Genomic DNA, 55392 nt, shown 5'->3' on the forward strand with positions numbered 1-55392 from the left:
CGGTTGTAGCTCAGTTGGTTAGAGTACCGGCCTGTCACGCCGGGGGTCGCGGGTTCGAGCCCCGTCAACCGCGCCACTTTACCCTCTATTTCGTAACGTGCAGGCGATAAGTCCCCGTTCGCGCAGGCTTATTTAGTGCGGCCCCTTGGCGCCTCGGAAGGTGGCATATGTGGCGACCGGGCAGGCCCGATCGCCAGCCTGCTCAGGTCAGCGCATCAATGATGCGCGCCCAGGAGCGGATGCCTTTGTGAAAGCTTTCCATGTCGTATTTCTCGTTCGGGGAGTGGATCTGATCGTCATCCTTGCCAAAACCGATCAGCATCGGCTCGGTCCCGAGAATCTTCTGAAAATGCCCGGCGATTGGAATCGAGCCGCCACAGCCGATATAGGCCGCAGGCACTTGCCATTCGTCGCTCAGCGCTTGGCGGGCCGGTTCGAACATCGCATGGCCAATGTCCACCCCCGAGGCTTGGCTGGCACCGTGGCCTGAGAATTCCACCGTGCAGTCTTCGGGCAGCATCTCCGCCACCATCTTGCGGAAGTTCTCACGGATGGCGAGCGGGTCTTGCGTGCCGACGAGGCGAAAGCTGATCTTGGCGTGGGCTTCGGAGGGCAGCACCGTTTTGAAGCCATCGCCGGTATAGCCGCCCCAGATGCCGTTAACCTCACAAGTCGGGCGGGACCAGATCATCTCAAGCGGGGTGCGGTCCTGCTCACCCGCCGGTTTGCTGAGGCCCACGTCGCCGAGGAAGGCGGCGTGGTCAAAGGCCAGCCCCTGCCACTGCGCTTCCAGATCCTCGGGCAGGTCGGGCACGCCGTCATAGAAGCCGGGGATGGTGATGCGGCCTTCGTCGTCATGCAACGCGGCGATCACCTTGCTCAGCGCGCGGATCGGGTTCATCGAAATACCGCCATACATGCCCGAATGCAGGTCTTTCGACGGAGCGGTGACGGTCAGCTCTTCGCCCAGAAGCCCGCGCAGCATGGTGACGATGGCGGGGGTCTTGCTCTCGAACAGCCCGGTGTCGCAGATCATCGCCACATCGGCTTTCAACTCCTCGGCGTTCTCCTCCATGAAAGGGACGAGGGAGGGGGAGCCGGATTCCTCTTCGCCTTCGAGGAAGAAGGTGATGCGGCAGGGCCAATCGCCTTTCACCTCTTTCCACGCGCGCAGGGCTTCGATGATGGTCATCAACTGGCCCTTGTCATCGGCGGCCCCGCGGCCCCGGATCACGCGGCCCTTCTCCGTCTCCTCAACCGCCGGATCGAAGGGATCGCGGTCCCAAAGGTTCAGCGGGTCGACCGGCTGCACGTCATAGTGGCCATAAAACAGCAGATGCGGCTTGCCTTCGCCGACATGACCCACGACCATCGGATGCCCCGGCGTGGTGCGTTTTTCGGCTTCCACGCCCATGGATGTGAGGTCGGCCACCAGCCAATCGGCGGCACGGTCGCAATCGGCCTTATAGGCCGGATCGGTCGAAATCGAGGGGATGCGCAGCAGGTCCAACAGACGGTCGGTGGCGGCGGCCAGATCGTCGTCGATCCGGGCGAGAACATCGTCGAGGGACATGGGTATAATTCCTTGCGCTTGTGAATTTGGCGCGAAGGTATCAGGCGGGCAGGGCGTGTCCAGTGGCCGCAAGCCGCGCGCTCAGAAGGTGAGCGAGAGGCGGCTGCCCTCGGCGGTAAGCTGGCTATCGACCTGCGCGTTCAACTGCGACGCTGCTGCCGCCATCAGGGTTTTGCCAATGCTGTCGGCCCGCGCTTTGCCTTCGTTCGCAGCCCCGATGCCATCATCCTTGCAGTCAAGCTGGAAGCGCCCGTCCCGCAGGCTGAGGTCGATGTCGATATGGCCGGGCGCGCCATCCGGGAAGGCGTGTTTGATCGAATTGGCGGCAAACTCGCTGATGATCAGCCCCAAGGACGAGGCCGCGCTGGAGCGCAGTGTGGCGGGGTCTGACCGGTAGCTGATTTTGATATGCCCCGGCGCGGTTTCCTGCAAAAGCCCCACGACCTTGTCGAGGTATTTGCCCGCATCGACCTCATCGCGCCCCTGTCCGGATTGCAGCTCACCATGTAGCGTTGCCATGGCGTTGACCCGGCGCTGGATGCCGTTCAGCACATTGACGGTGGTCGTGTCGTCCAGTTGCCGGGTGTGCAGCCGCACCATGGCCGACAGCGTCTGGAGCGAGTTCTTGACCCGGTGATCCGCCTCGCTCATCAGCACGGCTTGGCTGCGCAGGGCAAGGCGCAGGTCGAGCTGTTTCATCACCTGACGGGACAAAACGGAAACGGCTTTGCGTTGTAGCGCGGTCAGTTGGCGGGGTTTGGTATCAAGGATGCATAGGGTGCCAAGCGGCAGCCCATTGGGCGCCAGCAAGAGGGCGCCCGCGTAAAAGCGCAGCCCTTCGCCCGCGGTGCAAAGCGGGTTGTCGGCCATGCGCGGGTCTTTCAGCGTGTCGGGTATCTCGACAAAAGGGTCTTCCAGAATCGCATGAGAGCAGAGCGAGGTTTCAAGCGGCGTCTCGCGGGCATTCAGGCCTACTTCGGCCTTGAACCACTGGCGGTCCTTGTCGATCAGATTGATCACTGAAATCGGCGCACCACAGATTTCGGCCGCCAGTTCGACGATCTCGTCGAACTCCTCTTCACGCGGGGTGTCGAGGATCTCGTAATTATAGAGCGTCCGCAGGCGCTGGTCCTGCTGGGGATGGGGATTGGCGCGCACAACAAACTGCCCTTTCTGGGTTGGCCTTCTGCAAACATCAAACTGGCTGGCAATACAAGCATACATTCATACATCCAGCGCCTGCCTGCGACAGTTCGCCCCGCAGAGGGGGCGGGATAAGCGATTGAAGCCTCGGCTTTGGATCTGTAATCATTCTAAAAGCTGAATATGGAGGGGGCCCTCCTGTTCGCGCCAAAAGATGGAGACGCGCAATGGACTATAACGAGAAGCTCGACGCGGCGATTGCGCGCCTGCATGACGAAGGACGCTACCGGACCTTCATCGACATCGAGCGCCGCAATGGTCAGTTCCCCCATGCCGTCTGGACCAAGCCCGATGGGTCGCAACAGGATATCACCGTCTGGTGCGGCAATGACTACCTTGGCATGGGGCAAAACCCCGTGGTGATCGAGGCCATGGAAGAAGCGCTGCGCGCCACCGGCGCAGGCTCTGGCGGGACACGCAACATCTCGGGCACGACGGTTTACCACAAGCAGCTTGAGGCCGAACTGGCCGATCTTCACGGCAAGGAAGCGGCGCTGCTGTTCACCTCGGCCTATATCGCCAACGATGCCACGCTCTCGACCCTGCCGAAGCTCTTTCCCGGGCTGATCATCTATTCCGACGCGCTGAACCATGCCTCCATGATCGAAGGCGTGCGCCGCAATGGCGGGGCAAAGCGCATCTTCCGCCACAATGATGTCGCCCATCTGCGCGAGTTGATGGAGGCGGATGACCCTGCCGCCCCCAAGCTGATCGCCTTTGAATCGATCTATTCGATGGACGGCGATTTCGGGCCCATCGAAGAAATTTGCGATCTGGCGGATGAATTCGGCGCGCTGACCTATATCGACGAGGTCCATGCCGTGGGCATGTATGGCCCGCGCGGGGCAGGGGTGGCCGAGCGTGACCGCCTGATGCACCGCCTCGACATCATCAATGGCACGCTGGCCAAAGCCTACGGCGTGATGGGCGGCTATATCGCTGCCTCGGCCAAGATGTGCGACGCGATCCGCTCCTATGCCCCGGGGTTCATCTTTACCACTTCGCTGCCGCCTGCCGTCGCCGCGGGTGCCGCCGCTTCGGTCGCCTATCTCAAACGCGCGCCCGAGCTGCGTGAGAAACACCAGCAGCAGGCCAAGGTGTTGAAATTGCGGCTGAAGGGGCTGGGCTTGCCGATCATCGACCATGGCAGTCACATCGTGCCCGTCATGGTGGGCAACCCGGTGCACACCAAGCTTTTGTCGGACATGCTGCTCGAAGATCACGGCATCTATGTCCAACCCATCAACTTCCCCACCGTGCCGCGCGGCACGGAGCGGCTGCGCTTCACACCTTCGCCGGTGCATGGCCCCAAAGAGATGGATGCGCTTGTCCGGGGGATGGACATGCTCTGGTCGCATTGTGCGCTGAATCGTGCCGAAGCTGCGGGCTAACGCAGCGCTATTCGTGTTTTGCGTTGTCTTGTGGTAGCCTTTTGTCAAGAAAAGGCTACATCCGAATCGTTGGGGCGTGTTTGGATCAAAGCTACAGGCTAATAGGGACAGGGCATATTGATGATCGGGCGATGGGCCTCCAGAACCGCTGAGGACGAAACAGTCGAACCCAAAGGGTTCGATGCATTCGAATTGCGGTTGGGGGATGTCATGCGTGGCGAACGGGCCACGCTTGGTAAATCCCTGCTCGATGTGCAGCGCGAATTGCGCATCAAAGCCTCTTATATCGCCGCTATCGAAAACTGTGATCCCGGCGCATTCGACACGCCCGGTTTCATCGCAGGCTATGTGCGCTCCTACGCGCGCTACCTCAATATGGACCCCGATCAGGCTTTCACCGCCTTCTGCAAGGAATCCGGTTTCGCCGTGGCCCATGGCATGTCCGCCGAAGCCTCCGTCGTGAAAAAGCCGAGCTTCGAGGAACGCCGCAAGACCCCGAAAGAAGACGATCTTTTCGCCCGGCCCAACACGCCCTTCGTGCCCACGGGCGACGGGTTGCTCAGCCGGATTGAGCCGGGGGCGGTTGGATCATCGCTGGTGCTGATCGCGCTGATCTCGGCCATTGGTTTTGGCGGCTGGACCGTGCTGAAAGAGGTGCAGCGCGTGCAGGTGGCCCCGGTGGATCAAACCCCGATCGTGCTTTCCGACCTCGACCCGCTGGATGGCGCACTGGCCAGCGCGCCTGATGCGGAAGACGATTCCGCCGCGCCGAAAAGCGTGGAAAGCCCCCGGGCCGAGGCGCTGGACCGGCTTTATCGCCCACAAGCGCTGGACGTGCCGGTGCTGGTGGCGCGTGACGCGCCGATCGCTTCGATCGATCCGCGTTCTGTCAGCAACTTTCCAACGCCGGACCGCCCCGACACCGCCGCGCAGGGCACCGTGGTGGCCGGCAGCGGTGATGGCTCTTCGGATAGCATTACCAGCGCGATCGACGAGGCGCTGGTGCTCGCCAATGCCGATACCGATCTGCCCAAACCTCAGGTTGTCGAGCCTTTGGGCGAGAAAGTGCGCATGGTCGCGGCTTACCCCTCATGGGTGCGGGTGCGCGCGGCTGACGGTACAGTGATTTTCGAAGGCGTGATGAACAAGGGTGACACATGGGATGTTCCCGTCACGGAAGAACCGCCTTCCCTGCGGACGGGCGAATCCGGTGCGCTTTATTTCGCAATGGCGGACGGCTGTTTTGGCCCCGTCGGGCCGCGCGGGGCGGTGACTTCCAACGTGCCGCTCCACGCGCAAGCGCTGGCTGAGCTCTATGAGCCGGTCGATCCGACGGCAGAGCAATCCCTCAGCCGGATGTTCGCCGATCTCGAAGGCTCGCTCGACCCTTCCGCGCTGGCGGCGATGCCCTGTCAGGGCAGCTAAACGCGCGGGCCGCCGCTTCCCATTGCACATGAGGGCTTGGCTGAATAGGTAGGGGGCCATAGCCCCTGATCCTGCGAAAGGTGTCTTCATGTCGCTTCATTCCATTCGCCCTTGGCGCGATATTCCGCGTCGCAAGTCCCGGCAGATCATGGTGGGCAATGTGCCGGTGGGCGGTGACGCGCCGATCACCGTGCAGACCATGACGAACACGCTGACAACCGATGTCGCCGCCACCATCGCGCAGGTCCAAGCCGCCGCCGAGGCAGGCGCCGATATCGTGCGGGTCTCGGTCCCGGATGAGGATTCGTCCAAAGCCCTGCGTGAGATCGTGCCCGAAGTGTCGGTGCCCATCGTTGCGGACATCCACTTTCACTACAAGCGTGGGATCGAAGCCGCCGAGGCCGGTGCCGCCTGCCTGCGCATCAACCCGGGCAACATCGGCGATGAAAAGCGGGTGCGTGAGGTTATCAAAGCCGCGCGGGACCACAATTGCTCGATCCGCATTGGCGTGAACGCAGGCTCGCTGGAGCGGCATCTGCTGGAGAAATACGGCGAACCTTGTCCCGATGCGATGGTCGAAAGCGGGCTGGATCACATCAAGATCCTGCAAGACAACGATTTCCACGAGTTCAAGATTTCCTGCAAAGCCTCGGACGTCTTCATGGCCGCGGCGGCCTATCAACAGCTTGCCGATGCCACCGACGCGCCCATCCACCTTGGCATCACCGAGGCGGGCGGGCTGATGTCGGGCACGATCAAATCGGCCATCGGTCTGGGCAATCTGCTATGGAGTGGCATCGGCGATACCATCCGTGTCTCCCTTTCCGCCGATCCGGTGGAAGAGGTGAAGGTCGGCTATGAGATTCTCAAATCCCTCGGGCTGCGGCACCGGGGCGTGAACATCATCTCTTGCCCCTCCTGCGCGCGGCAGGGGTTCGACGTGATCAAAACCGTCGAGACCTTGGAGAAACGGCTGGAGCATATCAAGACGCCGATGAGCCTGTCGATCATCGGCTGCGTGGTGAACGGCCCCGGCGAGGCGCTCATGACGGACGTGGGCTTTACCGGCGGCGGGGCCGGGTCTGGCATGGTCTATCTGGCGGGCAAGCAGAGCCATAAGCTCGGCAACGAGGGTATGATTGACCATATTGTCGAGCAGGTCGAGGAACGTGCGGCGCAGATTGAGGCTGAGGCGGTGAAGGCGGCTGAGTAGGTTGGAGGCTGAGCCGCTGACGCTGTGTTGGGTGAGAGGCTGCGCAGAGGTATTTTTAAAAGGATGAAGATGTAGGGGGAGCGCGTGAGCCGGGAGGTTTGCGCGCTTTGTCTTATGTGGGAATGTCTATTTATGAGTGGGTTGCGGGTTTGTCTTCATGTTGTTTGGGCTGAGGTGTTTTTCTAGGACCACGGGGGGCATGTGGCCATTGAGGATCATTTCAGGCAGCACATAGAAGGGGGCGTTGGTGAGCCCTAGGGCGGCGGCCCAACGGGCGGGTTGGGGGTGGCTAAGATCGTGCTGGATGAAGGTGATGCCATAACGCTCTGTGATTGCGGTCAATTCCTTGACGGCGGTGGCGCAGCTCTCGCAGGTCTCTGTGGTGAAAACTGCGATGGGGTGGCCTGCCAAAAGGTCGGGGGCCAAGCGGTCGAGCAGGGAGAGGTCGTTTTGGATATGCCGTTGCATTTGCGACGGACCGGCCAGCGCTTTGGCGATAACATCGCCATTGGCGAGGATCGCGGCGCGGAGTTCGGTTTCAAACGCATCACGCGCAGCCGGTTCATCGGCCCCGGCGGGCAAGGCCAGCGCGAGCGCGGCCACGACTGCCGGGGCGCGCATCTTTAGCCGCGCTTTTCTTCTACCAGCGCCATCATTTGATCATAGGGCAGGTAGCCGCGCAGCATTTCGTCTTGCATGACGAAGGTGGGGGTGCCGGTGATTTGCAGCTTTTCGGCCAGCGCGCGGGTCTGGGCGATCTCTTGTGTGACCGCGTCGCTGTCCATCTCGGCCTCGATCGCGGCGACGTCCAGATCGAAGCTTTCGCCCAAGCGGCGCAGGGCGGGGAGGGTGACCTCTCCGTTGAAGGCCATAAGCGCATCGTTCAGTTGCTTGTAAGCGTCATCGCCCGCGACCTGTTTGGTTGCCACGGCAAAGCGCGAGGCCAGCAGCGATTGCTCACCAAGGATCGGGAATTCTTTGACGATCAGTTTGATGTTGCCGTCCGTTTCCAGCAGTTTGGCCACTTCGCCATGGGCGCGTTTGCAGTAGCCGCAGCGGTAGTCGAGGAATTCGACCAGTGTGATATCCCCCTCCGGATTACCACCGACCCAAGAGTAGCCATCGTTGAAAATTTCATCGGCATTGGCGGTAACCAGATCGAAATCCGCCTGCATCTGCGCTTGGGCCTGACGGTTTTGCATCTGCTCTACCGCTTGCAGGATCACTTCGGGGTTTTCCATCAGATAGGCGCGGACCTCGGCCCGGAACTGCGCGCGTTCGGCATCCGTAAGCTCGGTCAGGTCCATCGCCCCGGCGGGGGCGGCAAGGGCGACAGCACCGGCGAGGGCGGGGGCGAGGAGGCGGGCGAACATGGGCGGTCCTTTCGGTAAAGCTGCGAAATAGGGGCCAAGGGTTGACGCCCGGCATCAGGCGCGGTGAAAGCACATGCCGACAGTAGGAGCAAGCCCATGCGCAATTCAACCAGGTCCGCCGTTGATCCCTTTATCGTGATGGACGTGATGCAGGCCGCCAGCGCCGCCGAGGAGGCGGGCCGTCACATCATTCATATGGAAGTTGGCCAGCCCGGCACAGGCGCGCCGAAAGGGGCGGCTCAGGCGCTGACCAAGGCGATGGGTGAGGGGGCTTTGGGCTATACCGTGGCACTTGGGCTGCCTGCTTTGCGCGCGCGGATCGCGCAGATGTATGGCGAGTGGTATGACGTCGATCTCGATCCGGCGCGGGTGGTGATCACCCCCGGATCCTCGGGCGGGTTTTTGCTGGCGTTTACCGCGCTTTTCGATTCCGGTGACCGGGTGGGCATCGGCGCGCCGGGCTATCCCAGCTACCGCCAGATCCTGCGCGCCTTGGGGATGCAGCCCGTCGATCTGCCCGCCGCGCCCGAGAACAGATATCAGCCGGTCGCGGCGGATTTCGCTGGGGCGGACCTGCGCGGCTTGCTCGTGGCCTCCCCGGCCAATCCGTCGGGCACGATGCTCGACCGACCCGCTTTGACGGCGCTGACGGATGCCTGCGCGGCCAATGACATGTCCTTCATCTCGGACGAGATTTACCATGGCATCGAATATGACAAAAAGGCCGTGACCGCGCTGGAGGTCACCGATGACTGCTATGTAATCAACTCCTTCTCGAAGTATTTTTCGATGACCGGCTGGCGCGTGGGCTGGATGGTGGTGCCCGAGGATCAGGTGCGCGTGGTCGAGCGGATCGCGCAGAACATGTTCATCTGCGCGCCCCATGCCAGCCAGATCGCGGCGCTGGCGGCGATGGACTGTGACGACGAATTGCAGGCCAATCTGGCGGTCTACCGCCGCAATCGCGACCTGATGATCACGGGGTTGCAAGAGGCGGGGTTCACGGACATCGCGCCGCCCGATGGGGCGTTCTACGTCTATGCCGATATCTCGCGCTTTACCGATGACAGCCGCGCCTTTGCGGCGGAAATTCTCGAGAAGGCGGGCGTAGCCGTGACCCCCGGGCTCGATTTCGACCCGGCGCGGGGGCATAAGACGCTGCGTTTTTCCTATGCGCGCAGCACAGCGGATATGGAGGAGGGGATCGCCCGGCTCAAAGCCTTCATGGCGGCGCGCTGAGCGCTGGTTTGGCCGCGCGGCAGGTGGTAGAAGGGCGAAAACGGGCAGGGTGGTCGACGATGCGGGCAATCTTTAGGGGACTGGCAGTGTTGCTGGCCTGTGCGGGGCCAATCACCGGCGCGGCACAGGAGTTGACGGCGCTGGCGCGGGTCGATCCGGTTGAGAGCGCGGTGAGTGATCGCTGGTTCGGCAAGACCGACCTGACCGTGGCGCTAAGCCAGGGCGTGCCTTTCCGTGTCTTCCTGTTGGACGATCCCGCCCGCCTGATCGTCGATTTCCGCGAGGCGGATTGGTCGAATGTCGCCCGGGGGGATCTGCTGGAAAAGCCGGGCCGTATCTCGGCCCTGCGGTTTGGCGCGTTTCAGCCCGGTTGGTCGCGTCTGGTGGCGGATCTGGCCGAGCCGATGGTCCCTGCCGAGATTGGCATGCCAGTGGACGCAAGCAGCGGCAAGGCGCGGCTTGAGATCACCTTGGAGACGGTCGAGCCTGCGATCTTTGCCGAGGCTGCGGGCGCGCCGGTGGACCCGGATTGGACCACCGCGCTGACCGCGCCGCCCAAACCTCAGGTGGGGGGCAAGGACAGTTTCACCGTCGTTCTGGACCCAGGCCACGGCGGCATCGACCCCGGGGCGCAGCGCGAAGGGTTGGACGAGAAAGACCTGATGCTCAACTTCGCCCGCGATCTGCGCGATGCGTTGCGCCGCAAGGGCGTGGATGTGCTGCTCACCCGGGACGAGGATATCTTTGTCGCCTTGGAACACCGGGTGGCCATCGCCCATCAGGCCGAGGCGGACCTGTTCATCTCGCTCCATGCCGACAGCCTGTCGCAGGGCGGGGCGAGCGGGGCGACGGTCTATACCCTTTCCGACGATGCCAGCGATGTGGCGACCGAACATCTGGCCGCGCGGCATGACCGGTCGGATATCATCGCGGGGGCGGACCTGACCGGCTCGGACGATCAGGTGGCGGGCATCCTGCTCGATCTTGCCCGGCAAGAGACCGAGCCGCGCTCGGATGCGCTGGCCGGGATTTTGGTCGAGGGGATGCGCGCGGCAGGCGGGCCGATGAACGGTCGACCGCTGCGGCGGGCGGGCTTCTCGGTTTTGAAATCCGCCGATATTCCTTCGGTTCTGGTCGAAGTGGGGTTCCTGAGTTCCAAGCGGGATCTGAGCAATCTGCGCGATCCGGTGTGGCGCGCGTCGATGGTGAGCGCGATGGCGGATGCGATCGTGTCATGGCGTGATCAGGATGCCGCGCTCAAGCCTTTGATCAGAAAGTAAAATGAAAAGATTTGGCTGCTGTGGCGATGGGCGAAGATTCGCCCCCGCTGGCGGCCATGTGTTTTGACCCGCGCCAGTGCATCCTGTATAGGCTCGGAACTGTCCCTAGCCAATGGTGGTCCGCGCGCGTGTTTCGATTTATTCTGTCCTTTTTCGGGGGGATTTTCACCACCCTGACCCTGAGCGTCGGCATGGTGGCTTTGACCATCGGGGCGGTGTTCTGGATGTATGGCCGGGATTTGCCCAGCCATGAGTCGCTGGCGCAATATACGCCGCCAACGATCAGCCGGATTTACTCGGGCCAAGGCCGTTTGATCGACGAATTCGCCAAGGAACGCCGTCTTTTCGCCCCGGCCAATACCATCCCGGATCTGGTGAAACAGGCGTTTATCTCGGCTGAGGACAAGAACTTCTACCTCCACGAAGGCTATGACCTGCGCGGCATCGGTGCGGCGGCGGTGGATGCGGTCAAATCGCGCGGGCGCGATGTGCGCGGGGCTTCGACGATCACCCAGCAGGTGATGAAGAACTTTCTGTTGTCAGGGGACCGCCGGGCCGAGCGCAAGATCAAGGAGATCATCCTTGCCTCGCGTTTGGAAGAGACCTTGAGCAAAGAGAAAATTCTCGAACTCTATCTGAACGAGATTTTCCTCGGCCAGAACTCTTATGGCGTGGCGGCGGCGAGCCAGACGTATTTCAATAAGACATTGAGTGAGTTGGCCCCGCATGAGGCGGCCTTCCTCGCCTCGCTGCCCAAGGCACCGTCGGATTACCACCCGGTGCGCCGCAAGGACCGGCTGCTGGCGCGACGCAACTTCGTGCTGCGCGAGATGAAAGAGAACGGCTATATCTCGGAAGCGGTCTATGAAACCGAGGTGGCGCAGCCGCTGCGCTCGGTCCAGAACGGCGATTTCGAGAGCTTCAAGGCCGAATTGCCGCCGCGGGACTACTTCACCGATGAAATTCGCCGTCAGTTGAGCGAGGATTTCGGCGAGGGGGAGTTCTTTACCGGCGGTCTGACCGTGCGCGCGACCATCGACAACGAGATGCAGCCCATCGCCGCCAACGCCCTGCGCCGAGAGCTGGAACAATATGACCGCGGGCAGGGCGTCTGGCGCGGGACACGGTTCGAGATCCCCGCCGAACAACTGGGCAGCGAAGAGAAATGGCGTGCAGCGCTCGCCGACTTGCGGGTGCCGCGTGACATCGACCTGGAAAACCAATGGTATCCGGCGGTGGTGCTTGAGGTCGGCAGCAGTGACGCCCGCATCGGCATCGAAGGGGTCGAGGAAGTCGAAGGCGGCCATTGGATTCCGGCCAAGGACGTGCAATGGGCGCGCAAACGGCTGGAGGACGGCTCTCTCGGGCGCAAGGCGCAGGTGGCGGGCGACCTGCTTGAGGTGGGTGAGGTCGTCTTGGTCCGCCGCATGACCTCGGACAGCGACGGCTCTTTCATCCGCTGGACCCTGCGGCAGGTGCCGGAGGTGCAGGGCGGTTTCGTCGCGATGGACGTGCACACGGGCCGCGTGATCGCGATGCAGGGTGGTTTTTCCTATCAGGCGAGCGTGTTCAACCGTGCCACACAGGCCAAGCGTCAGCCGGGGTCGAGCTTCAAGCCCTTTGTCTATGCCTCCGCGCTCGACAGTGGCTATAGCCCCGCGACCATCGTGGTTGACGCTCCGATCGAGATCAACACGCCGCAGGGCGTTTGGCGGCCACAGAACGCCTCTCATAAGTTTTACGGGCCGACGCCTTTGCGCACCGGGATCGAACAGTCGCGCAACCTGATGACCATCCGTCTGGCGCAGGAAGTCGGGATGGATGTGGTTGGCAGCTACGCGGAGCGTTTCGGCGTTTACGATGATCTCGCGCCCTTGCTGTCGAACGCGCTCGGCAGTCAGGAAACCACGCTGTACCAAATGGTTTCGGCCTATGCGATGTTCGCCAATGGCGGCGAGCGGGTGCAGCCCACTTTGGTCGACCGGGTGCAAGACCGCTATGGTCGCACGGTCTACAAACATGATGAGCGCAAATGCTACGATTGTGAGCAGATCGACCTCGCCCCCGGCGAGGCGCCGCGGATCATTTCCAACCGCGAGCGGGTGATGGACCCGGTGACCGCCTATCAGTTGACCTCCATGATGCGGGGCGTGGTCGAGCGTGGCACGGCGCGCAATGCGGTGAACCTGCCGGTGCCGATCGCGGGCAAGACAGGCACCACCAACGAGGAGAAAGACGCGTGGTTCGTGGGCTTTTCCTCCAACGTCGTGGCGGGCTGCTACATCGGTTTCGACACTCCGCGCCCGATGGGCCGGGGCGCGGGCGGCGGGCGGCTCTGCGCGCCTGTCTTCCAGCGCTTCATGTCCGAGGCGATCAAGAAATATGGCGGCGGTGACTTCGCGGTCCCCGACCAGTGCCGCTTTATCAAGATCGACCGTTTCACCGGCGCGCGGCTGAGCGACAGTGCCACCGGTGGCAATGTCGTGTCGGAATGTTTCCGCGATGGCGAAGAGCCGCTTTTTGGCATCTCTTTCGACGGCGGTTTTGCCATGGGGGCGGACCTGCCACTGGTCGAAGAACTGGGTGGCTCCTCGTCGCGTCAGGTCACCACGTCGACCGGCAAGAAGGCCACCGTCGGCCCCAAGGCAAGCTTTGGCACGCTGAGCTCCGGCGGGCTTTACTAATCCAGGCCGAAGGGGGCGGGGCAAAGCCCGGCTTTGCCGCCCCCACTTGCCGCCGCTGGCGGGCTGGTCTATCTCTCGTGCGGCTCCGGTTTTCGGGGCCGCATTACTTATCAAAGGCAGGCACACATGCGCGCAGAGGCACAGAATACCGCGGACCAGATCAGCAAATCGCTGGAATTGCTGGCCCAGCGACTGGATGTGGAGACCGCGCCCTACCGGCTGGAAGAATTCAACGCCCGCGTCGAAGACCCGAACCTTTGGGACAACCCCGATGCGGCGCAAAAGCTGATGCGCGAGCGTCAGTCGTTGGTCGATGCCATCGACACCTATGAGGGCATCAAACAGGAGTTGGCCGACAATCTCGAACTGATCGAATTGGGCGAGATGGAAGAGGACGAAGAGGTCATCTCGGATGCCGAGGCGGCGCTGAAGGCGCTGGCCGAAAAGGCCGCGCAGAAGGAACTCGAAGCGCTGCTGAACGGTGAGGCCGACAGCAACGACACCTTCCTTGAGATCAACGCAGGCGCGGGCGGCACGGAAAGCTGCGACTGGGCCAGCATGTTGGCGCGGATGTATGTCCGCTGGGCCGAGAAAAAGGGCTATAAGGTCGATCTTCAGGCCGAAAGCGCGGGCGATGAGGCGGGCATCAAATCCGCGACCTATAAGATCGAAGGCCATAACGCCTATGGCTGGCTCAAATCCGAAAGCGGCGTGCATCGTCTGGTACGCATCTCGCCCTTCGACTCGGCAGCCAAACGGCACACTTCGTTCACTTCCGTGAAGGTTTACCCGGTGGTCGACGACAATATCGAGATCGAGGTTAACCCGTCCGATATTCGCATTGATACCTACCGGTCCTCCGGCGCGGGCGGTCAGCACGTCAACACCACCGACTCCGCGGTGCGGATCACCCACCACCCCACGGGCATCGTGGTGACCTCTTCGGAGAAGTCGCAGCACCAGAACCGTGACATCGCCATGAAAGCGCTGAAATCGCGGCTCTATCAGATGGAGTTGGACAAGCGCTCGGCACTGGTGAACGAGGCGCATGAGAATGCAGGCGACGCGGGCTGGGGCAACCAGATCCGCTCCTACGTTCTCCAGCCCTACCAGATGGTCAAAGACCTGCGCACCAATTACGAGACTTCGGACACCAAAGGCGTGCTTGACGGTGATCTCGACGGGTTGATGGGGGCGACGCTGGCGCTGGCGGTCTCGGGCAAAAGCCGGGCCGAAGCGCAGGGCGACTGAGCCCATGCTGTCCCCTTCATGGAATGACAATCACCAATAGGGGGACATGATGGAATTGCTGAATTGGGACGCCACGGAGTTGGCCGAGGCGCTGGCCGCGCGAAAGATATCCGCGGTAGAGTTGATGCAGGCCACCTTGGCCCGGATCGAGGCGGTGAACGGCAAGGTGAACGCCGTCGTCTCCCTCCGCGACCGCGATGCCTTGCTGGCCGAGGCTCAGGCCGCCGATGCGGGCCCACGCAAGGGCTGGCTGCACGGCATTCCCATGGCGATCAAGGATTTGGCGGATGCGAAAGGGCTGCCCACCTCGCAGGGCTCGCCGCTGTTCGGCGCGGCACCGGCCACGCAGGATCACCCGGCGGTGGCCCGGCTTCGTGCCGCGGGCGCCATCGTGATCGGCAAGACCAACACCCCGGAATTTGGCCTTGGCAGCCATACGTTCAACCCGGTGCATGGCGCGACCTGCAACCCCTATGACCTTGGCCGCTCGGCGGGCGGCTCCTCTGGCGGGGCGGCGGCGGCGTTGGCGGCGCGGATGGTGGCCGTGGCCGATGGCTCCGACATGATGGGCTCCCTGCGCAATCCGGCGGGGTGGAACAATGTCTACGGCATGCGGCCCAGCTGGGGCACGGTGCCTTCGGGCAATGACGGCGATCTGTTTCTGCACCAGCTTTCAACCTTGGGGCCGATGGCGCGCAGCCCGCGCGACCTTGCCGCCCTGTTGGACGTGATGACAGGCCACGACCCGCGCGAACCGCTGACCCGCGCCACCCCAGATGCAACACCGCTGATCGACGCGGCACTGGCCCCCCAGCGGATCGGCTGGCTGGGCGACTGGGGCGGTGCCTTCCCCTGTGCGCCGGGGATCATCGACCATAGCGAATCGGCGCTGAAGCGCTTGGCCGGCCTCGGCCATAGGGTCACGCCTTTGGCGGCCCCCTTCGAGGCGGAGGCGATGTGGGAAAGCTGGATCACCCTGCGGTCCTTTGCCGTGGCTGCGTCTCTCGGGGCGATCTATGACGACCCTGCCCGGCGCGAGGGGCTGAAACCTGCCGCGCAGTGGGAGGTCGCGCGGGGGCAGGGGTTCTCGGCCACCGATATCCAGCGCGCCAGTAGCATCCGCTCCGATTGGTTCCGCGCGGCGGAGGCTCTGTTCGAGGAGGTCGATGTGTTGGTGCTGCCTTCGGCGCAGGTCTGGCCCTTTGCGGTTGAACAGGTGCACCCGACTGAGATCGACGGCCAGCCGATGGACACCTATCACCGTTGGATGCAGGTGGTGGTCCCGGCCAGCCTGATCGGCCTGCCGGTGGTCAATATCCCCGCAGGTTTCGACGCGCGCGGCCTGCCCTTGGGGCTGCAACTGATCGGCAAGCGCGGCAGTGATGCGCGTCTGTTGCAATTGGCCCAAGGTTGGCATGAGGCGACGGGCTATCCGCAGGCGCAGCCGCCCCGGCTTTAGCGGGGCTCAGTTAAAGGGCGCGTCGGGCTGAAGCAGGCGGCGGTGGTAGGGCATCAGCGCGTCGATGTCGATAAACCCCGCCTGCCGCGCCGCGGGCAGCACCGTTTTCGGATCGCGACCCATATATTCATAGGTCAGCCGCGTCACCCGCGCGTTCGCCGCGCTTTCCGGCGCGGTGCGGGTGACATAGCCGACCCAAAAGTTGTTCTCGAACGAGGCGACGCGGTTAAGGTAGTTGAACGATCCTGTCAGCGTCCGGCGCCGAGACACGACGATGGAAACGCCATTCTCTTGCTGCGTGACAAGACCCCGATATTCCCGCGCGCCGGGGCTGGTGGGCAACCCCTGTTCGCGCAGCGATCGCGCGCTTTCATATCCGCGCAGGAAGGTGCTGCTGCTGTGGCGGCTGACGTGGACGAGCCCGGTTACGAACCTGTCCTGATCCAGAAACGACCGGCGCGCAAAACGGTAAAAGCCGCTCGGGAAATCCGCCTCGGGCACGTTCTGAACCCCGGTGCCCAGAAAGTCGCGCAAGAAGCTGTTGTTGATCGGATCTTGGTTCAGGGAAATCTCGGACACAGGCTCCAGCAGCACCCGCGCGTCGATCTCGAAAAAGCGGCAGATCCGGGCCAGCACGTCTGGCCGGGGGAAGCTTTCGCCCGAAAGGTAGCGGTTGAATTGCGTGCGATTGATGCCAAGCTGCCGGGCAAGGTCCGAAACCGAGGGGTAATCCGCTGCCAACTGGCGCAGATTGGCGCCGAACATGCTACGAAGTTCAGAGGGAGAGCGGTTGGGAGCGGACATGCAGCCTCGTTCTGAATGGGTCGCGACCTTGGAATAAAAGCCGCTGTGGCCAGATGGTTAACAGACTGACGCGAAGGCGCGTCAAAGCTGACGCCGAATTGTAGCTGACCCTACTGGAACCGACACAAAATGCAAGCGGACGTTGCATTTTAACCTATGTTTCACCTCTTTCGATTGTCGCAGAATGGAGAACAAACATCGAAAGCGGGGTGTACTATGATTGGTGTAGTTCTGTGGAGCGATAATAGCGCCGGAAAAGCGGTTTTCTGGTGCGAAGATCAAGGCGATCTTGCCTATTACGAAGAGCCCGCGATCCGTGTCGGGCAGGGGGCGGGGTTTGATACGGGCGATTTGGTGCAGTTCGACGTCTCAGTGCATCGCAAGCTGCGTATCGCGGACAACCCCCGTCTGGTGCAAGAGAAGGCGGCCTCGTATTTGCCTGACGCGCTGCGTCAGGATAACCCCGTGGCGGCAGAGCCGCAGCCAGAGGGAAAGCGGCAGCAAGGCGCTCAGATCATCCCCTTTTCCGCCAAGCCCGGACCGCGCCCATTCCGCGCGGCCCAGCTGAAAGCCTAAACGCCCCGCGTGTCAGACACCACGGGCGAGGGCGGCCACGCCCGTGCGGGCGACATCGGCCAAGCCCAGCGGGCGCATCAACTCGGCGAAAGCGTCGATCTTGTCGGGCGCGCCGGTGATCTCGAAAACAAAGCTTTCGAGCGTGCTGTCGACCACATTGGCGCGGAAGATATCCGCCAGCCGCAGCGCTTCGACCCGATGCTCGCCCTTGCCGACGACTTTGAAAATCGCCAGTTCCCGCTCCACGCTTGGCCCTTCGACGGTGAGGTCATGCACCTCATGCACCGGCACGATGCGACCGACCTGCGCCTTGATCTGCTCGATCACCTGCGGGGTGCCGCTGGTGACAATGGTGATACGCGACAGATGCCCGGTATGGTCCACCTCGGCCACGGTCAGACTGTCGATGTTATAGCCCCGGCCCGAGAACAGGCCGATCACCCGCGCCAGCGCGCCGGGCTCGTTCTCGACCAGCACGGCCAGCGTGTGTTTTTCAACCACATCCGAGAAGTTGGGCCGTAGGTTATAGGCGGAATGCGAGGTCGCACCTTTTTTGATTTTTAGGGCAGCCATGTCTTCGTCCTTCTTCATCTTCGCCGGAAATTCCACAAATTTCCGGGACGTTTTCTTTTAAAGAAAACGGGTTACACCAACACCGAGCCTTTTGCGTCGATCACACCTTGGGTCTCATGATCACCCGGCAACAGCATTTCGTTATGCGCCTTGCCGCTTGGGATCATCGGGAAGCAGTTCTCATGCTTCTCGACCAGACAATCAAAGATCACAGGCCCGTCGTGGTTGATCATCTCCATGATCGCATCATCAAGGTCATCGGGGTCCGAGCAGATGATCCCCTTGGCGCCAAAGGCTTCGGCCAGTTTGACGAAATCGGGCAGGGCTTCGGACCAGCTTTGCGAATAGCGCTCGCCATGCAGCAGTTCCTGCCACTGGCGCACCATGCCGAGGCGTTCGTTGTTGAGGATGAACTGCTTCACCGGCAGGCCGAATTGCATCGCCGTGCCCATTTCTTGCATGTTCATCAGCCACGAGGCTTCTCCCGCCACGTTGATCACCAGTGCCTCGGGGTGGGCCATCTGCACGCCGATGGAGGCGGGGAAACCATAACCCATGGTGCCGAGGCCGCCCGAGGTCATCCAGCGGTTCGGTTCCTCAAAGCCGAGGTATTGCGCAGCCCACATCTGGTGTTGGCCCACTTCGGTGGTGATATAGCGGTCGTGATCCTTGGTCAGCGCTTCGAGACGCGACAGCGCGTGCTGCGGTTTGATCACCTTGCCGGATTGGTTGAACTTGAGGCAGTCGATGCTGCGCCATTCTTCTATCCGCTGCCACCATTTCGCCACCGCCTCGTTATTGGTTTTGCGGCCACGCGATTTCCAGACCTTCAGCAGGTCTTCGAGCACATGGGCCACGTCGCCGACGATGGGGATGTCGATGCGGATCACCTTGTTGATCGACGAGGGGTCGATGTCGATATGCGCCTTGGTGGATTTCGGGCTGAAACTATCTATCACGCCGGTGATCCGGTCATCGAACCGCGCGCCGATGTTGATCATCAGATCACAGTCATGCATTGCCATATTGGCCTCGTAAAGCCCGTGCATCCCGAGCATCCCAAGCCATTTGTCACCCGACGCCGGGTAGGCGCCGAGGCCCATCAGCGTGGAGGTGATGGGAAAGCCGGTGGCATCGACCAATTCGCGCAGCAACTGGCTCGCCGCCGGGCCGGAGTTGATGACCCCGCCGCCGGTGTAGAAGATCGGCCGCTTCGCCGTCTCCATGGCCGCCACCAGTTCGGTGATCTCGGCCATGTCGCCCTTGACCTGCGGCTGATAGCGCGAGGTGGAGGGTTTGGGGGACTCGTAATGCCCGGTGGCGAATTGCACGTCCTTCGGGATGTCGATCAGCACCGGGCCGGGGCGGCCATGGGTGGCGACGTGGAAGGCCTCATGCAGGGTGGCGCCAAGGGTGTCGGTCTCTTTCACCAGCCAATTGTGCTTGGTGCAGGGGCGGGTGATGCCCACGGTGTCGGCCTCTTGAAAGGCGTCGGAGCCGATCATGAAGGTCGGCACCTGACCGGTCAGAACCACAAGCGGAATGGAATCGAGCAGCGCATCCGTAAGGCCCGTGACCGCATTCGTGGCACCGGGGCCGGAGGTGACCAGCACAACGCCCGGTTTCCCGGTGGAGCGCGCATAGCCTTCGGCGGCGTGCACCGCCCCTTGCTCATGGCGCACCAGAACATGTTTGATCGCATTCTGCTGAAAGACCTCGTCGTAAATCGGTAGCACCGCGCCACCGGGATATCCAAAGACGGTGTCCACACCCTGGTCAATCAGGGCTTGGACGATCATTTTCGCTCCGGTCATCTGGCGTTTCATCTTGGGTGCTCCGTAAGGCAGGTTATTGCGATTGGCATAAAAAAACCCCCGGTCTGACGGGGGCGCATGGGAAGGATTATGGTCTACCGTTACCGGCCCATGCGCGTGTGTCTTACAATAATGACTAGGTTGGTCATCTTCAGGGTCCTTTAAGCGTGGCGTGAGATTATGAGCGGGAAAGAGGGGCGTCAACAGCGAAAAGGCGAAAAACTTGTGCATCGGTCGGGATTGATTTCAGGTTTATTTCGCCGTGATCCTGTTTTGCGTTATTTTTGGAAAGATTTGCCTCTCTCGGCGTATTTTCCTGCATCTCAAACGCGGCATCGCGCAAAATAAAGCGGGCGGCCCAAGGGGCCGCCCGTTGATCGTGGTAAAATCAATAGATCTGCTCAGCGCGGGCTGACATCCGGCAGGGTGATATTGGCGACCTGTTCGGCAATAGGATCGTTGCTGAGCGGATGCTGGTCGGGCACGAAACCTTCAGGATCGCGCAACGTTTGCCACTGGCCGCCCATATAGACCTCAAGGCCTGAGAATTTGGCCTTATAGCCCATCTTTTGGCTGCCCGGCACCCAGTAGCCGAGATAGACGTAAGGCAGCCCCGCCGCGCGGGCGATTTCGATATGGTCGAGGATGATGTAATTGCCCAGCCCGTTGCGGGGCCGGTCGGGGGTGTAGAAGGAATAGACCATGCTCACCCCGTCGCCCAGCACATCGGTCAGGCAGACACCGATAAGCGCATTGTCGGCCTCGGGGTCGGTATACTCGATCACCCGGCTGCGGATCGGCGTTTCCTCGATCATGGCAGCGAATTCGAACACATCCATATCCGCCATGCCCCCATCCGCGTGGCGGCTGTCGAGGTAGCTTCGGAAGAGATCATATTGCTCTTCCGTGGCCCAAGGCGATGTCGCGCGGCGCTCAAGCTCCGCGTTGCGCTTCAGGATGCGGCGCTGGCTTTTGCTGGGGCGAAAGGCCGCCACGTCGATCCGTGCCGAAAGGCAAGCGGCGCAATCGGCGCAAGACGGGCGGTAGAGAACATTTTGCGAGCGGCGGAAGCCTTGGCTCGACAGGCTGTCATTCAGGCGCGCGGCATTATCGCCCTGAAGGGCGGTGAACAGCTTGCGCTCCATCCGGCCCTCCAGATAGGGGCAGGGTTGCGGCGCTGTGACATAGAATTGCGGTGTCAAAGGCAGTGTATGTCGCATGGGCTTCCAACATTTATCGAGGGATGCTATCAACCACCCCCCGCTCCGCCAAGGGCAAATTTGCCTGCGTCCCTAGCGGCTGAGGCGCCGGTTCACCGGCACGGTGCCAAGCGCCATGTCCGTGAGGCTTTGACGGCGGGCTGTGGTGCAGATGAGAACGGCCGAGACGACCTGAATGACGGTGACCGTCATCGACAGCGAATAGCCAGTGGTATGCAAAAGCGCGGTCATGAAATCGAAGGGCCGGTCGCGGTGGTCGCGCAGCTCCATCGCCATCAGGCGCATCCCCCATGTGGCCGAGCCGCTGGTCAGCGTGGCCACCCGGTAGGCAAAGCCCACCACCAGCGTGAGGAAGGGGAAAAAGAACAGCCCCGTAAAGGCCGTGAATGGCAGGATCAGCACGCAAAAGAGCAGAACAAGGGTCACATCGATGACCCAAGCCAGCAGCCGTTTGCCAGCGATGCCGTCATAGAATTGCGGGTGTAGATCGGGGTCGGGGGTCTGGTTCATATCTTGTCCTGCGAAAGGCCCCCCGGGCGCGATGCCCGGGGGGCGGGGGTCAGGGTCTGATCAGGCGTTCGTGGCCGTCTCGTCCCGCTTGGCGCGTTCGTCCATGAACTGGTCGAACTCGGCCTTGTCCTTGGCCTCGCGCAGACGCTCAAGGAAGGCTTCGAAATTGTGCTGCTCTTCCTCCAAACGGCGCAGCGTGTCGGCCTTATAGGCGTCAAAGGCACGGTTGCCGGTGCTGCGCGACATCATCGCGCGGCTGGATTTGCGGCTGCAGGATTTCGAAGAGAACATGCGTTTGCTCCAAGTCATATAGGCAAGAAGGGCGAGGCCGAGGGGCCAGAAAAAGATGAAGCCGAGCACCATGGCGGCGATCCATGCGCCTTTGCCGCGTGCGTCCATCCAAGCTTCCGTCCGGGCCAGCCAACTGGGCCGGGGGGAATAGGTCGGGTCGGTGGTCACTGTCGTCATTGTTGAGCCTTTCGGTCGTGACGGGCCTGTCGCCGGCCCGGGCGTTTCGGATAATGTGAATGTCTTTCACATTGAATAGATCGGAACGCCGATGCGTTTTCGCAAGGGGCTATGTGAATGTTTTTTACATTATTTAGGAAGCGACAGTGAAATCAGCGACTTGCGCACCCGAAAGCTGCGCCATTCTCTGCGGTTCGAGGCAGAAAACGTGATGCGGCGTGCCCGCGGCGGCCCAGACCAGCGGGAACCGCAGGAGGTTTCGGTCAAACCATGCGCGCGGCGGCGTGATATGCCCTAAAGGCGCGACACCGCCGATGGCAAAGCCCGTTTGCGCCCGGATCAGCGCGGCATCGGCCTTGCCCAAAGGCTCCCCCGCCAGCGCCGCGGCCCGTTCGAGATCGACCTGCTGTGCGCCTGCGGTAATGAAAAGCAGCGCCGCCCCGCTGTCTTCGCCGCGCAGAACGATGGATTTCGCGATTTGGTCGACCGCGCAATCAAGCGCCGTGGCCGCATCCACCGCCGTCCGCGCCAAAGCCGTCTCGCGGATTTCCGGTGTCACCCCTGCGGCCTCCAGCGTGGCGCGCACGCGTTTCAAACTTTTGCTCATCTTCTTTCCTTTGCTAGACGGCAAAGTCGTAGCAAGCCCGCACCCTGCCGCAACCCCCATTGACGCCGCTTGGATCAGCCCGCAAAGCTGGCCTCATGACAGACCCATCTTTCGCTGCCCGGATCACCCGCTCCCCCCGTGTCTATCACCGCGAACGCGCGCAGGATGCGGCGGCGCTGCTGCCCGATCTCGCGCCGGAGTTGCGCGAAATGATCTCGGCTGCGGCCTCGACCGCGCCCTATCTGATGGCACTTTTGGAGAAAGAGGCGGGCTGGCTGAGCGCGGCGGTGGCCAATCCCGAAACCGCTCTGGCCGATAATTGCGCGGCAGCGGCGGAACTGGCCCCCGACCGGCTTGCCGATGGGCTGCGGCAGGGCAAGCGGCGCATGGCGCTGCTGACCGCGCTGGCCGATCTGGGTGGGGCATGGTCGCTGGAAGAGGTGACCGGGGCGCTGACCGAATACGCCGATGCCGCCTGCGGCGCGGCCCTGCGCGCGGGGCTCGCGGCACAGATCAAACGCGGCAAGCTGCCGGGCATGACGATGGACGATCTTTCCGATTGCGCCGGCATGGTCGTCTTTGCCATGGGCAAGATGGGCGCGGGGGAGCTGAACTATTCCTCCGACATCGACCTCATCTGCCTTTTCGACGAAAGCCGTTTCGCGCCCGATGATTTCCACGCCGCCCGCAGCGCCTTCGTCAAAGCCACGCGCGCCATGTCTGCCACGCTGAGCGAGAACACCGCCCAAGGCTATGTCTTCCGCACGGACCTGCGTCTGCGCCCCGACCCGGCGGTCACACCCGTCTGCATCGCGATGGAGGCAGCAGAGCGCTACTACGAAAGCCTTGGCCGTACGTGGGAGCGCGCGGCCTATATCAAGGCCCGTCCGGCAGTGGGTGACATCACGGCAGGCGAGGCGTTTTTGCAAGCGCTGCGCCCTTTCGTCTGGCGCCGCCATCTGGATTTCGCCGCGATCCAAGACGCCCATGACATGCGGCTGGCGATCCGTGAGCACAAGGGCTTGGGCGGCCCGATCACCCTGCCGGGCCATGACATGAAACTGGGCCGGGGCGGCATCCGCGAGATCGAGTTTTTCACCCAGACCCGGCAACTCATCGCCGGGGGCCGGGATGCGGACCTGCGGCCCCGCGGGACGCTGGCAGGTTTGCAGGTGCTGGCCGACAAAGGTTGGGTGCCCGCGGAGGTGGCCGAGACGCTCGGCAACCACTACCGCGCGCATCGCACGGTCGAGCACCGGTTGCAGATGGTGCAAGACGCCCAGACCCACACGCTGCCCCGAAACAACGCCGATTTCGACCGGCTGGCGGCCATGATGGATATGGATGTCAAAGACTTACGCGCCGATCTTCATGAACGCCTGCAGGCCGTGCACGACCTAATCGAAAGCTTTTTCGCCGCCACGAGGGAAGAGCCCGAAGCCGCCCGCCCGGCGCATCAATTCGACACCTCGGTGCTGGACCGTTGGCCCAGCTATCCCGCGCTGCGCTCGGAACGGGGGGCGGATATTTTCGGGCGGCTGAAGCCGCTGCTGCTCGACCGTCTGGCGCAATCGGCGAAACCGGATGAGGGGCTTTTGGCCTTTGACGGATTTCTCGCCGGGTTGCCCGCCGGGGTGCAGCTCTTCTCGCTTTTGCGGGCCAATCCGCAACTGGGCGATCTTTTGGTGGATATCGTCGCCACATCGCCCGCGCTTGCCACGCATCTGTCGCGCAACTCCGGCGTCTTCGACGCGGTGATCGGTGGGGATTTCTTCTCGGACTGGCCGGGGCAGGCCAAGCTGACCGAGATGCTAAAGCAGCATCTGGCGAGGGAGGCGGACTATGAATTGCGCCTTGACGGCACCCGCCGTTGGGCGCGCGAATGGCATTTTCGGATCGGCGTGCATCTGCTGCGCGGGCTGATCGACGCGGCCACCGCCGGGCGCCAATATGCCGAGCTTGCCCAAGCCGTCTTGCAGGCGCTCTGGCCCGTGGTCGTTGATCAATTCGCCACCCGCCATGGCCCGCCACCGGGGCGCGGGGCGGTGATCCTTGGCATGGGCTCGCTCGGGGCCGGGCGGCTGACGCCGACCTCGGACCTCGACATGCTGGTGATCTATGACGCCGACGGGGTGGAGAGTTCCGACGGTCCCAAACCCCTCGCCACGCGCAGTTATTACGCGCGGCTGACCCAAGCGATGATCACCGCGATGACCGCGCCGATGGCCCAAGGCAAGCTCTACGATATCGACATGCGCCTGCGGCCTTCGGGCAATCAGGGGCCGGTGGCAACCAGCCTTGCCAGTTTCGAGAGCTATCAGAAAGAACAGGCATGGGTGTGGGAGCATCTGGCCCTCACCCGCGCCCGGGTGATCGCGGGGGCAGAGGATCTGGGCCGCGATGTTGACGCGCTGTGCAAAGACATCCTCAGCCGTGCCGCCCCGCGTGACAAGGTGCTGGGAGAGGTGGCCGATATGCGCCGCCGCATTGCCGCCGCCCGCAGCCCCGCAGGCGCGCTCGACGCCAAGACCGGCGGGGGCCGTTTGCAGGATATCGAACTCTTCGCGCAGGCGGGGGCGCTCATCGGCGGCACCGGCGCGCGTGAGATCGACGCGGGCCTTGCCGCCGCCCGCGACGAAGGCGTGATCGACACCGAAGGAGAGGCAACCCTCTCCGCCGCCTATACCGACGCTTGGACCCTGAACTGCGCCGCGCGGCTGCTCTCGGCCAATCCGATCGAGGCGGGGGCGATGGGGCAGGCCGGGGCGAGTTTCCTCTGCCGGGTGCTGGAGTGTGATGACCTCACGACCTTGGAGAGCAAGATGCAGACCAACTACGACCGCGCCGCGCAGATCATCGACGCCGCGCTGCCAGTGCCGAAGCGGGAGGGGGCATGAGCGATCCCGATGACCCCAAGGGGCTGATCCGCGAATCCTACCGCATGGAGGGGATCGGCCCCGCCGAGTGCCGCAGCATTTTCCTGGATTGGGCCCTGAGCTTGCCCGAGGGGCAGGACAGCGCCGCCGCCATCACCCGGCTGCTGGAACGGCACCGCGCCGCCGCTGATCACCCGATGACCCAAGTGCTGCGCGACGGGCAGACGACGCTGACCACCCCGCGCCGTCGGGGCGGTTGGCGGGGCAGAGCGCGCAACTGACCGCCGATCGCGGCCTGCGAAACCTCTTTCCCCAGCCGCGCGAACGCAGTACGAGGGGCGCTATGACAACGCCCCAAACCCCCTCCGCCCCGCAGCCTGCCACACATCCCGTGGTGCGCCTATTGCCCAAGGCCAACGCCCGCGCCATCCGCCACGGCTTTCCTTGGGTCTATGCCAATGAACTGGTCACCGACCGCCGCACACGCGGGCTTGCCCCCGGCACGCTGGCGCTGTTGGAGGATGCCGAGCGTAAGCCCATGGGGCTGGTCGCGGTCAATCCGAATTCCAAGATCATTGCCCGGATGATCGACCAAGACCCTGAGGCGCAGGTCGATCAAGCATGGTTTGAAGCCCACCTCAATCGTGCCCTTCAACTGCGCAGCCAGCTTTACGATCAACCCTATTACCGCCTGATCCATGCCGAGGCCGACGGGCTGCCCGGGGTCATCATCGACCGTTTCGGGGATACCTGCGTGATCCAACCCAATGCCGCCTGGGCCGACGCGCTGATCGAACCGCTCGTGGCCGCGCTGCAATCGGTGACGGGTGTGCACAACGTGCTGAAAAACGCCTCTGGCCGGACCCGCAAGCTCGAAGGGCTCGACGATGCCTCGGCCACGCTGGCGGGCGAGACGCCCGAGGGGCCGTTGCCGGTGCCGATGAATGGCGCGACCTATATGGCTGATCTCACGGGCGGGCAGAAAACCGGCCTGTTCTATGACCAACGCCCGAACCACGCCTTTGCCGCCAATCTCGCGCGGAATGGTGCGCGGGTGCTTGATGTCTTCTCTCATGTCGGCGGCTTCTCCCTCGCAGCACTTGCGGGCGGCGCGTCCTCGGCGCTGGCGGTGGACGGCTCCGCCCCCGCGCTGGACCTAGCCAAGGCCGGGGCCAACGCGATGGGCATGCAAGACCGGTTTGCCACCCGCCAAGGCGATGCCTTCGACGTGCTCACCGCCCTGCGGGACGAGGGCGAGACTTTCGACGTGGTGATCTGCGACCCGCCCGCCTTTGCCCCCTCGCGCCAAGCGGTCGACGCCGGGCTGCGTGCCTATGAACGTGTCGCGCGGCTCTCGGCGCAACTGGTGGCGGAGAATGGCATTCTGGGGCTCTGCTCCTGCTCCCATGCCGCTGATCTGAACCAATTCCGCACCGCCTCTGTGCGCGGCATCGGTCGGGCCGGACGCCGCGCCATGCTTCTGCACACCGGATTTGCCGGGGCGGACCACCCGCAATTGCCGCAGCTTGCGGAAAGCGGCTACCTCAAATCGCTGTTCTTCCGCCTGTGATGGAAACGCGCCCCCGCGTGCTGATCGACGCTTGCGTGCTTTACCCCACGGTGATGCGCGAAATGGTGCTCGGCGTGGCCGCAGGGGGCGCGTTCGAGCCGATTTGGTCGCCGCGTATCTTGGAGGAATGGGCCCGCGCGGCGGTCAAGCTTGGGCCCACGGGAGAAGTGCAGGCACGGGCCGAGATTGCGCTGTTGCGCGGCAAATGGCCGGGGGCCGAGCGTGAGGCTTCCCCCGGTCTGCAAGCGCGGCTCTGGCTGCCGGATGAGAATGACATCCATGTGCTGGCCGTTGCCGTGGCCAGCAACGCCGATATGATCCTGACGCTGAACGCCAAGGACTTCCCGCGCCAAATCCTCGCCGAAGAGGGGCTGAGCCGCGCCGATCCCGATAGCTACCTACATGGCATTTGGCAGGCGACGCCAGAGAGGGTCGCCCCCGTGGCCGAAGCCGTTCTGCAAGAGGCGCGGCGGCTTTCAGGGGAGCCGTGGGAGATGCGCGCGCTGCTGAAAAAGGCGCGGCTGCCCCGATTGGCAAAAGCGCTCGGCTAGGTCAGCCGTCCCACCGCAACTGCACCTGCCGCAGCTTGTCGATCCGCTCTTCCGTCTTCGGATGGCTCAGCAGCCAGGCGGGCGGACGGTTGCCACCGGATTGGCTCAGCGCGTCGAGCTTTTCAAATAGAGAGATTTGCGGGCCAATGCCGATCCCGGCCTTGGTGAGCAGGGCGGCGGCATAGGCGTCGGCCTCATATTCATCGTTCCGCGACAGCCGCGCGGCGAGCAGGCTGGTCAGCCCGCTGGCGATCCAGACGCCGATGCCGGGGATGAGCCGCCCCAGCACCATCGCGAGGGCAGTGCGCAGGGCGTTCTGGCCCGAGAAATCAATCATCCGGCGGCGAGAATGGCCAAGGGCGACATGGCCCAGCTCATGGGCGATAACGCTTGCCAATTCCTCGGCCGTTACAGCACCTTGGCGGAACTTGTTATAAAAGCCGCGGGTGATGAAAATCCGCCCATCGGGGGCTGCCAGACCGTTGACGGGTTCGATCTCATAAAGATGCACTTTGATGCGCGGCAGGTCCAGTGCGCGGGCCATGCGGCTGCTGACCTCGTTCAATTTCGGATCGACCAGCGGCGTCGATTTGGCATCCAACTCCCGCGCCGTGCGCCAAGCCGAGAAACGGTACATCGCCAGCGCATAGAGGATGGCGAGAAGGATGGGGATAACGCGGATCATGCGCCCAATATGGGGAGCAGGGGGACCGGGGGCAAGCGGCCATGGCCTGCGCCCCGGTAGTATGTTTGGCGATCAGACGAGTTTCGCGTCCATCGTGATCTCAGCCGTCAGCAGCTTGGAAATCGGGCAGTTCTCCTTGGCGGTTTTCGCCGCCTTGTCAAAGTCCTCTTGGCTCGCGCCGGGGATGCTGGCCTCAACCGTCAGATGCACTTTGGGCACATGAAAGCCGCCGTCTTTCTGCTCAAGATGGACCTCTGCCTTGGTCTCGATACTGTCGGGCGTCAGGTCGCTTTGGCCAAGGATCATCGACAGGGCCATCGAAAAGCAGGAGGCATGGGCCGCGCCGATCAGCTCTTCGGGGTTGGTGCCTGCCTTGCCTTCGAAACGGGTGTTGAAGCCATAGGGCTGGTTAGAGAGCACGCCGCTTTCAGTCGAGACATGGCCGTTGCCCTCTTTGAGCGAGCCTTCCCATTTCGCGCTGCCGGATTTGATGATTGGGGACATTCTATTTCCTTCCACATTGCTTGCCTTCGTCCCCTGAAGTGGCGCGGCGCAGCAGGCTGTCAAGGAACGGGTCAGCGCGTCATGGTCTTGATGCCCCGGCTCAACCCTTCGAGGGTCATGGGCACCATGGCCTCGGGGCCGAAAATCTCTTGGATCATCGCGATGGATTGGGTGTAGCCCCATTGCCGTTCGGGAACGGGGTTGATCCACAGGTGGTTTGGCCATTGGTCGCGGGCGCGTGCCAGCCATGTGGCCCCGGCCTCGGCGTTCCAATGTTCATTCGCGCCGCCCGGATAGGCGATCTCATAGGGTGACATGCTGGCGTCGCCCACGAAAATGCATTTGTAGTCAGACCCATAGCTGCGCAGCACCTCATGGGTGGGGATCTGCGCATCCCAACGCCGGCGGTTGTCGCGCCACACGCCTTCGTAGAGGCAGTTGTGGAAGTAGAAATGTTCGAGATGTTTGAACTCGCCCTTCGCGGCGCTGAACAGTTCCTCGACCACCTTTACGTGCGGGTCCATCGAACCGCCGATGTCGAGAAACAGCAGCACTTTCACCGCATTGCGCCGCTCGGGGCGGGTCTTGACGTCGAGATAGCCATGTTCCGCCGTGGCGCGGATTGTACCGTTGAGGTCAAACTCCTCTGCCGCGCCATCGCGCGCCCAACGGCGCAGGCGTTTCAGCGCCAGTTTGATGTTGCGGGTGCCGATCTCGACATTGTCGTCGAGGTTGCGGAACTCGCGTTTGTCCCAGACCTTGACCGCGCGTTGGTGGCGGCTTTCCTTCTGGGCGATCCGCACGCCCTCGGGATTGTAGCCATAGGCGCCGAAGGGCGAGGTGCCCGCCGTGCCGACCCATTTAGAGCCGCCCTGATGCCGGCCCTTTTGCTCCTCCAGCCGCTTTTTCAACGTCTCCATCAACTTGTCGAAACCGCCCATGGCTTCGATCTCGGCCTTTTCCTCGGGCGAGAGATGCTTTTCGGCCATCTTGCGCAGCCAGTCTTCGGGCAGGTCCACGGCATCGAGCACGTCGTCGAGGCTGATCTTTTCCAACCCTTTGAAGGTGGCGGCGAAAGCGCGGTCGAACTTGTCGATGTTGCGCTCGTCTTTGACCATCGACACGCGGGCGAGGTAGTAGAACGCCTCCACGTCATAGGTCGCAAGCCCCGCTTTCATGCCTTCGAGAAAGGCCAGAAACTCTCGCAGGGACACGGGAACATTGTGGCGGCGCAGCTGGTCGAAGAAGGGCAGAAACATCAGACGCTCAATGCGCGGTCCAGCAGAACCGTGGCGATCATGCCGACGATGAGAAAGGCCATGCCATAGCCTGCGGCATATTGCGCGATGTCCTTGCGGTTGCCGCCGCGTTTGCGCGCGGTCAGCCCGCCGATAATCGCGCCGATCAATGCCAATCCGAGTGCTATCATAACCTATTGCCCGTTTGTTTTGCGGGCCTATCCATTGCGCGGGTTCAGGCTTGCGATCTCGCGCAGCTTGGCCCGCACGGCCCAGTCAGGGCCAAAGCCGTATCGCGCCCAGCCGATGCTGTCCAGCCTGACGCGGCGCGCCTCAATGACGCGGCCTTCGATCTCCAGCGCTTCGGCTTTGAGCAGCATGAGCGTGGCCAGAAGGGCGGCGTTTTCGCTGGCTTTGGCCACGGGCAGATGCGGCTCGATCAGGGCCAGCGCGCCTGCGCCATCGCCGATGGTCACCGCATAGCCCGCTCGCTGGGTGGCGACATAGGCGCGGTGCAGCGTGGTGCCGGGGCTGCGGGCATAGAGCGCGTCCGCATTAAGATAATGGGCCTGCGCGGCGGCCGGGTCGGTCATCTGGGTAACGCGGCCCATGGCGTAATGTGAAAAGGCGTGGCGATTGTCCTGCCAGCCTTGGGTCTGTGCGATGCGCAGCGCGTCGCGGGCGGCGTTCAGGCGGGCATTGCGGCTCACGTCGCGGCCAAGGGCGGTTTGGATCGCGCGGCTCCAGACCTGCGGCGTGGCGCGGGCGGGGCGGGGGGCGACGGTGCCGCCTGTGGGGTTCACCCGGGCCAGAATGCCCGGCAGACGGGCGGCCACCTCCTCGCGGTTCATGCCCGAGCGCAGCGCGGGGTCATAATAGATGCGCAGCACCAGCATGTCGAAACCGGTCAGCACCGTATGCACATTGTCGTCGTTAAACACCGAATCCGGCAGGCGGTAGAGATCGTTCAGCGGCCCAAGCGCTTGGGCCAGTTCCTCATGCAGGCAGTCGCGGCTTTCCTGCGGGCTAACGTCATTGGGCAGGAAGATCGCCAGCTTGCGCCGTTCGGTCAGGCGGGTCCAATCGGTGGCGGGCGAGCGCCGCGTGCGGCGATATTCTTCAAGCGTGCTGACGTTTGGCACCACGAAACAGGCTGCCTGCGGCAGCAGACGCCGGATCTGGCTGCGGTTCACCGCTTGAATGGTGATGCTGGCCTCTCCGCCCGTGACCTCACGCAGTTCGATCCCGGCCTCGCGGCGCAGACGGGCCAGCAGACGCGCAAGGTCCGGCCCCAGCGTGGCGGGTGGCTGGCCCAGAACGCGCAGGGAGATCGGCCCCTCGAAACGGGTCAGCACGGGCAGGGCGCGGCCACTTTCCATCCGGAAGGACAGGTCGAGGAAATCCTCCGCCAGCGCGGCATTCGACACATGCGGCTGAGCGGGGCGGGCTTGGGTGAACTGTTTCATCGGGGGCAGGGTGCTGTCGGCAATGACCGCGCGGGTCGCCACCTCGGAGTGCGAGGCGGGCACGCAGGCGTTCAGCAGCAGCATCAGCGGCAGGATCAGCCGCGCCTTCCCGCTGCGCCTCATGCGCCGGGGCTTCATGCGCCCGAGCCTTTCTGCTTCCCCGCCTGGGCGGGTCTATCCCAATATGCGCGTGGCGCGGTTGCTGACTGTCCTTGCATCTGCCTGCCCCATCGGTCGTTTGAATCCGGGTCTTTGCGCCCGTGATTGACCTCAGCCTAGGCAGGCAAAAAATCAAAAGCGAGGGAAATACCCGCTTTTGACGTAAAGTCGCAGTTGTGTTGCAGCCCTACCGCTGGCGCCGCGCCATGAAGGCCAGCCGCTCAAACAGATGCACGTCCTGTTCGTTCTTCAGCAGCGCGCCGTGCAGCTTCGGCAGGGCGTTGGGGCCATCCTTGGCCAAATCCTCGGCGTCCATATCCTCGGCCAGCAGCAGTTTCAGCCAATCCAGCACCTCGGAGGTCGAGGGTTTCTTCTTCAGCCCCTGCTGCTCGCGGATCTCGTAGAATTGCGTCAGCGCGGTGGTCAGCAGCTGTTGCTTGATGCCCGGATGGTGCACTTCGACGATCTGTTTCAGCGTCTCCATGTCGGGGAATTGGATGTAATGAAAGAAGCAGCGGCGCAGGAAGGCGTCGGGCAGTTCCTTTTCATTGTTCGAGGTGATGATGACGATGGGGCGCTGACGCGCGCGGATCGTCTCACCCGTCTCATAGACGAAGAATTCCATCTTATCGAGTTCCTGTAACAGGTCGTTGGGAAACTCGATATCGGCCTTGTCGATCTCGTCGATCAGCAGAACGACCTTCTCATCCGCCTCGAAAGCCTGCCAAAGCTTGCCCTTGCGGATGTAGTTCTTCACGTCATGCACCCGCTCGTCGCCCAACTGGCTGTCGCGCAGGCGGTTCACGGCGTCATATTCGTAAAGCCCTTGTTGCGCGCGGGTGGTCGATTTGATGTTCCATTCGATCATGCGCAGGCCCAAAGCGTCGCTCACCTGCCGCGCAAGCTCGGTCTTGCCGGTGCCCGGCTCGCCCTTCACCAGCAAAGGTCGCTCCAACGTCACCGCCGCATTGACGGCAATTTTCAAGTCCTCGGTGGCGACGTAGTCTTTGGTGCCTTGGAATTTCATCTTGTTTTCAACCTCGTGTGACGGGCGCTTGATCCACGGCCTTTAACCAAAAATCAAAGGGATTGTGTAGTGACAATTGTTACCCGCTCAGATAGACGCTGCGGCAGGGGACGATGTCGGGAGACAGGCCTTTTTAATGTCTGAGTTGAAAAACGCCGGGGAAAAACAAATGAAGCAGGAAATCTTCCTGCCGGACGACTATCGTCCGGCCGAGGACGAGCCATTCATGAATGACCGTCAGCTTGAGTACTTTCGGCGCAAGCTGATCAACTGGAAAGCGGAACTGTTGGCAGGCAGCCGCGACACCATCGAAACACTGCAAGACGGCACCCGGAACATCCCGGACGTGACCGACCGCGCCTCGGAAGAGACCGACCGCGCGTTGGAACTGCGCACCCGGGACCGGGCGCGTAAATTGGTCGGCAAGATCGACGCGGCGCTGCGGCGGATCGACGAGGGAGAGTTTGGTTACTGCATGGTCTCCGGCGATCCGATCTCGCTCAAGCGGCTGGACGCGCGGCCCATCGCCACCATGACGCTGGAGGCGCAGGAGCGTCACGAGCGCCGCGAGAAAGTCCACCGCGACGACTGACATCACCTGAAACACCACACGCCGAAGCAAATGCTTCGGCGTTTGTGGTTGGGGCGCGAATGAAACCTTCCAATGCGATTGTCGTGGGCGGCGGGATCGGCGGGCTGGCGCTGGCCACGGCCTTGGCGCGGCGTGGCGTGGCCGTGACCCTGCTGGAACAGGCCGCCCGCTTTTCCGAAATCGGTGCCGGGTTGCAGATCAGCCCCAATGGCCTCGCCGTCCTGCGCGGGCTGGGGCTTGAGCGTGGGCTGGCGGCGCGCGGTGCCGTGCGTGGGCAGGCGGTCCGGCTTTGCGACCATGCCAAGGGCGGCCAAGTGGCGCGGCTGGATCTGACCCGTCTGTCGGAGGACCAGCGTTATTACTTCCTCCACCGTGCCGATCTGATCGACCTTCTGCGCGAGGCGGCGCAGCGCGCCAATGTCAGTTTCGAGACCGACGCGCAGGTCGCCTCCATCCACCCCGGCGCTCTGCCGCAGGTGCAGATGGCGCGCGGCGGGCGGCGACGGGCGGAACTGGTGGTGGCCGCCGATGGCATCCACTCGGTCGGGCGGGTGCAGTTGAACGGGGCGGATCAGGCCCGTTTCTCGGGGCAGGTCGCGTGGCGGGCGCTGATCCCCAATGTGGTCGATCATCCCCCCGAGGCACGGGTCACCATGGGGCCGGGGAAACATCTGGTCAGCTATCCGCTGCGCGCGGGGCGTATGGTTAACCTCGTGGCCGTGGAAGAGCGTGACGATTGGGCCGCCGAAGGCTGGCACCATCGCGACGATCCCGTCAATCTGCGCCGCGCCTTTGCCGGTTTCGGGGGCGAGGCCGCGCAGATGCTCGAGGCGGTGCAGGAGGTGTCCCTTTGGGGGCTGCACCACCACCCCGTCGCCGCCAATTGGCAGGCCGATGGCGTGGCGCTTTTGGGCGACGCGGCCCATCCGACGCTGCCCTTTTTGGCGCAGGGCGCGAATATGGCGCTGGAGGACGCATGGGTTTTGGCTGACTGCCTGACCCGGCTGCCGCGCGATGCGGCCCTCCCGGCCTATCAGGCCGCGCGTATCGACCGCGCGCGGCGCATTGTGAAAACCTCCGAAGGCAATGCCACCCGGTATCACCTGCGTTCCGGCCCGATCCGCCTTGCGGCCCATACCGGGCTGCGCATCGCCTCGACGCTGGCCCCCGGGGCGATGCTGCGGGCCTTCGATTGGCTCTACGCCCATGATGTGACGGAAGGGTAGAGGCCGCCGGGGAAGAACGGCGGCCCCAAACGCTCAGCCCGCGCGTTGCAGCATCCCGAAAAGGTCGCGCGGATCATCCGGGTCGGCGAGAAGGTCGAGCGGCTGGAACAGCCCGGTCTCGGCGATCTGGTCGCGCACATAGCGCAGGGCCGAGAAATCCTCGATCGCGAAGCCCACGGAGTCGAACAGCGTGATCTGCTGCTGGTCGCGGCGCCCCTCGGCCTGACCGGTCAGCACCTGCCAGATCTCGGTCACCGGGTGGTCGGGCTCGAGCTGCTGGATCTCGCCCTCGATGCGGGTCTGTTCGGGGTATTCCACGAAGATGCCCGAGCGGTGCAGGATCGCGGGCGCCAGTTCGGTCTTGCCCGGGCAGTCGCCGCCGATCGCGTTGATATGCACGCCCGCGCCGACCATGTTGTCGGTCAGGATCGTGGCATATTGCTTGTCCGCCGTGCAGGTCGTGATGATTTGCGCGCCCATGATCGCCTCCTCGGCACTGTCGCACTCAACCACCTTGAGGCCCGAACCCGCCAGATTGCGCGCGCATTTCGCGGTCGCCGCGCGGTCGATGTCGTAGAGGCGCACCTCGTCCACGCCGCAGATCGCCTTCATGGCGAGGCTCTGAAACTCGGACTGCGCGCCGTTGCCGATCATCGCCATCACATGCGCCCCCTTGGGCGCCAGCAGGCGCGCCACCACCGCCGAGGTCGCCGCCGTGCGCAGCGCCGTGAGGATCGTCATCTCGGTCAGCAGCACCGGGTAGCCGTTGGCCACATTCGCCAAAAGGCCAAAGGCGGTGACAGTCTGAAAGCCGGTCTTGGTGTTGTCGGGATGGCCGTTGACGTATTTGAAACCGTAGACGTCACCGTCGGAGGTCGGCATCAGCTCGATCACGCCTTTCTCGGAGTGGCTCGCCACGCGCGGGGTCTTGTCGAAAAGCTCCCAGCGTCTGAAATCGGCTTCGATATACTCGGCCAGCCCGCGCAGCATCTCTTCGACGCCGACATGATGGATCAGCTTCATCATCTGGTCGACGGAAACGAAAGGCACCAGCGCCTTGTCGGAGGGTTTGAGGTTGGTCATGTCAGGTCTCTTTCATTGCGGCGGGCGAGGTGCAGACCGGCGATCATGCACCGGACGGACCCGCCTGCGGTCTCGATGGTGGGGATGGACAGGGGCAGGATGCGGACCTGCGCCTCGATCCGTTTGATCTGCTCAGGCGTCAGCGCGGCCATGGCGCGGGCAGAGATCGCCAGCACCGGGCCTTGCCTGCCCGAAAGCTCGATGGCGTTGCCCGCGAACTCGTTGATCTGATGTGCGCTCAGCACGATCACGTCGCGGCCGGTCTCTTCCAGACGCTCCTGCACCATGGCGCGGCGTGCGGGGTCGGAAATCATCTCAAGCCCCACCAGCGCAATGCCCGTGCCCACGGCCATCAGCACATTGGTGTGATAGACCGGGCGGCCCTCGGCATCTGCGGCGTCAAAGACGATCGGCTCGAAGTTGAAATGCGTGCAGAAACGCTCCAGCAAGACCGGATCGGCCCGGTGTGAGCGGGCCACGTAGGCCACCCGCCCGATATGGTCGAGCACCATGGCCCCGGTGCCTTCAAGCGCCAGCCCGTCCTGCTCCAGCCCGGAATAGTCGATCACGTCCTGCACCCGGTAGCGGGTCTTGAGCAGGTCGATCACGTCCCACCGCCGTTCGCGGCGGCGGTTGGCGGCATACATCGGATAGACCGCGACATGGCCGCCCGCATGGGTCGAGAACCAGTTGTTGGGAAAGACGCTGTCGGGCGTCTCGGCGCCGGTGTCGTCGAAGTCATGCACGGTCACGCCATGGTCGCGCAGGGCGGCCACGACGCCGTCAAACTCCGCCCGCGCGGCCCCGGCCACATCCCCGATGCTGGCGCGCTGGAACGCGTTGTCGGCCTGGGTTTCGGGGTTCGAGCGGAAGTGATGTGGCCGGATCATCACCACCGACTGGGGGGCTTGCAGTTGCATGATCAATAGGCCCGCGTCGGACGGTCGAAGACACGGCGACCGAAGGCCGAAGCGGTGAGATCGACCATCAGTTGCGCGGTGCGCCCGCGTTCGTCGAGGAAGGGGTTCAGCTCGACAAGGTCGAGCGAGGTCATCAGCCCGCTGTCCGAGAGCATCTCCATCACCAGATGGCCCTCGCGCACGGTGGCGCCGCCCGGCACGGTGGTGCCCACGGCGGGTGCGACGGAAGGATCGAGGAAATCAACGTCGAGCGAGACATGCAGCATGCCGCCCGCGGACTCGACCTTGTCGAGGAAACGCTGCAGCGGCTTGGCGATGCCGCTCTCGTCGATCTCGCGCATGTCGACATAGGTGACGGTGGTCTCCTGCAGCGCCGCGCGTTCGGCGGCATCGACAGAGCGCAGCCCGATCATGGCGATATTGTCATGGGGCAGGGGCGTATCGATCTTCGGGAACCCGTCGAAGCCCTCGCGCCCGGTGACATAGCCTAGGGGCGTGCCGTGCAGGTTGCCGCTGTCGCTGGTCTGGGGCGTGTGGAAATCCGTATGCGCGTCGAGCCAGAGCACGAAGAGCGGACGGCCTGCCTTTTCAGCGTGGCGCATCGCGCCCAGCACGGTGCCGAGCGCCAGCGCGTGGTCGCCGCCCATGAAGATCGGCAGGCCTTCGTCCATCGCCGCATCTGCGGCGGCGGCGAGGCTCTCGGTCCAGGCGATGGTCTCTTCCAGCGCGTGCAGCTTTTCATGCTCTTTGGCGTGAAAGGGGGCAGGGGCCACGTTGCCGCGGTCGGTCACGCTATGGCCAAGGTCACGCAGCGCGCGCTCCAGCCCCGCGGTGCGGTAGGCGTCTGGCCCCATCAGGCAGCCGCGACGGCGCTTGCCGCTGTCCAGCGGAACGCCCAGCAAAATACAGTTCTGTTGGTTCGACATGGGGGACTCCTGAGATATTTGATCTCAGATAATCCGCGCATCTGTCGAACGACAAGCCGTCAAACTGTCCGTTTCGGGGGTGTTTTTGACAAACTGTAAGGCCTACTGTCCAGTTTGTCAGATTCTCGTCTCTCAGGTCGCTTTTCGCGCGGCGGCGACCCAAAGGCCGACCAAGATGAAAGAGAAAATCGCGTTCCACCCGGCCATCGACAGGCCCAGAAACTGCCAGACGATTTCATCGCACATGACCAAGCCGCTCGGGCCTTCGGTTGATAAGAGCGACCCGCCATCGAGGCTGCCCAAATCCATGCCGCCGCCGGTGCAGGAGCTTGGCCCCGGCCACCAGCCCCATTCCACACCGGCATGAAAGACGCCGATCAGCGCGGTCACCGCCGCCGCCAAGGCGCCGAGCCAGGCCAGCACGCGCGGCCCGCCAAACAGCACGATTGCCCCGATCAGCACGGCCGCCGCATGGGGCCAACGCTGCCACAGGCACATCTGGCAGGGCGCGTAGCCGCCCAGATGCTGAAACCCGAAAGCCCCCAGCAACAGCGCGGCCGAACCGAGTGTTGCCAGCAATGTCAATGTCTTACCCGTCATAGAACCTTCACCACCATGAAGCCGCCGATCAACAGGGCGACGGCCAATGTGAACATCAATCCCAAGCGCCTTTCAATGAAGTCTCGGATCGGTGCGCCAAAGCGCCACAGCAGCCCCGCCACGACAAAGAACCGCAGCCCACGGGCAAGGATCGAGGTCGTGATGAAGGTGCCAAGTGGCATCCCGGTCCAGCCCGACATGATCGTGATAACCTTGTAAGGGAAGGGGGTGACCCCGGCGACCAGCACCGCCCAAAAGCCCATGTCGTTGAACCGGGTCGAGAATTCCGCCATCGCATCGGTCTTGCCCAGACTTGCAAGGATCGGCTGGCCGAGGCTCTCAAAGGCCAACGCGCCGATGGCATAGCCCAAAAGCCCGCCCAAGACCGAGGCCACCAGCGCCACCCCGGCGATCAGCCAAGCGCGATTTGGCCGCGCGATGATCATCGGGATCATCAGGATGTCAGGGGGGATCGGAAAGAAGGAGCTTTCGACAAAAGCGACGACGGCAAGCGCCCAGAGGGCATGGCGATGTTGGGCCAGGCCCAGGGTCCAGTCATAAAGGCGGCGGATCATTCTCGGGGGCTCCGGCTGTTTTGAATGCCTCACCATGTCGCGCGGCCAAGGTCAAGCAACTGGGCGCGCAGCGGGGGTGAAAATCCACTTGCTCCTGCCGCTTTTGCAGGCTACATCGCCCTACGTGCCCAAGTGGCGGAATGGTAGACGCAGGGGATTCAAAATCCCCCGCCGCGAGGCGTGCCGGTTCGAGTCCGGCCTTGGGTACCACCTTCTTAGTAAGGTTTTCCGCATATTTACATGAATGACACCGGTGCTCTGCGCCTTTCGAGCCTGTTCATTCCTCGCGCCAAAATCCTGCAATCACCTCCTGCGCCGCCTTGTTCTGCACCGTAAAATCGGTGTCTCCCGCGCCGCCGCCTTCGGGGTCGGTGAACCAGCGCCAGATCCAGACATCTTGAATCCCGCGAGCCTCAAGGGCGCGGAGCCAGCGTTCCAGCACCGCGGCCTGAAGCGCCATATCGGCGGGGGCGGCGCGTTCCTCGGCGCTTTCCCATGGCCGGGCGGTCGCGCCTTTGGCGGAGCGGAGACCGATTTCAGCGATCCAGATGGGTTTTGCGTGTTTTTGCGCCACGGCAGCGACCCGGTCCAATTCCGCGGCGATGGCGCGGTCCCAATCGGCAGGCGCATCGTCGGCCCCCAGAACCGGGTAGAGCGAGACCGCCACGGCATCCAGTTCGGGCCAAAAGGCGATCTTCTCGGCCTCGTCGGCACCATGGGCGACATAGGTGAGCTTTCCGCTGAAAAGCGCGCGTATCTCGGCGATGGTCTCTCCCCACTGCGCCGCCCCCGAGACGCCGCGCAATTCGGTGCCAAGGACAAGCGCTTCGGCGCCGTTGCGCTCGGCCGTGACCGCGATGGCGCGCAGAACCTTGGCGTAGGCGGCGTGCCATGCCGCGGCGCTGTCCGGCTCGGGCGCAATCGCGCCGGCCCAGCTTTCGGGCACCCAGACATGCGGTTTGACGATGGCCGCGAGCCCCGCGGCGTGCAGCTGCGCGATCCCGGCGGCGATCCTGTCATGGGGCAGCGCATCCCCCATGACGATGGCGCCGGAACTGGGCGAGCGCTGCCATAGGAAGGGGATCACCGTCGCCGCCGTCGCGCCCGTGTCACGCAGCCGCGCGATGCTTTGGGCGGCGGCGGGGCTGCCGAAGGGGGCGTTTGGCGTCTCGATCAGGTTGAACCCGCGTAGGACGCCACCCGCCTGCCGCGAAAACGCCGCCGTCGCGGTCAAAGCGGTAGAGCCGAGGGCCCAGAGAAGCGTGCGACGGTCGATCATGGGGCTAGGGTAGGATGACTTCCCCTGCCGCACAACGGCACGCTGGCGAAAGATGCGCGGTCTTTTGGGCGCAGCCGCGGGCCAAATAGCGCCAATTTCGCGTACAATTGGCAGGCTTTCATCTGCCGGCCCCGCGCAGCACCCAATGACAATTCCCTTTCCCCGGTCCGACCAAACGCGTAGGCAGCGCCTACCTTGGAAAACGAGACATATCATGGCGCGGAATGCCACCATCTACAAAGTCGAGCTTTCGGTCTCGGACATGGATCGTCACTATTACGAGACCCATAAGCTGACCATCGCCAAACACCCATCGGAAACCGATGAGCGCCTGATGGTGCGTCTGGTGGCCTTTGCCCTCAACGCCCATGAGCATCTGGAGATGACCAAGGGCCTCTCGACGGACGATGAGCCGGACATCTGGCAAAAAAGCCTGAGCGGCGAGTTGGACGTTTGGATCACGCTTGGCTTGCCGAGTGAGAAGGTGCTGCGCCAGTCCTGCAACAAGGCCGCCAAGGTCGTGGTCTACCCCTATGGCGGCAAAACGGCAGAGGTCTGGTGGGATAAGGTCAAGAACGGCACCACCCGTTTTGACAATCTGGAGGTGGTGAACTTGGCCGAGGGTAACACCAAGGCGCTGGCGGAACTGGCCAGCCGGGCGATGAAGCTTCAGGTGATGGTTCAGGACGGCGAGGTGACGGTGAACTTTGATGAGGCGATGGTGACGCTCCCCCTCGACCGTTGGAAGACCTCCCGGTAGGCGGCGCGGTAAAACACTGTCGGAAAAAGGCGCGCCACTCTGGGCGCGCCTTTTAGTTTAAACGTCGAGCTTCTTGTCGCCGCGCTTCCATGTCAGCGGCTGGAAAACCTCGTCCACCGGGGTTTCGGCGACGTGGTTGACGTAGTTGGAAATGGTCTTCTGTGCCATGCCAAGGATCACGTCCAGCACTGCGCGGTGGCCATAGCCTGCGTCGAAAAACGCCTGCATCTGCGCCTCGGAAACAAAGCCGCGGTTGCGCACCATCTGCACGGTGAAAGTGCGTAGCGCTTCGAGTTTGGGCGTCGGCAGGGGCGTTTCATTGCGCAGCGCGTCGCTGATCTCATCCGAGACCTTCATCATCTTGGCGATGCCGGTGTGGGCGGGCACGCAGTAATGGCATTCGTTCTCGACGTTGATTGACTGCCAAACCACGGTCAGCTCTTCGGCGTCGAACGCGGTCTCGGTGAAGAGCTTGTGCAGCACCTGATAGCCTTCAAAGGCCTGCGGACTTTCGGCCAGCACCCTGTGCAGCCCCGGCAGACGGCCAAAGGCCTTTTGCGATTCTTCCAGCAGCGGCTTGGAGGCTTCGGGCGCGCTGTCTTGGTCGTGGGACGGGAAAGTCATGATTTCTACCTTTGTAAATCGTCGATGTCCGTCATTTAGGCTTTCTTGAGCGATCACTCAAGTATATATTTGAGTGATCGTTCAAGATATGGTGATCTCATGCCCCGCAAACCGAACCACGACCGTGCCGAGTTGATCGACCGCGCCCGCGATCTGTTCTGGCGTCAGGGCTGGGCGGGCACCTCGCTGAAAGACCTCGAAGCGGTGCTTAAGATGAAGCCCGGCAGTTTCTACGCGGCCTTCGGGTCCAAAGAGGCGCTGTTTGAAATTGCTCTGGACAAATATGCCGAGGATGGGGCCGGGCGTCTGGCTGAATTGGTCGCTTCGCATGGCCCGATGGCGGCGCTGAAACGCTATCCCGAACTGGCGATCTGCCGCGAAGCGGCCCCGGCCAAAGCCTGCATGTTGTCCAAAACCTTGTTGGAGCTACAGGCCCATGGCCACCCGCTGGCCAAACGGGCCAGCGCGCATCTGATGGGGATGGAAGAGCAATTTGCAGCGCTTTTTGCGCAGATGCAGCGGGAAGGAGAGATTGCGGCGGAACATGATCCGAAATCGCTGGCTCGACGCTATCAGAGCGATCTTTTGGGCCTGCGCGTCTCGGCTGAGCGGGAGGGGGTCGACGCCCATGCCATCGCCCGTGAGATTGCGGAGGGGCTGGACCGGTTGTAGCCCCAAAGCGCGCTATTCGATCTGCTCTTCCAACATCGTGGTAATCTTACGCCGTTGAAAGATATTGCGGATCTGATGCGCCATGATCCGTTCCGGCACGAAATAGGGTTTGCCGTCTTTCCATTCCGCCCGGAACTCATGCCGGGCGGCAATCAGCCTTGTGGTATGCCCATCCGCGGCAGCGACCGTCAGGTCCATCTGCCGGACCTTTTCAAAGAGCCCTTCGGTCCCGATCCGCGCCTCGGCCCGGCGCAACAGGTCGAGGAAACTGCCGATGTCGATAAAATCGCCGCTCTTGATCGGTCCTTGATTGGTGCGGGTCAGGGGGTTCTCTACATCGTTCAACGCCACCTCTTCGCGTTGGGTGACCTTGACGTGGTAGTTTTTGTCATCCGTCACCACACGCGCCATGACTTCGAGCAGGTAAATCGGCTCGGCCCCCATATTGGTCACGAAACAATGGGCATTCTCATCCCGCGCGATCGAGCGGTTGATCAGGATCACCGGCTGGCGTTGGCGCCGGAAGTTGAGCCATAGGATATGCAGATAGGCCAGCCAAACCACCGCCGTAAGAAGGCTCACCGCCACTTGCAACGTGCCGGAATTCTCTGCGATCCAATCGAACATCCTATCTCATCCTTACCAAGCCTGCGGGGGCGCGAGATCAACGCGCGGGGCGGCGCTTCGTTGCACAGAGATTGGCAGGCGGGGTTGACCGCGCGATAATATATCAATAATTCGCGATATATGGATAATGAAAACGCCCTCCAAGCCTTCGCCGCCTTGGGCCAGCCGACCCGGCTGGATGCCTTTCGCCTGCTGATCAAAGCGGGCGGTAAAGGCATGTCGGCGGGCGAGATCGGCACCGCGCTTGATGTGCGGCAGAATACGATGTCGGCCAACCTCTCGGTGTTGGCCCGCGCGGGGCTGATCCGCAGCAAGCGCGAAGGGCGCAGCATCCGCTATTTCGCCGATATGAACGGGCTGCGCGCGCTGCTGGGCTTTCTTTTGGAAGATTGCTGCGGTGGCCAGCCGGAACGGTGCCAACCGCTGCTGGATGAGCTGACCTGCTGCTAACCCCCGAACACCAAACGCGAAAGACCATCATGACCGATACCGCCGATCCCGCAACCGCTGGCCTTGGGGCCTTTGAGCGCTGGCTCTCGCTCTGGGTGGCGCTGGCCATCGGGGCGGGGCTTTTGCTGGGCAATCTCTTTCCCGGCCTCTTCGGCGCGCTGGCGGCGCTTGAAGTTGCCTCGGTCAACCTGCCGGTGGCGGTGCTGATCTGGGCCATGGTCTTTCCGATGATGGTCGGCGTCGATTTCGGCGCGCTGCGGCAGGTGGGGGACAAGCCCAAAGGGCTGGTGGTGACGCTGGTGGTCAATTGGCTGATCAAACCCTTCACCATGGCCGCCCTTGGGATGCTATTCTTTAACCATGTCTTTGCCGGGCTGATCCCACCCGATGACGCGCAGGCCTATTTGGCGGGGGTGATCCTCTTGGGGGCCGCGCCCTGTACCGCCATGGTCTTTGTCTGGTCCAACCTCACCCGGGGCGATGCGACCTATACGCTGGTGCAGGTCAGCGTGAACGATGTGATCATGGTCTTTGCCTTCGCCCCAATCGTGGCTTTCCTCTTGGGCGTGACCGAGATCACCGTGCCTTGGGACACGCTGCTGATCTCGGTCGGCCTTTACGTCATGCTGCCGCTGCTGGCGGGCTACCTCACCCGCGGGCGGCTGGTCGCCAAGGGTGGCGCGGCGGCGGTCGACGCTTTCAAGGCCCGGGTGCAGCCCTTTGCCATCATGGGGCTTTTGCTAACGGTCGTGCTGCTCTTTGGTTTTCAGGGGGAGGTGATCCTCGACCGTCCGCTCGTCATTGCGCTGATTGCCGTGCCGCTGTTGCTGCAATCCTACGGCATCTTCTTCATCGCCTATGGCGCCGCGCGGGCTTGGGGCATTCCCTTCAACGTGGCCGCCCCCTGCGCCCTGATCGGCACGTCGAACTTCTTTGAACTGGCGGTCGCCGTGGCGATCAGCCTCTTCGGGCTGGGGTCGGGCGCGGCCTTGGCCACCGTCGTGGGCGTCTTGGTCGAAGTGCCGGTCATGCTCTCCCTCGTGGGCTTTGCCAACCGCACGCAGCATTGGTTCCGCGCCGACAAATGAACCTCGCGCCATACCCCCCTTCCGCCTAAGGAAATCCCCGTGACCGACACGCCAAACATCGAAGAAGAGCACTTCACCCCCATCGACGCGCGCCGCCTTCTGTCGCCCGAACGCGCCGCCCACAGCCCGCGCATTCTGCTGCTCTACGGCTCGCTTCGCCCGCGGTCTTTCAGCCGCTTGATGACCGAAGAGGCCGCCCGCATCCTCGCCCGGCTCGGGGCCGAGACGCGGACCTTCAACCCCACGGGGCTGCCGCTGCCCGACGATGCGGCCCCCGAGCACCCCAAGGTGCAGGAACTGCGCGATCTGGTGTCATGGTCCGAAGGCATGGTCTGGTGCTCGCCCGAACGCCACGGGGCGATGACGGGGATCATGAAAACCCAAGTCGACTGGATCCCCCTATCGCTCGGTGGGGTGCGCCCGACTCAAGGCAAGACCTTGGCGGTGATGCAGGTCAGCGGCGGCTCGCAAAGTTTCAATGCGGTGAACCAGTTGCGAATCTTGGGCCGCTGGATGCGGCTGCTGACCATCCCCAATCAATCCTCGACCCCCAAGGCTTTCTTGGAGTTTGACGAGGAGGACCGGATGAAACCCTCGCCCTTCTATGACCGCGTGGTCGATGTGATGGAGGAGTTGGTGAAGTTCACCCTGCTGACCCGCGACAACAAGGACTATCTGCTCGACCGTTATAGCGAGCGGAAGGAAAGCGCCGAGGAACTGTCGAAACGGGTCAATCAAAAGGCGATCTGACCGCCAAAATGCAAACGGCAGGGCCAATCTTGGCCCTGCCGCATTGCGAGACTGAAGAGCGATCAGTCGTTGGACCAGCCGGACACCGCTTTGACTTCGCAGAAGTCCTCGATCCCCCAGACGCCACCTTCGCGCCCGTTGCCGGAGCGCTTCATGCCGCCGAAGGGCGCGCCTGCGCCACGGCTTTCGCCGTTCATCTCAACCATGCCCGAACGCAGCTTGGCCGCCAGACGGTTGCGCCGCGCGCCATCGCTGGACTGGACATAGTTGGTCAGGCCATAGACCGTGTCATTGGCCATCTCGACGGCTTGATCTTCGCTCTCGAACTTCATGATCGACAGGACGGGGCCAAAGATCTCTTCGCGGGCAATGGTCATATCGGGCGTCACATCGGCGAAAACGGTGGGTTTGACATAGAAACCCCGGTTCAGATGCTCGGGCCGACCGGTGCCACCGGCCACCAGCCGCGCGCCTTCGTCGATGCCTTTCTGGATCAGGTCTTGGATCTTGCCCCATTGCGCTTCGTTCACGACCGGGCCGATGTGGCGGCCCTCTTCGCTGGCGGGGCCGACTTCGACCTTATTGGCCACTTCGGCTGCCGTTTCGACCGCTTGGTCATAGACGCTGGCCTCGACCATCATCCGGCTGGGGGCGTTGCAGCTTTGGCCGGTGTTGTTCATCATATGCAGCACGCCGCGTTTGACGGCCTTGTCGTCGGCATCGGCGAAGACAAGGTTCGCGCCCTTGCCGCCAAGCTCCAGATGGACCTTCTTCAGCGTATCCGCCGCGTTCTTGGAAATCGCGATCCCGGCGCGGGTGGAGCCGGTGAAGCTCACCATATCCACATCCTCATGGCCGGTCAGGGCGGTGCCCACGGTCGCGCCGTCACCGTTCACAAGGTTGAAGACACCGGCGGGAAATCCTGCCTCATCCATCATCTCGGCAAAGATCACCGCACTCAGCGGGCTTTCCTCAGACGGTTTGAGCACCATGGTGCAACCCGCGGCGACAGCAGCGCCGACTTTCAGCATCACCTGGTTCATCGGCCAGTTCCACGGCGTGATCATCGCCACGACGCCAACCGCCTCGTGAATGATCCGGTCGTTCGGCGCGTGATCCCCCAAGGGCTTTACGAATTTGAAATCTTTCGCCGCCTTGATAAAGTTCTTCAGGTGGCTGTAACCCGCCCCCCATTGGGAGCTGCGCGCCATCTCGATGGGTGCGCCCATCTCGGTGCTGATCGCTTGGGCCATATCCTCGGTCCGGGCTTTATAGACCTCGGCCAGTTTTTCCATCAGGGCGATGCGCTCTTCGGGGGCGGTGGCCATCCACGCGGGCAGGGCGGCCTTGGCCGCGGCCACGGCGGCGTCCACGTCCTTTGGCCCGCCGAGCGAGATCACGGTGCAGGGTTCTTGGGTCGAGGGATCGATGACCTTATGTTCACGGCCCTCAAGCGGGGCGACCCATTTGCCGTCGATATAGAAATCACGTTTTTCGATCATGCTCTGTCTCCGTTATTGGCCAGGCGGGCGATGTTCTTGCCGCCTGGAAGTGTCCGGGAATCGCCGGCTCCCGATATGCCTAGGACAATTTTACGGGGCGGAAAAGTTCAGAGGTGATTTTTGATCAAAAAGTCCGGCGCGGCGGCCCGAAAGCGGCGGGCAGGGGCCGAAGGCACTTAGTCCTGTGCCGGGAAGCTGATCTCGACGCACAGCCCGCTATGGCCTTCGACCTTCAGCGTCGCCTCATGCTGGAAGGTCAGCGTGCGGATCATCCGCCATCCCAGCGAATCCGACCGCTCAGGCCGTTTTGCGTTCTCGGGCAGGCCGACGCCATCGTCATAGACCTTGAGCGTCAGGCCATCGTCGTCCTCTTGGGTGACGTCGATGGTGATCACCCCTTTGTCGCGCCCCTTGAAGGCGTGTTTATAGGCATTGGTGATCAACTCGCCCACGATCAGCCCAATGTCGACGGCCAATTTGTTATCCATTTTGAGGCTGGGGCAAATCAGTTTGATGCCGATGTTCTGGCGATCTCCGGTAAAGGCGCGTTCGGCGTTCTTGGTGACCTCCTCCAGCATATCCGAGAGGTCAAGATCGGTGCTGCTGGTCGAGCGCTGCATCAGCTCATGCGCCTTGGAGAGCGAGCCTACGCGGGTCTCCAACTCCCCCAGAACCTGGCGGGTCTCATCGGCCTTGGCTTGGGTTTTGCTCATCCGGATCAGCGCCACGATGAGGGCAAGGTTGTTGCCCGTGCGGTGGTGAAGCTCTTGCATCAAAAGATCGCGGTCGGCGATGCCTTCGCTAAGTTCGCGGTTCTGTTCGGTCAATGCCGCGGTCGGGTCTTTGGCGTTATAGGCCTCCAAAGCCGCCATGGCATCGGCCTTGATTTGTTCGACGGCGGATTGCGGTTCGGGCAGAAGGAATTCCGCGTGAATTCGCGTGCCTTCTTGTCCGGTATCCACATCGAAACGCGCCGCGATGCGTTGCACGCCGCGCAGGCCCAGCCCCATGCCTGTCTCTGACACGATGTCGCGGCTGGGGTCGAGCTTGGCCTCTTCGATCCCGCGGCCCTGATCAATCACCGTCAGCCCAAGGGCGGGCTTGCCGTTGACATCCGTAAGCGAAAAGCGCGCGCGGCCTTTCTGCCCATGCTCGATCGCGTTGCGCCCCAGTTCCACAGCGGCGGTGACGGTGCGCGTCCGCTCGAATGAGGTAAAGCGCATGGCCTCGGTCAGGGTCAGGGCGATCTGACGCAGGGCCGCGATATCGCCGCCTTTCTCAAGGTTCACCGATGTGAGGTTGGTTGCTTTCATCAGTCCGCGTCCCGTGCAATGCGTATGACCACGATGGAGGCGTCGTCACGCCCGCGAAATGCCCGGTCGAGCAAGTAGCCGGCGATCAAAAGCGGAGATTTCCACAATAGACCCTGTGGAAGATAGCTGTCGCGCAGGGTTTTCAACCCGTCGCTGTGCAGGATCATCAGATCTCCCGGTTGAAGGTCAAAACTCTCTTCATAGCCGCGGGTGGCACGGGCGCCGATCCGCCCGTCGCGCACCGGCAGGCGTTTGACCTCGCCGTCGCGGACTCGCAGGGTGGCGATATTGCCCAAAGCGGCATAGCGCAGGACCATCTGCGGCTGTGCGATATGCACAAGGGCCGCCACCGCGCCGCGCTTGCCGGTCAATTGGTCGGTCACCTCATGCATCACCGCGCCCGGCTCGCTGTTGAAACTGCTCGTGGCTTGGACGGCGTCGGTGACCTCCAGCGACGCGGCTGCGGCCTCGGGGCCGTGGCCCAGACCATCGCAGAGCAGGATATCGGTGGCAGTGGGCGTTTTGCGCAGCAGGTAATCGTCGCCACATTCGGTTTCGTTCGGGTGGCAGACCCGCAGGCCCACGGCCTCAACCCCATGGGTCGGGCAGGGGGTGCTGTCTTTGACAAAGCCGCAAACGATGGTGGTGCCCACCTCCGACCCGCTGAAAATGTCGAAGTCATTCGACAGGCGCCGGATCGCGCCAAGCCCCAGCCCGGCCGAGCCGCCGCTGCTCATGCCGTCTTGGAACATACGGTCCATATCGCCGATGCCCGGGCCGCGGTCGGTAAAGACCATTACGATCCGGTCGCCCTTGCCCTCCGGTGAGGCGGTGATCAGGGCGCGGCCTTTATCGGCATAACGCAGGATGTTGGTCGTGGCCTCGGTGGCGACAATGGCCAACTCATCAGTCCGGTGTTTGGGCCAACCGTGATCCGCCGCGAGACGGCGCGCCGCGCGGCGCACCACGGCGATGGCGCTTTGGTCCTGAACTTCGACCCATTGTATCATAGGTTTACACTCATCAACACGCTGGTGCCCCCGCCAACGGCGGTGCGGATTTCAAACTTCTGGGCCAGCCGCTGCGCGCCGCCCAAGCCCCGGCCAAGCCCGCCGCCCGAGGTATAGCCGTCTGTGAGGGCCAGTGCCACGTCCTCGATCCCCGGTCCCTTGTCCCAACAGACCACGCTCAGCCGCTTGGCCTTTGGGTCGACATAGATGGAAAATTCGCCGCCGCCAGCGTGAACGATCGCATTGCGGGCGATCTCGCTGACGGCGGTGGCAAATCGGGTGACCATCAGCGCCGAAGCGCCGTTTTCCTTCATGTAGCGCGCTACGGCTTGGCGGACCGTTACCGCGTCACCGCTGGTCTTCAACTTGAACTGAGAGAGAAGAACCTGCGCTCCTAGGTCCTTTTCGTCAAAAGCGACGTAGCTGGGTGAGGGCATGTGTCAGGCTCAGGGCGGTGCGAATTTCGGGCAGATACATGCCAAGCTCGACCAGCGTGACGGCGACCGTGGGGCGCATGCCTACGACATAGGTATCCGCCGCAAGCAGCCGCGAAATCCCCGCAAGCTGCGCGATCACACGGCCCACGAAAGTGTCCACGATCTCAAGAGCCGAGATATCGAGGATCACCCCGTCGACGCGATTGTCGGATATCTTGTTCGACAGGCGATCCTGAAGCTCCAAAATCTCCGTGTCCGTGATGTCATCCTGTATCGAAACGAGGAGCGCATGTTCGACCAGATTAATCGACGTGACACCGGCCACCTTATTGGCCCTCGGTCTTCTTGATCACATAGCCGACGGTCATCAGCGCATCCGACAGGGCGGTGCGGATGCTGGACCGGGTGGAAACGGTGCCCACGTCGATGCCAAGCTGCACCATGGTCTGGGCAATCATCGGGCTGATGCCGCTGATGATGCATTCCGCCCCCATCAGGCGCACGGCGGCGGCCGCGCGCAGCAGGTGTTGCGCCACCTGCGTGTCGACGGTGCCGACGCCGGTGATGTCCATGATGACCACTTCGGCCTGACGCTCCAGAATGGTTTGCAGCAGGTTCTCCATCACCTCTTGGGCGCGGGCGGAATCCAGCGTGCCGATCAGCGGGAGGGTCAAAACGCGGTCCCAAAGCTCGACCACGGGGGTCGAAAGCTCCAACATCTCTTGGCGTTGACGGTCGATGATCTGCTCACGCTCAAGGATGAAAATCTCGTTGGTGTAGATGGCAAAGGCATCGACCAGACGGGTCACCAGCATCACGTCGCGGATCAGCATCCCGTGATCGCTGTCTTGCATCGCTTCGAGCCGTTTGAACAGCGGCGCCTTCAGCGCCAGCACGAAGGTTGCCATCTCGGTCGGGGTCACGCCGCGGTTGACCCGCTCGCGGCTGACATCGGTCAGCACAGCGCGCAGATCGTCCCACTGCGTGTCGTCAAAGTCGAAATCCTCGCCGCTGACGCCATTGCGCACACCTTTGGAGAAGGCTTTGAGCAATTCGCGGTTCTGGGTCCGGCTTTCCGCATCGGAGAACAGGTCAGAACGTTTCACGCCCTCTTTGACCTGCGTTCCCAGCCACTCCTCGATGATGCCTTTGAAGTCGGTGTCGAGAACAGTGAGAATATTGGCCGTAGCAGATTGCGGCATCTTGAACCCCAGTTTTAAATTTCATCCCCCATAGGCCAATCGTGGGGGTGAGTGTCAATAGGACGCAAGGATTTTGATCGGCGGCAAAGCGCCGTTTTACATAATGAAACGGCGTTTAAGTTTTTGTTTTATGAGGGGTTTTGGGGCGTAAATGCGGGGGCGTCCTGCAAAAAGGGCAGCAGTGGCTCTGTGACCGGATGCTGCCCTTCTTGTTTCCCGCCGCGGGGCTGCCGCGACGTTATTCGGCCGCTTCGCCGGGGTGGCGTGGCACCAATGCGCGCACCAGATCGCGCATATGCAGCACGCCGACTTGTTTACCCGCGCGCATCACGCGGTAGTTGTTGGTGGTATCCCCGCCAGAGACCGCGATGATGCTTTCCAGCGTGTCGTCGAAATCGACCTCACCGGCCACATCCGTTGGCGGCACATCGGTCTTTTCCATGACCGAGCGGACGCGCAGCACGCGGGCGCGGTTGATGTCGCTGACGAAGGCTTCGATATAGGGATCGTTGGGGTTCAGCAGGATGTGCTGCGGCTCGCCCTGTTGGACGATGAACCCGTCTTTGAGGATCACCAGATGGTCCGCCAGTTTCAGCGCCTCGTCCAGATCGTGGGTGATGAAGATCACCGTCTTATGCAGTTCTTCCTGCAATTCGATCAGCAGATCCTGCATGTCGGTGCGGATCAGCGGGTCAAGCGCGGAAAACGCCTCGTCCATCAGCATCACGTCGGAGTTCGAGGTCAGGGCGCGGGCGATGCCCACACGTTGCTGCATCCCGCCGGAAAGCTGCGCGGGATACTGCTCTCCCTGACCCTCCAGCCCGACGCGGTTGAGCCATTTGGTGGCCTCACCCGCGTATTTGCTGCGGCTCTTGCCTTCGATCTCCCAACTCAGTCCGGTGTTTTCCAGCACCGTGCGGTGGGGCAGAAGGGCGAACTTTTGGAACACCATCGACATGTCATGCTTGCGCAGCTGGCGCAGGCGACGCTCGTTATAGTCGAGGATGTTCTCGCCGTTCACGATGACCTCGCCCGCCGTGGGGTCAATCAGCCGGTTGAGGTGGCGGATCAGCGTCGATTTGCCCGAGCCCGAGAGCCCCATGATCACCGTGGTCTTGCCCGCGGGCATGTCCACGTTGATGTCATTGAGGCCCAGCACATGGCCGGTCTCGGCCTGAAGTTCGGCCTTGGACATGCCGCCGCGGACCTTCTCCAGCGCCATTTTGGGGTCGTCGCCGAATATCTTATAGAGGTTGCGGACGGAAATCTTGATGTTGTCTGTCATGTCTGGCCTCACTTCTGCGCCGCGTTGATCCGCGCAAGCGCGGCTTTGGTGACCCGGTCGAGGATGATCGCAAGCAGCACGATCCCCAGACCCGACAGGAGGCCCACGCCCAATTCAAGGCTGCGAATGCCGCGCAGCACCAGCACGCCGAGGCCGGGGGCGGAGACCAGCGAAGCGATCACGACCATGGCAAGGCTCATCATGATGGTCTGGTTCACACCGGCCATGATATTGGGCAGCGCCAGCGGGATCTGCACCTTGAAGAGCTTTTGGCGGTTGGTCATGCCAAAGGCATCGGCGGCTTCGATCACGTCCTTATCGACCAGCCGGATGCCGAGGTCTGTCAGGCGCACCACCGGCACGATGGCATAGAGGATGATCGCGATGCCGTAGAGCTTGGGCTCGGTCACCGAGAACAGGAAGATCAGCGGAATGAGGTAGACGAAGGGCGGCAGGGTTTGCAGCATGTCCAGCACCGGGATCATCGTGCGCTGTACGCGGTCGCTGCGTGACATGGCGATGCCGATGGGCACGCCGAAGAGCACGCAGATGAAGGCGCAGACAAAGATGATCGCCAGGGTCTGCATCGTGTGTTCGTAAAAGTCGATGAAGGCGAGGAAACCAAACACCAGCGCCACCAGCCCCACCAGTTTAAGCGAACGGCCCACCGCATAGGTGATCGCCATCAAAAGCGGGATCATCACGAACCACGGCACCGATTGCATCAGCCAAAGCGCGTTTTCCAGCGCCCAGCTCAGCGGTTGGGTGAGGGGGTCGACAACAACTTTGAGACTGTCCTTAATGGCAAGGAAGCCTTGCTCCAGCCCTTGGGTCAGGTCGCGCGATTGCGGGATCGCTTCGCAACTGTCGTGCAGCGCATCCAGAGAGGGGAAGGGCATGTCCCAAAGCGTGGTGTCGGTGTCACCGCCCGCTTGGCCCATGAGATCGGCCATGGAGCTTAGCCCGCCGCCTTGATCATCGCCGCACCAGTCCCGCAGACCGAGCGTGTCAAAGAGATTGTCGTAGGTTGCCATCTGTCGCTTTCCCGGTCTGCATCAGACCGTTTGCTTTTGGGGAGGGGGCCGGTGCGCCGCGCAGACCGCGCGGCGTCGGCTGCCCCATGCAGTGGCGGCAATCCAAACCTATGTCCTTACAAAGGAACTGCGCTTCGGGCCAAAGGGGCCAAGGCGCAGTCGGTATGAAAAGACGTAAGTCTTGCCGCCGGTCATCGAAACGAACGGGCGGGAAACCCGGTTGAGTTCCCCGCCCGCCGTTTTGGTCAGTCTGTCTTACTGCTCAAGCAGCTTGGACAGGTTGCCGCGGGCGTCATCGCTCAGCCATTCGGCCCAGACGTCCTTGTTGTTTTGCAGGAAATACACCGCCGCCTCTTCGTTAGAGGCGTTGTTCTCACCCTGCCATGCCAGCAGCTTGCTCATCTCTTCGGTCTTGAAGGTCACATTGCCGATGAACTCCGCGATCTCGGGGTTCTCGTCGTGGAAATCCTTGGTCATGACGGTCAGCACCGGCGCGGTCGGGAAGGCCGAGGGCTTGGGGTCGGGGGTGTCGGCGTTCTGGTTGGCGTTATGCGCGGCTTCGTCATATTCGCCCAGATCGACGCTGGTCATGTCGTATTTGCCAAGCGGCGTCGTCGGCGCCCAGTAGTAGCCGAACCACGGCTCCTGGCTCTCATAGGCCGAGGCCATCGAGGTCACCATCGTCTCGCCCGAGCCGTGGTTGAAGACTTCGATGCCGTTGCCTTCGAGGTCATAGGCCCGCGCAAGGTTGTCGCTCACCACGCGGCAGCCCCAGCCATCGGGGCAGTTGTTGAACATGCCGCCGACCAGTTCGGGGTTTTCCAAGATGCCTTCGATGGTCTTCAACTCGGGGTGCTCTTCGGCCAGATAGGTGGGGATCCACCAACCTTCGACGCCACCGGGATCAAGCACGGAGGTCAGCTCAACGATCTTGCCATCCGCTTTCAGCTTTTTATACGCGTCACCGGCGGAGTTCGGCCACAGTTCGGGCACGATGTCCGGCTCGTTGTTCTCCGACAAGGAGGTCACGGCGGGGGTGGTGTCCGAAGGCACCACGGTGACGTCGCAGGAATATCCCTGTGTCAGCAGGAATTCGGTGACGGCGGTGACGATCTGCGCCGAGGCCCAGTTCATCTCGGCGATCGAGACTTCGCCACAGTCCTGTGCAGCGGCGGCCATCGGGGTTGCGACGGCAAAAGCCGTGCCAAGCAAATAGCGTTTCATAGTGATATCTCCTCTATTGTATCCGCAGTGTCGCGCAGCCGCGCACCGCTGATCTTTGCCCCTTTCCATCAAGAAGGAGCCGGTCGCGCGATAGGCGCGGCAGCTTTCGATGGGCGGGTTTGCTGGAGATATGAAAACAAATCATGCGCCCCTGTGCAACACGATTGCCGGGCGCAAGACGCAAGAACGGGCACCGCGCCGGGCCTGACGCGATGCCGCTATATGCGGCGTTCCCATGCAGAACGCCATATTTTTAAGGTGTGCCGTGGCCCAGCAAGCGGGGCGCGGCCAGGGCCGGTTAGCGGCGGGAAAAACTTTCCATATCGCGGATGTATTGGGGGATGTCTTTGCGGTTCAGGCCGATATCCTGCAGCAGGCGGTCGTCCATCGCGTTCAGCGTCGACAGCGTGCGGTTACGGTCCCAACGGCGCGCGGTGTCGCGCAGCACGCGGCGCAGCATGGCGACAAGGGCGAGCCCCTCGGCATTGGCGACTTGACCGAGGGTGCCATTAAAGGCGGTTCCGGGCATCCCGGCGATCTGGTTGGTGTTTTTCAGCAGGCGGAAGTGCATGGCATGCTCCATATCAAAAAGGTCGAAATGGGAAGGATCCGCAAAAGACGACGGTCGGGCCAGAAGGCCGGGCCGGGCCGGTTGTGTGGGTCTCATCCCGAGTGTGATCCGGAAAGTCAGTTGGAACCCCAATGGTCTAGACAGGCGGATCGGCCTGTCCGACCGGGGTTACCGGCGGTTCAGCAGCGTGCCCGGCTTGCGCGGGCGCCTCTTATGAACAGCATACATCAACATGCCGCGCATTTGGTCCACCCGGGCGGGCTTTGCAATAGGGTGAAATAGGGGTGCGACACAATGCCGCATCTGCGGGGCGCAGAACCCACTATGGCTGAGGTTTGCGCCCCCTCGGCGCGGTGTCGCTTGCGGTGTCTGAAGTGTCGTTTTGAGCGTCGAATTTGGCGCATTTTCGCGGGGCGCTTTGGGCGTCACTCGGCGGGTATTCGAAGCCGTTCAAGGGGCGCAGGACGCAGTCCCTCATGACGTCGGAGTCTGCGCTGTTTCCTGCGCCGTGGGGCATCACTGCTGCGATGTATTGATTCGGCGGGAATAAGGCGGGCCGCCCGTGGTTTCGTCACCAGTTTCGCATGTTTATGGGCAATTGGTTCCAGCGGGTGAACAAGCAATCGAAAAGAATGACGAAAACAAGGCGGCGCAGATGCGGCTGTTTTGCGGCGGCATTGTCCCATAATGCGAAACAGTATTACTAGCCGTGGGAATGGTGGTGCGGCCGAGGGGCGTTAATTCACCTTAATCTTATGGCGTTTTGCAAATCCGCAATTGAGCGGCCCGGAAACAATCGCGTCGGAATCACGTGCTAAACCACCTGAATTGCGGCAAAACTTCATTTGGTTCCGGCAATTTTCAAACATTTTTTGCTTTGTCCATTCGTATAGGAGGGCTATT

55 protein-coding genes and 1 tRNA gene are annotated in these 55392 nt (G+C 62.7%); 21 read left to right on the plus strand and 35 right to left on the minus strand.

Annotated features, from left to right (window positions below; all coding sequences use genetic code 11):
* Positions 1–202 precede the first annotated feature (202 nt).
* The gene (locus tag ACGYLC_RS08585; RefSeq protein WP_394422586.1) at positions 203–1573 is read right to left on the minus strand and encodes a M20/M25/M40 family metallo-hydrolase; all 1371 of its coding nucleotides are present in this window, start codon (positions 1571–1573) and stop codon (positions 203–205) included.
* A gap of 81 nt (positions 1574–1654) precedes the next feature.
* On the minus strand, positions 1655–2731 hold the full coding sequence (locus ACGYLC_RS08590; protein WP_394422587.1) for a sensor histidine kinase: 1077 nt from the start codon (positions 2729–2731) through the stop codon (positions 1655–1657).
* Positions 2732–2943: 212 nt separating this feature from the next.
* Between ACGYLC_RS08590 and hemA the strand changes: the two genes are divergently transcribed.
* The 3 genes from hemA to ispG all read left to right on the plus strand — a co-directional run bounded on the left by hemA (position 2944) and on the right by ispG (position 6805).
* Positions 2944–4167 carry a 5-aminolevulinate synthase gene (gene hemA / locus ACGYLC_RS08595; RefSeq protein WP_394422588.1) on the plus strand — a complete coding sequence of 408 codons (1224 nt, stop codon included), beginning with the start codon at positions 2944–2946 and terminating at the stop codon, positions 4165–4167.
* A 120-nt stretch (positions 4168–4287) separates the two neighbouring features.
* Positions 4288–5592, plus strand: coding sequence for a helix-turn-helix domain-containing protein (locus ACGYLC_RS08600; protein ID WP_394402799.1), 1305 nt, complete (start codon positions 4288–4290; stop codon positions 5590–5592).
* Between the two features lie 88 nt (positions 5593–5680).
* Positions 5681–6805, plus strand: a complete 1125-nt coding sequence (gene ispG / locus ACGYLC_RS08605; protein ID WP_394402801.1) for a flavodoxin-dependent (E)-4-hydroxy-3-methylbut-2-enyl-diphosphate synthase — start codon at positions 5681–5683, stop codon at positions 6803–6805.
* A 126-nt stretch (positions 6806–6931) separates the two neighbouring features.
* Here the strand turns inward: ispG and ACGYLC_RS08610 are convergent, their stop codons facing one another.
* Together ACGYLC_RS08610 and ACGYLC_RS08615 are read right to left on the minus strand one after the other, a co-directional pair.
* Positions 6932–7426 carry a disulfide bond formation protein DsbA gene (locus tag ACGYLC_RS08610; RefSeq protein WP_394422590.1) on the minus strand — a complete coding sequence of 165 codons (495 nt, stop codon included), beginning with the start codon at positions 7424–7426 and terminating at the stop codon, positions 6932–6934.
* A gap of 2 nt (positions 7427–7428) precedes the next feature.
* Positions 7429–8178 carry a DsbA family protein gene (locus ACGYLC_RS08615; protein WP_394422592.1) on the minus strand — a complete coding sequence of 250 codons (750 nt, stop codon included), beginning with the start codon at positions 8176–8178 and terminating at the stop codon, positions 7429–7431.
* Between the two features lie 96 nt (positions 8179–8274).
* On the opposite strand from ACGYLC_RS08615, the gene ACGYLC_RS08620 reads away from it, so the two are divergent.
* The 5 genes from ACGYLC_RS08620 (at position 8275) to ACGYLC_RS08640 (ending at position 16091) form a co-directional block, all read left to right on the plus strand.
* Positions 8275–9417, plus strand: coding sequence for a pyridoxal phosphate-dependent aminotransferase (locus ACGYLC_RS08620; RefSeq protein ID WP_394422593.1), 1143 nt, complete (start codon positions 8275–8277; stop codon positions 9415–9417).
* Positions 9418–9476: 59 nt separating this feature from the next.
* A complete protein-coding gene (locus tag ACGYLC_RS08625; protein WP_394422594.1) occupies positions 9477–10697 on the plus strand; it encodes an N-acetylmuramoyl-L-alanine amidase in 1221 nt (406 codons plus the stop codon).
* A gap of 128 nt (positions 10698–10825) precedes the next feature.
* Positions 10826–13381 carry a penicillin-binding protein 1A gene (locus ACGYLC_RS08630; protein WP_394422596.1) on the plus strand — a complete coding sequence of 852 codons (2556 nt, stop codon included), beginning with the start codon at positions 10826–10828 and terminating at the stop codon, positions 13379–13381.
* 126 nt (positions 13382–13507) lie between these two features.
* Positions 13508–14632, plus strand: a complete 1125-nt coding sequence (prfB, locus tag ACGYLC_RS08635; RefSeq protein WP_394402811.1) for a peptide chain release factor 2 — start codon at positions 13508–13510, stop codon at positions 14630–14632.
* 49 nt (positions 14633–14681) lie between these two features.
* Positions 14682–16091, plus strand: a complete 1410-nt coding sequence (locus ACGYLC_RS08640) for an amidase (protein WP_394422597.1) — start codon at positions 14682–14684, stop codon at positions 16089–16091.
* Between the two features lie 6 nt (positions 16092–16097).
* On the opposite strand, the gene ACGYLC_RS08645 is transcribed toward ACGYLC_RS08640, so the two are convergent.
* Complete coding sequence (locus ACGYLC_RS08645) at positions 16098–16895, minus strand: helix-turn-helix domain-containing protein (protein WP_394422598.1); 798 nt, start codon at positions 16893–16895, stop codon at positions 16098–16100.
* A gap of 216 nt (positions 16896–17111) precedes the next feature.
* Here ACGYLC_RS08645 and ACGYLC_RS08650 point away from each other — a divergent pair, with 216 nt between their 5' ends.
* Positions 17112–17471: a hypothetical protein gene (locus ACGYLC_RS08650; RefSeq protein ID WP_394422599.1), complete on the plus strand. Its 360-nt coding sequence runs from the start codon at positions 17112–17114 to the stop codon at positions 17469–17471.
* A gap of 12 nt (positions 17472–17483) precedes the next feature.
* Here ACGYLC_RS08650 and ilvN read toward each other — a convergent pair whose 3' ends face one another.
* From ilvN to ACGYLC_RS08680, 6 genes are all read right to left on the minus strand, one after another.
* A complete protein-coding gene (gene ilvN / locus ACGYLC_RS08655) occupies positions 17484–18044 on the minus strand; it encodes an acetolactate synthase small subunit (RefSeq protein WP_067268661.1) in 561 nt (186 codons plus the stop codon).
* Between the two features lie 71 nt (positions 18045–18115).
* Entirely contained in the window at positions 18116–19870 is a 1755-nt protein-coding gene (locus tag ACGYLC_RS08660) for an acetolactate synthase 3 large subunit (protein ID WP_394422600.1), read from the minus strand.
* 389 nt (positions 19871–20259) lie between these two features.
* Positions 20260–21078: an arginyltransferase gene (locus ACGYLC_RS08665; protein ID WP_394422601.1), complete on the minus strand. Its 819-nt coding sequence runs from the start codon at positions 21076–21078 to the stop codon at positions 20260–20262.
* A gap of 72 nt (positions 21079–21150) precedes the next feature.
* Complete coding sequence (locus ACGYLC_RS08670) at positions 21151–21588, minus strand: RDD family protein (protein WP_394422602.1); 438 nt, start codon at positions 21586–21588, stop codon at positions 21151–21153.
* Between the two features lie 60 nt (positions 21589–21648).
* On the minus strand, positions 21649–22056 hold the full coding sequence (locus ACGYLC_RS08675; RefSeq protein ID WP_209218085.1) for a DUF2852 domain-containing protein: 408 nt from the start codon (positions 22054–22056) through the stop codon (positions 21649–21651).
* A gap of 133 nt (positions 22057–22189) precedes the next feature.
* Complete coding sequence (locus ACGYLC_RS08680) at positions 22190–22663, minus strand: YbaK/EbsC family protein (protein ID WP_394422603.1); 474 nt, start codon at positions 22661–22663, stop codon at positions 22190–22192.
* Between the two features lie 95 nt (positions 22664–22758).
* Here ACGYLC_RS08680 and ACGYLC_RS08685 point away from each other — a divergent pair, with 95 nt between their 5' ends.
* The 4 genes from ACGYLC_RS08685 (at position 22759) to ACGYLC_RS08700 (ending at position 27660) form a co-directional block, all read left to right on the plus strand.
* Positions 22759–25560 (plus strand): glutamine-synthetase adenylyltransferase, encoded by a 2802-nt coding sequence (locus ACGYLC_RS08685; RefSeq protein WP_394422605.1) that lies wholly within the window; start codon positions 22759–22761, stop codon positions 25558–25560.
* Complete coding sequence (locus ACGYLC_RS08690) at positions 25557–25820, plus strand: hypothetical protein (RefSeq protein WP_394422606.1); 264 nt, start codon at positions 25557–25559, stop codon at positions 25818–25820. Before ACGYLC_RS08685 ends, ACGYLC_RS08690 begins: the two co-directional genes overlap by 4 nt.
* Before the next feature lie 62 nt (positions 25821–25882).
* Entirely contained in the window at positions 25883–27109 is a 1227-nt protein-coding gene (locus ACGYLC_RS08695) for an RSP_2647 family RNA methyltransferase (protein ID WP_394422608.1), read from the plus strand.
* Positions 27109–27660, plus strand: coding sequence for an RSP_2648 family PIN domain-containing protein (locus tag ACGYLC_RS08700; protein ID WP_394422609.1), 552 nt, complete (start codon positions 27109–27111; stop codon positions 27658–27660). The genes ACGYLC_RS08695 and ACGYLC_RS08700 overlap by 1 nt, the downstream gene beginning before the upstream one ends.
* A gap of 1 nt (position 27661) precedes the next feature.
* Here the strand turns inward: ACGYLC_RS08700 and ACGYLC_RS08705 are convergent, their stop codons facing one another.
* The 6 genes from ACGYLC_RS08705 to ACGYLC_RS08730 form a co-directional block, all read right to left on the minus strand.
* Positions 27662–28345: a M48 family metalloprotease gene (locus tag ACGYLC_RS08705; protein WP_394422610.1), complete on the minus strand. Its 684-nt coding sequence runs from the start codon at positions 28343–28345 to the stop codon at positions 27662–27664.
* Positions 28346–28417: 72 nt separating this feature from the next.
* A complete protein-coding gene (locus ACGYLC_RS08710) occupies positions 28418–28849 on the minus strand; it encodes an OsmC family protein (protein ID WP_394422611.1) in 432 nt (143 codons plus the stop codon).
* 71 nt (positions 28850–28920) lie between these two features.
* Positions 28921–30108, minus strand: a complete 1188-nt coding sequence (locus ACGYLC_RS08715) for a VWA domain-containing protein (protein ID WP_394422613.1) — start codon at positions 30106–30108, stop codon at positions 28921–28923.
* Positions 30108–30278, minus strand: a complete 171-nt coding sequence (locus ACGYLC_RS08720; RefSeq protein WP_067262001.1) for an apolipoprotein acyltransferase — start codon at positions 30276–30278, stop codon at positions 30108–30110. Before ACGYLC_RS08720 ends, ACGYLC_RS08715 begins: the two co-directional genes overlap by 1 nt.
* Positions 30279–30305: 27 nt before the next feature.
* Complete coding sequence (locus ACGYLC_RS08725) at positions 30306–31676, minus strand: DUF2927 domain-containing protein (RefSeq protein WP_394422615.1); 1371 nt, start codon at positions 31674–31676, stop codon at positions 30306–30308.
* A gap of 223 nt (positions 31677–31899) precedes the next feature.
* Entirely contained in the window at positions 31900–32739 is an 840-nt protein-coding gene (locus ACGYLC_RS08730; RefSeq protein ID WP_271693512.1) for a MoxR family ATPase, read from the minus strand.
* 169 nt (positions 32740–32908) lie between these two features.
* On the opposite strand from ACGYLC_RS08730, the gene dksA reads away from it, so the two are divergent.
* On the plus strand, positions 32909–33331 hold the full coding sequence (gene dksA, locus ACGYLC_RS08735) for an RNA polymerase-binding protein DksA (protein ID WP_394402843.1): 423 nt from the start codon (positions 32909–32911) through the stop codon (positions 33329–33331).
* 59 nt (positions 33332–33390) lie between these two features.
* Positions 33391–34557, plus strand: coding sequence for an FAD-dependent monooxygenase (locus tag ACGYLC_RS08740; protein ID WP_394422616.1), 1167 nt, complete (start codon positions 33391–33393; stop codon positions 34555–34557).
* Between the two features lie 33 nt (positions 34558–34590).
* Here the strand turns inward: ACGYLC_RS08740 and ACGYLC_RS08745 are convergent, their stop codons facing one another.
* From ACGYLC_RS08745 to ACGYLC_RS08765, 5 genes are all read right to left on the minus strand, one after another.
* A complete protein-coding gene (locus tag ACGYLC_RS08745; RefSeq protein WP_394422618.1) occupies positions 34591–35640 on the minus strand; it encodes an ornithine cyclodeaminase in 1050 nt (349 codons plus the stop codon).
* Positions 35637–36563, minus strand: coding sequence for a citrulline utilization hydrolase CtlX (gene ctlX, locus ACGYLC_RS08750; RefSeq protein WP_394422856.1), 927 nt, complete (start codon positions 36561–36563; stop codon positions 35637–35639). The genes ACGYLC_RS08745 and ctlX overlap by 4 nt, the downstream gene beginning before the upstream one ends.
* Positions 36563–37486 carry an arginase gene (gene rocF, locus ACGYLC_RS08755; RefSeq protein ID WP_394422620.1) on the minus strand — a complete coding sequence of 308 codons (924 nt, stop codon included), beginning with the start codon at positions 37484–37486 and terminating at the stop codon, positions 36563–36565. Before rocF ends, ctlX begins: the two co-directional genes overlap by 1 nt.
* A 132-nt stretch (positions 37487–37618) precedes the next feature.
* Entirely contained in the window at positions 37619–38086 is a 468-nt protein-coding gene (locus tag ACGYLC_RS08760; RefSeq protein ID WP_394422621.1) for a disulfide bond formation protein B, read from the minus strand.
* The gene (locus tag ACGYLC_RS08765) at positions 38083–38661 is read right to left on the minus strand and encodes a YqaA family protein (RefSeq protein WP_394422623.1); all 579 of its coding nucleotides are present in this window, start codon (positions 38659–38661) and stop codon (positions 38083–38085) included. Before ACGYLC_RS08765 ends, ACGYLC_RS08760 begins: the two co-directional genes overlap by 4 nt.
* 126 nt (positions 38662–38787) lie before the next feature.
* On the opposite strand from ACGYLC_RS08765, the gene ACGYLC_RS08770 reads away from it, so the two are divergent.
* Positions 38788–38871, plus strand: a tRNA-Leu gene (locus tag ACGYLC_RS08770).
* A 67-nt stretch (positions 38872–38938) separates the two neighbouring features.
* On the opposite strand, the gene ACGYLC_RS08775 is transcribed toward ACGYLC_RS08770, so the two are convergent.
* Complete coding sequence (locus tag ACGYLC_RS08775) at positions 38939–39940, minus strand: glycoside hydrolase family 113 (protein ID WP_394422624.1); 1002 nt, start codon at positions 39938–39940, stop codon at positions 38939–38941.
* 214 nt (positions 39941–40154) lie between these two features.
* On the opposite strand from ACGYLC_RS08775, the gene ACGYLC_RS08780 reads away from it, so the two are divergent.
* A complete protein-coding gene (locus ACGYLC_RS08780) occupies positions 40155–40700 on the plus strand; it encodes a YaeQ family protein (protein ID WP_394422626.1) in 546 nt (181 codons plus the stop codon).
* A 57-nt stretch (positions 40701–40757) separates the two neighbouring features.
* Here ACGYLC_RS08780 and ACGYLC_RS08785 read toward each other — a convergent pair whose 3' ends face one another.
* Complete coding sequence (locus ACGYLC_RS08785; protein WP_394422628.1) at positions 40758–41324, minus strand: carboxymuconolactone decarboxylase family protein; 567 nt, start codon at positions 41322–41324, stop codon at positions 40758–40760.
* Between the two features lie 99 nt (positions 41325–41423).
* Here ACGYLC_RS08785 and ACGYLC_RS08790 point away from each other — a divergent pair, with 99 nt between their 5' ends.
* A complete protein-coding gene (locus tag ACGYLC_RS08790; protein ID WP_394422629.1) occupies positions 41424–41996 on the plus strand; it encodes a TetR/AcrR family transcriptional regulator in 573 nt (190 codons plus the stop codon).
* Between the two features lie 12 nt (positions 41997–42008).
* On the opposite strand, the gene ACGYLC_RS08795 is transcribed toward ACGYLC_RS08790, so the two are convergent.
* The gene (locus tag ACGYLC_RS08795; RefSeq protein WP_394422630.1) at positions 42009–42623 is read right to left on the minus strand and encodes a hypothetical protein; all 615 of its coding nucleotides are present in this window, start codon (positions 42621–42623) and stop codon (positions 42009–42011) included.
* Between the two features lie 120 nt (positions 42624–42743).
* Between ACGYLC_RS08795 and ACGYLC_RS08800 the strand changes: the two genes are divergently transcribed.
* Genes ACGYLC_RS08800 through arsH form a run of 3 tightly spaced genes read left to right on the plus strand, consistent with a single transcriptional unit; the run spans position 42744 to position 44911 of the window.
* Positions 42744–43073, plus strand: coding sequence for an ArsR/SmtB family transcription factor (locus ACGYLC_RS08800; protein ID WP_394422631.1), 330 nt, complete (start codon positions 42744–42746; stop codon positions 43071–43073).
* 29 nt (positions 43074–43102) lie between these two features.
* Complete coding sequence (arsB, locus tag ACGYLC_RS08805) at positions 43103–44161, plus strand: ACR3 family arsenite efflux transporter (RefSeq protein WP_394422633.1); 1059 nt, start codon at positions 43103–43105, stop codon at positions 44159–44161.
* Between the two features lie 39 nt (positions 44162–44200).
* Positions 44201–44911 carry an arsenical resistance protein ArsH gene (gene arsH, locus ACGYLC_RS08810; protein ID WP_394422634.1) on the plus strand — a complete coding sequence of 237 codons (711 nt, stop codon included), beginning with the start codon at positions 44201–44203 and terminating at the stop codon, positions 44909–44911.
* A gap of 62 nt (positions 44912–44973) precedes the next feature.
* Here the strand turns inward: arsH and ACGYLC_RS08815 are convergent, their stop codons facing one another.
* From ACGYLC_RS08815 to ACGYLC_RS08860, 10 genes are all read right to left on the minus strand, one after another.
* On the minus strand, positions 44974–46413 hold the full coding sequence (locus ACGYLC_RS08815) for an aldehyde dehydrogenase family protein (RefSeq protein WP_394422636.1): 1440 nt from the start codon (positions 46411–46413) through the stop codon (positions 44974–44976).
* Between the two features lie 176 nt (positions 46414–46589).
* Positions 46590–47726 (minus strand): sensor histidine kinase, encoded by a 1137-nt coding sequence (locus ACGYLC_RS08820; protein ID WP_394422638.1) that lies wholly within the window; start codon positions 47724–47726, stop codon positions 46590–46592.
* Positions 47726–48736 carry a SpoIIE family protein phosphatase gene (locus ACGYLC_RS08825; RefSeq protein ID WP_394422639.1) on the minus strand — a complete coding sequence of 337 codons (1011 nt, stop codon included), beginning with the start codon at positions 48734–48736 and terminating at the stop codon, positions 47726–47728. Before ACGYLC_RS08825 ends, ACGYLC_RS08820 begins: the two co-directional genes overlap by 1 nt.
* On the minus strand, positions 48733–49173 hold the full coding sequence (locus tag ACGYLC_RS08830; RefSeq protein ID WP_394422640.1) for an ATP-binding protein: 441 nt from the start codon (positions 49171–49173) through the stop codon (positions 48733–48735). The genes ACGYLC_RS08825 and ACGYLC_RS08830 overlap by 4 nt, the downstream gene beginning before the upstream one ends.
* Positions 49145–49498, minus strand: a complete 354-nt coding sequence (locus ACGYLC_RS08835) for an STAS domain-containing protein (protein ID WP_394422641.1) — start codon at positions 49496–49498, stop codon at positions 49145–49147. The genes ACGYLC_RS08830 and ACGYLC_RS08835 overlap by 29 nt, the downstream gene beginning before the upstream one ends.
* A gap of 1 nt (position 49499) precedes the next feature.
* Positions 49500–50375, minus strand: a complete 876-nt coding sequence (locus ACGYLC_RS08840) for an STAS domain-containing protein (RefSeq protein WP_394422642.1) — start codon at positions 50373–50375, stop codon at positions 49500–49502.
* Positions 50376–50613: 238 nt separating this feature from the next.
* Complete coding sequence (locus tag ACGYLC_RS08845; RefSeq protein WP_394422644.1) at positions 50614–51660, minus strand: glycine betaine/L-proline ABC transporter ATP-binding protein; 1047 nt, start codon at positions 51658–51660, stop codon at positions 50614–50616.
* A gap of 8 nt (positions 51661–51668) precedes the next feature.
* Complete coding sequence (locus tag ACGYLC_RS08850; protein ID WP_394402882.1) at positions 51669–52694, minus strand: ABC transporter permease; 1026 nt, start codon at positions 52692–52694, stop codon at positions 51669–51671.
* 255 nt (positions 52695–52949) lie between these two features.
* Positions 52950–53918 carry an ABC transporter substrate-binding protein gene (locus tag ACGYLC_RS08855; protein ID WP_394422645.1) on the minus strand — a complete coding sequence of 323 codons (969 nt, stop codon included), beginning with the start codon at positions 53916–53918 and terminating at the stop codon, positions 52950–52952.
* A gap of 298 nt (positions 53919–54216) precedes the next feature.
* A complete protein-coding gene (locus ACGYLC_RS08860; RefSeq protein WP_394422647.1) occupies positions 54217–54489 on the minus strand; it encodes a DUF1127 domain-containing protein in 273 nt (90 codons plus the stop codon).
* Positions 54490–55392 lie beyond the last annotated feature (903 nt).

Origin of the sequence: Sulfitobacter sp. 1A12157, assembly GCF_043557345.1 — a bacterium.
Taxonomy (GTDB): domain Bacteria; phylum Pseudomonadota; class Alphaproteobacteria; order Rhodobacterales; family Rhodobacteraceae; genus Sulfitobacter.

Excerpts from the sequence above, each read along its gene's own strand:
- ACGYLC_RS08585 (WP_394422586.1), bottom strand. The coding sequence starts at position 1,573 with ATGTCCCTCGACGATGTTCTCGCCCGGATCGACGACGATCTGGCCGCC.
- hemA (WP_394422588.1), top strand. The coding sequence starts at position 2,944 with ATGGACTATAACGAGAAGCTCGACGCGGCGATTGCGCGCCTGCATGAC.
- ACGYLC_RS08600 (WP_394402799.1), top strand. The coding sequence starts at position 4,288 with ATGATCGGGCGATGGGCCTCCAGAACCGCTGAGGACGAAACAGTCGAA.
- ispG (WP_394402801.1), top strand. The coding sequence starts at position 5,681 with ATGTCGCTTCATTCCATTCGCCCTTGGCGCGATATTCCGCGTCGCAAG.
- ACGYLC_RS08610 (WP_394422590.1), bottom strand. The coding sequence starts at position 7,426 with ATGCGCGCCCCGGCAGTCGTGGCCGCGCTCGCGCTGGCCTTGCCCGCC.
- ACGYLC_RS08615 (WP_394422592.1), bottom strand. The coding sequence starts at position 8,178 with ATGTTCGCCCGCCTCCTCGCCCCCGCCCTCGCCGGTGCTGTCGCCCTT.
- ACGYLC_RS08620 (WP_394422593.1), top strand. The coding sequence starts at position 8,275 with ATGCGCAATTCAACCAGGTCCGCCGTTGATCCCTTTATCGTGATGGAC.
- ACGYLC_RS08625 (WP_394422594.1), top strand. The coding sequence starts at position 9,477 with ATGCGGGCAATCTTTAGGGGACTGGCAGTGTTGCTGGCCTGTGCGGGG.
- prfB (WP_394402811.1), top strand. The coding sequence starts at position 13,508 with ATGCGCGCAGAGGCACAGAATACCGCGGACCAGATCAGCAAATCGCTG.
- ACGYLC_RS08640 (WP_394422597.1), top strand. The coding sequence starts at position 14,682 with ATGGAATTGCTGAATTGGGACGCCACGGAGTTGGCCGAGGCGCTGGCC.
- ACGYLC_RS08645 (WP_394422598.1), bottom strand. The coding sequence starts at position 16,895 with ATGTCCGCTCCCAACCGCTCTCCCTCTGAACTTCGTAGCATGTTCGGC.
- ACGYLC_RS08650 (WP_394422599.1), top strand. The coding sequence starts at position 17,112 with ATGATTGGTGTAGTTCTGTGGAGCGATAATAGCGCCGGAAAAGCGGTT.
- ilvN (WP_067268661.1), bottom strand. The coding sequence starts at position 18,044 with ATGGCTGCCCTAAAAATCAAAAAAGGTGCGACCTCGCATTCCGCCTAT.
- ACGYLC_RS08660 (WP_394422600.1), bottom strand. The coding sequence starts at position 19,870 with ATGAAACGCCAGATGACCGGAGCGAAAATGATCGTCCAAGCCCTGATT.
- ACGYLC_RS08665 (WP_394422601.1), bottom strand. The coding sequence starts at position 21,078 with ATGCGACATACACTGCCTTTGACACCGCAATTCTATGTCACAGCGCCG.
- ACGYLC_RS08670 (WP_394422602.1), bottom strand. The coding sequence starts at position 21,588 with ATGAACCAGACCCCCGACCCCGATCTACACCCGCAATTCTATGACGGC.
- ACGYLC_RS08675 (WP_209218085.1), bottom strand. The coding sequence starts at position 22,056 with ATGACGACAGTGACCACCGACCCGACCTATTCCCCCCGGCCCAGTTGG.
- ACGYLC_RS08680 (WP_394422603.1), bottom strand. The coding sequence starts at position 22,663 with ATGAGCAAAAGTTTGAAACGCGTGCGCGCCACGCTGGAGGCCGCAGGG.
- ACGYLC_RS08685 (WP_394422605.1), top strand. The coding sequence starts at position 22,759 with ATGACAGACCCATCTTTCGCTGCCCGGATCACCCGCTCCCCCCGTGTC.
- ACGYLC_RS08690 (WP_394422606.1), top strand. The coding sequence starts at position 25,557 with ATGAGCGATCCCGATGACCCCAAGGGGCTGATCCGCGAATCCTACCGC.
- ACGYLC_RS08695 (WP_394422608.1), top strand. The coding sequence starts at position 25,883 with ATGACAACGCCCCAAACCCCCTCCGCCCCGCAGCCTGCCACACATCCC.
- ACGYLC_RS08700 (WP_394422609.1), top strand. The coding sequence starts at position 27,109 with ATGGAAACGCGCCCCCGCGTGCTGATCGACGCTTGCGTGCTTTACCCC.
- ACGYLC_RS08705 (WP_394422610.1), bottom strand. The coding sequence starts at position 28,345 with ATGATCCGCGTTATCCCCATCCTTCTCGCCATCCTCTATGCGCTGGCG.
- ACGYLC_RS08710 (WP_394422611.1), bottom strand. The coding sequence starts at position 28,849 with ATGTCCCCAATCATCAAATCCGGCAGCGCGAAATGGGAAGGCTCGCTC.
- ACGYLC_RS08715 (WP_394422613.1), bottom strand. The coding sequence starts at position 30,108 with ATGTTTCTGCCCTTCTTCGACCAGCTGCGCCGCCACAATGTTCCCGTG.
- ACGYLC_RS08720 (WP_067262001.1), bottom strand. The coding sequence starts at position 30,278 with ATGATAGCACTCGGATTGGCATTGATCGGCGCGATTATCGGCGGGCTG.
- ACGYLC_RS08725 (WP_394422615.1), bottom strand. The coding sequence starts at position 31,676 with ATGAGGCGCAGCGGGAAGGCGCGGCTGATCCTGCCGCTGATGCTGCTG.
- ACGYLC_RS08730 (WP_271693512.1), bottom strand. The coding sequence starts at position 32,739 with ATGAAATTCCAAGGCACCAAAGACTACGTCGCCACCGAGGACTTGAAA.
- dksA (WP_394402843.1), top strand. The coding sequence starts at position 32,909 with ATGAAGCAGGAAATCTTCCTGCCGGACGACTATCGTCCGGCCGAGGAC.
- ACGYLC_RS08740 (WP_394422616.1), top strand. The coding sequence starts at position 33,391 with ATGAAACCTTCCAATGCGATTGTCGTGGGCGGCGGGATCGGCGGGCTG.
- ACGYLC_RS08745 (WP_394422618.1), bottom strand. The coding sequence starts at position 35,640 with ATGACCAACCTCAAACCCTCCGACAAGGCGCTGGTGCCTTTCGTTTCC.
- rocF (WP_394422620.1), bottom strand. The coding sequence starts at position 37,486 with ATGTCGAACCAACAGAACTGTATTTTGCTGGGCGTTCCGCTGGACAGC.
- ACGYLC_RS08760 (WP_394422621.1), bottom strand. The coding sequence starts at position 38,086 with ATGACGGGTAAGACATTGACATTGCTGGCAACACTCGGTTCGGCCGCG.
- ACGYLC_RS08765 (WP_394422623.1), bottom strand. The coding sequence starts at position 38,661 with ATGATCCGCCGCCTTTATGACTGGACCCTGGGCCTGGCCCAACATCGC.
- ACGYLC_RS08775 (WP_394422624.1), bottom strand. The coding sequence starts at position 39,940 with ATGATCGACCGTCGCACGCTTCTCTGGGCCCTCGGCTCTACCGCTTTG.
- ACGYLC_RS08780 (WP_394422626.1), top strand. The coding sequence starts at position 40,155 with ATGGCGCGGAATGCCACCATCTACAAAGTCGAGCTTTCGGTCTCGGAC.
- ACGYLC_RS08785 (WP_394422628.1), bottom strand. The coding sequence starts at position 41,324 with ATGACTTTCCCGTCCCACGACCAAGACAGCGCGCCCGAAGCCTCCAAG.
- ACGYLC_RS08790 (WP_394422629.1), top strand. The coding sequence starts at position 41,424 with ATGCCCCGCAAACCGAACCACGACCGTGCCGAGTTGATCGACCGCGCC.
- ACGYLC_RS08795 (WP_394422630.1), bottom strand. The coding sequence starts at position 42,623 with ATGTTCGATTGGATCGCAGAGAATTCCGGCACGTTGCAAGTGGCGGTG.
- ACGYLC_RS08800 (WP_394422631.1), top strand. The coding sequence starts at position 42,744 with ATGGATAATGAAAACGCCCTCCAAGCCTTCGCCGCCTTGGGCCAGCCG.
- arsB (WP_394422633.1), top strand. The coding sequence starts at position 43,103 with ATGACCGATACCGCCGATCCCGCAACCGCTGGCCTTGGGGCCTTTGAG.
- ACGYLC_RS08815 (WP_394422636.1), bottom strand. The coding sequence starts at position 46,413 with ATGATCGAAAAACGTGATTTCTATATCGACGGCAAATGGGTCGCCCCG.
- ACGYLC_RS08820 (WP_394422638.1), bottom strand. The coding sequence starts at position 47,726 with ATGAAAGCAACCAACCTCACATCGGTGAACCTTGAGAAAGGCGGCGAT.
- ACGYLC_RS08825 (WP_394422639.1), bottom strand. The coding sequence starts at position 48,736 with ATGATACAATGGGTCGAAGTTCAGGACCAAAGCGCCATCGCCGTGGTG.
- ACGYLC_RS08830 (WP_394422640.1), bottom strand. The coding sequence starts at position 49,173 with ATGCCCTCACCCAGCTACGTCGCTTTTGACGAAAAGGACCTAGGAGCG.
- ACGYLC_RS08840 (WP_394422642.1), bottom strand. The coding sequence starts at position 50,375 with ATGCCGCAATCTGCTACGGCCAATATTCTCACTGTTCTCGACACCGAC.
- ACGYLC_RS08845 (WP_394422644.1), bottom strand. The coding sequence starts at position 51,660 with ATGACAGACAACATCAAGATTTCCGTCCGCAACCTCTATAAGATATTC.
- ACGYLC_RS08850 (WP_394402882.1), bottom strand. The coding sequence starts at position 52,694 with ATGGCAACCTACGACAATCTCTTTGACACGCTCGGTCTGCGGGACTGG.
- ACGYLC_RS08855 (WP_394422645.1), bottom strand. The coding sequence starts at position 53,918 with ATGAAACGCTATTTGCTTGGCACGGCTTTTGCCGTCGCAACCCCGATG.
- ACGYLC_RS08860 (WP_394422647.1), bottom strand. The coding sequence starts at position 54,489 with ATGCACTTCCGCCTGCTGAAAAACACCAACCAGATCGCCGGGATGCCC.